34 protein-coding genes, 5 tRNA genes and 1 pseudogene are annotated in these 42,825 nt (G+C 54.2%); 38 read left to right on the forward strand and 2 right to left on the reverse strand.

Annotated features, from left to right (window positions below):
* The 4 genes from PHT20_RS10280 to bcsG form a co-directional block, all read left to right on the forward strand.
* Nucleotides 1-1,163: BcsE family c-di-GMP-binding protein (locus PHT20_RS10280; protein WP_301020466.1), on the forward strand; the 1,163-nt coding region annotated here is incomplete at its 5' end.
* 177 nt (nt 1,164-1,340) lie between these two features.
* On the forward strand, nt 1,341-2,105 hold the full coding sequence (bcsQ, locus tag PHT20_RS10285) for a cellulose biosynthesis protein BcsQ (RefSeq protein ID WP_300085695.1): 765 nt from the start codon (nt 1,341-1,343) through the stop codon (nt 2,103-2,105).
* Entirely contained in the window at nt 2,102-4,615 is a 2,514-nt protein-coding gene (gene bcsA, locus PHT20_RS10290; protein WP_301020467.1) for a UDP-forming cellulose synthase catalytic subunit, read from the forward strand. Before bcsQ ends, bcsA begins: the two co-directional genes overlap by 4 nt.
* Complete coding sequence (bcsG, locus tag PHT20_RS10295; protein WP_301020485.1) at nt 4,615-6,168, forward strand: cellulose biosynthesis protein BcsG; 1,554 nt, start codon at nt 4,615-4,617, stop codon at nt 6,166-6,168. The genes bcsA and bcsG overlap by 1 nt, the downstream gene beginning before the upstream one ends.
* On the opposite strand, the gene PHT20_RS10300 is transcribed toward bcsG, so the two are convergent.
* Nucleotides 6,169-6,759, reverse strand: coding sequence for a chalcone isomerase family protein (locus PHT20_RS10300; protein ID WP_301020468.1), 591 nt, complete (start codon nt 6,757-6,759; stop codon nt 6,169-6,171).
* A 197-nt stretch (nt 6,760-6,956) separates the two neighbouring features.
* Between PHT20_RS10300 and PHT20_RS10305 the strand changes: the two genes are divergently transcribed.
* From PHT20_RS10305 to PHT20_RS10470, 34 genes and pseudogenes are all read left to right on the forward strand, one after another.
* Complete coding sequence (locus PHT20_RS10305; RefSeq protein ID WP_301020469.1) at nt 6,957-8,480, forward strand: chorismate-binding protein; 1,524 nt, start codon at nt 6,957-6,959, stop codon at nt 8,478-8,480.
* A complete protein-coding gene (locus PHT20_RS10310; protein WP_301020470.1) occupies nt 8,477-10,744 on the forward strand; it encodes a diguanylate cyclase in 2,268 nt (755 codons plus the stop codon). Before PHT20_RS10305 ends, PHT20_RS10310 begins: the two co-directional genes overlap by 4 nt.
* Nucleotides 10,745-10,753: 9 nt before the next feature.
* Complete coding sequence (locus PHT20_RS10315) at nt 10,754-11,701, forward strand: phosphate/phosphite/phosphonate ABC transporter substrate-binding protein (protein WP_301020471.1); 948 nt, start codon at nt 10,754-10,756, stop codon at nt 11,699-11,701.
* Nucleotides 11,698-14,565 carry an EAL domain-containing protein gene (locus PHT20_RS10320; protein WP_301020472.1) on the forward strand — a complete coding sequence of 956 codons (2,868 nt, stop codon included), beginning with the start codon at nt 11,698-11,700 and terminating at the stop codon, nt 14,563-14,565. Before PHT20_RS10315 ends, PHT20_RS10320 begins: the two co-directional genes overlap by 4 nt.
* Before the next feature lie 102 nt (nt 14,566-14,667).
* Nucleotides 14,668-15,273, forward strand: a complete 606-nt coding sequence (locus tag PHT20_RS10325) for an aminodeoxychorismate/anthranilate synthase component II (RefSeq protein WP_300088335.1) — start codon at nt 14,668-14,670, stop codon at nt 15,271-15,273.
* Nucleotides 15,274-15,391: 118 nt separating this feature from the next.
* Nucleotides 15,392-16,885, forward strand: a complete 1,494-nt coding sequence (locus PHT20_RS10330; RefSeq protein ID WP_301020473.1) for a DUF6880 family protein — start codon at nt 15,392-15,394, stop codon at nt 16,883-16,885.
* Nucleotides 16,886-16,942: 57 nt separating this feature from the next.
* Entirely contained in the window at nt 16,943-18,103 is a 1,161-nt protein-coding gene (locus PHT20_RS10335; RefSeq protein WP_301020474.1) for a GntG family PLP-dependent aldolase, read from the forward strand.
* A gap of 19 nt (nt 18,104-18,122) precedes the next feature.
* Nucleotides 18,123-18,776 carry a LysE family translocator gene (locus tag PHT20_RS10340; RefSeq protein WP_301020475.1) on the forward strand — a complete coding sequence of 218 codons (654 nt, stop codon included), beginning with the start codon at nt 18,123-18,125 and terminating at the stop codon, nt 18,774-18,776.
* 52 nt (nt 18,777-18,828) lie between these two features.
* Nucleotides 18,829-19,878: an anthranilate phosphoribosyltransferase gene (gene trpD / locus PHT20_RS10345; protein ID WP_301020476.1), complete on the forward strand. Its 1,050-nt coding sequence runs from the start codon at nt 18,829-18,831 to the stop codon at nt 19,876-19,878.
* Nucleotides 19,875-20,063, forward strand: a complete 189-nt coding sequence (locus PHT20_RS10350) for a hypothetical protein (RefSeq protein ID WP_300088675.1) — start codon at nt 19,875-19,877, stop codon at nt 20,061-20,063. Before trpD ends, PHT20_RS10350 begins: the two co-directional genes overlap by 4 nt.
* On the forward strand, nt 20,056-20,844 hold the full coding sequence (gene trpC / locus PHT20_RS10355) for an indole-3-glycerol phosphate synthase TrpC (protein WP_300088676.1): 789 nt from the start codon (nt 20,056-20,058) through the stop codon (nt 20,842-20,844). The genes PHT20_RS10350 and trpC overlap by 8 nt, the downstream gene beginning before the upstream one ends.
* Nucleotides 20,845-20,856: 12 nt before the next feature.
* Nucleotides 20,857-21,591 carry a uracil-DNA glycosylase gene (locus PHT20_RS10360; RefSeq protein ID WP_300088678.1) on the forward strand — a complete coding sequence of 245 codons (735 nt, stop codon included), beginning with the start codon at nt 20,857-20,859 and terminating at the stop codon, nt 21,589-21,591.
* Between the two features lie 61 nt (nt 21,592-21,652).
* Nucleotides 21,653-21,738, forward strand: a tRNA-Tyr gene (locus tag PHT20_RS10365).
* Between the two features lie 68 nt (nt 21,739-21,806).
* Nucleotides 21,807-21,880: transfer RNA gene (locus tag PHT20_RS10370), tRNA-Gly, on the forward strand.
* A 21-nt stretch (nt 21,881-21,901) separates the two neighbouring features.
* A tRNA-Thr gene (locus PHT20_RS10375) sits at nt 21,902-21,976 on the forward strand.
* A gap of 84 nt (nt 21,977-22,060) precedes the next feature.
* Nucleotides 22,061-23,251, forward strand: coding sequence for an elongation factor Tu (gene tuf, locus PHT20_RS10380; RefSeq protein WP_223907624.1), 1,191 nt, complete (start codon nt 22,061-22,063; stop codon nt 23,249-23,251).
* A gap of 38 nt (nt 23,252-23,289) precedes the next feature.
* A tRNA-Trp gene (locus PHT20_RS10385) sits at nt 23,290-23,365 on the forward strand.
* A 116-nt stretch (nt 23,366-23,481) separates the two neighbouring features.
* Nucleotides 23,482-23,865, forward strand: a complete 384-nt coding sequence (gene secE / locus PHT20_RS10390; protein ID WP_300087133.1) for a preprotein translocase subunit SecE — start codon at nt 23,482-23,484, stop codon at nt 23,863-23,865.
* The gene (gene nusG / locus PHT20_RS10395; RefSeq protein WP_300087136.1) at nt 23,865-24,473 is read left to right on the forward strand and encodes a transcription termination/antitermination protein NusG; all 609 of its coding nucleotides are present in this window, start codon (nt 23,865-23,867) and stop codon (nt 24,471-24,473) included. Before secE ends, nusG begins: the two co-directional genes overlap by 1 nt.
* Before the next feature lie 156 nt (nt 24,474-24,629).
* Nucleotides 24,630-25,061, forward strand: a complete 432-nt coding sequence (gene rplK / locus PHT20_RS10400; RefSeq protein WP_300087140.1) for a 50S ribosomal protein L11 — start codon at nt 24,630-24,632, stop codon at nt 25,059-25,061.
* Nucleotides 25,062-25,757 carry a 50S ribosomal protein L1 gene (gene rplA, locus PHT20_RS10405; protein WP_300087143.1) on the forward strand — a complete coding sequence of 232 codons (696 nt, stop codon included), beginning with the start codon at nt 25,062-25,064 and terminating at the stop codon, nt 25,755-25,757.
* A gap of 256 nt (nt 25,758-26,013) precedes the next feature.
* A complete protein-coding gene (rplJ, locus tag PHT20_RS10410; RefSeq protein WP_300087147.1) occupies nt 26,014-26,535 on the forward strand; it encodes a 50S ribosomal protein L10 in 522 nt (173 codons plus the stop codon).
* A 92-nt stretch (nt 26,536-26,627) separates the two neighbouring features.
* On the forward strand, nt 26,628-27,002 hold the full coding sequence (gene rplL, locus PHT20_RS10415; RefSeq protein WP_300087150.1) for a 50S ribosomal protein L7/L12: 375 nt from the start codon (nt 26,628-26,630) through the stop codon (nt 27,000-27,002).
* A 239-nt stretch (nt 27,003-27,241) separates the two neighbouring features.
* Nucleotides 27,242-31,354 (forward strand): DNA-directed RNA polymerase subunit beta, encoded by a 4,113-nt coding sequence (rpoB, locus tag PHT20_RS10420; RefSeq protein WP_301020477.1) that lies wholly within the window; start codon nt 27,242-27,244, stop codon nt 31,352-31,354.
* 84 nt (nt 31,355-31,438) lie between these two features.
* Nucleotides 31,439-35,653, forward strand: coding sequence for a DNA-directed RNA polymerase subunit beta' (gene rpoC / locus PHT20_RS10425; protein ID WP_301020478.1), 4,215 nt, complete (start codon nt 31,439-31,441; stop codon nt 35,651-35,653).
* Nucleotides 35,654-35,735: 82 nt separating this feature from the next.
* The gene (rsmB, locus tag PHT20_RS10430; RefSeq protein WP_301020479.1) at nt 35,736-37,058 is read left to right on the forward strand and encodes a 16S rRNA (cytosine(967)-C(5))-methyltransferase RsmB; all 1,323 of its coding nucleotides are present in this window, start codon (nt 35,736-35,738) and stop codon (nt 37,056-37,058) included.
* Nucleotides 37,015-37,644 carry a DUF4390 domain-containing protein gene (locus PHT20_RS10435; protein ID WP_301020480.1) on the forward strand — a complete coding sequence of 210 codons (630 nt, stop codon included), beginning with the start codon at nt 37,015-37,017 and terminating at the stop codon, nt 37,642-37,644. Before rsmB ends, PHT20_RS10435 begins: the two co-directional genes overlap by 44 nt.
* On the forward strand, nt 37,641-39,923 hold the full coding sequence (locus tag PHT20_RS10440) for an ATP-binding protein (RefSeq protein WP_301020481.1): 2,283 nt from the start codon (nt 37,641-37,643) through the stop codon (nt 39,921-39,923). The genes PHT20_RS10435 and PHT20_RS10440 overlap by 4 nt, the downstream gene beginning before the upstream one ends.
* Nucleotides 39,924-39,967: 44 nt before the next feature.
* The gene (locus PHT20_RS10445) at nt 39,968-40,642 is read left to right on the forward strand and encodes a response regulator (RefSeq protein ID WP_301020482.1); all 675 of its coding nucleotides are present in this window, start codon (nt 39,968-39,970) and stop codon (nt 40,640-40,642) included.
* Between the two features lie 55 nt (nt 40,643-40,697).
* Nucleotides 40,698-40,773 (forward strand) — tRNA-Phe (locus PHT20_RS10450).
* A 584-nt stretch (nt 40,774-41,357) separates the two neighbouring features.
* Nucleotides 41,358-41,630, forward strand: coding sequence for a BrnT family toxin (locus PHT20_RS10455; protein ID WP_300087688.1), 273 nt, complete (start codon nt 41,358-41,360; stop codon nt 41,628-41,630).
* Nucleotide 41,631: 1 nt separating this feature from the next.
* Nucleotides 41,632-41,877, forward strand: a complete 246-nt coding sequence (locus PHT20_RS10460; protein WP_301020486.1) for a BrnA antitoxin family protein — start codon at nt 41,632-41,634, stop codon at nt 41,875-41,877.
* Nucleotides 41,878-41,953: 76 nt separating this feature from the next.
* Nucleotides 41,954-42,046: pseudogene (locus PHT20_RS16740) on the forward strand (type II toxin-antitoxin system MqsA family antitoxin); the annotation flags it as partial.
* Between the two features lie 17 nt (nt 42,047-42,063).
* On the forward strand, nt 42,064-42,345 hold the full coding sequence (locus tag PHT20_RS10470; RefSeq protein ID WP_301020484.1) for a helix-turn-helix domain-containing protein: 282 nt from the start codon (nt 42,064-42,066) through the stop codon (nt 42,343-42,345).
* Nucleotides 42,346-42,391: 46 nt separating this feature from the next.
* On the opposite strand, the gene PHT20_RS10475 is transcribed toward PHT20_RS10470, so the two are convergent.
* A complete protein-coding gene (locus PHT20_RS10475; protein ID WP_366520922.1) occupies nt 42,392-42,730 on the reverse strand; it encodes a plasmid partitioning protein RepB C-terminal domain-containing protein in 339 nt (112 codons plus the stop codon).
* Nucleotides 42,731-42,825 lie beyond the last annotated feature (95 nt).

The raw sequence follows: 42,825 nt of genomic DNA on the forward strand, positions 1-42,825 counted from the left end.
CAAGCGATCGTCAATCATATTTTTTATCATTTGTACGCTGGAATAATTCAAATAATTTTATTCTTGATTTTGATTGCGGAATTGATTTTGATGTTAATAATAAAAAAATTAAATTTAATGGTTGCTTACTACTTGGTCAGAACAAAGAAATTTCATCAGCTGTTGATAAAGGTGCAGTTTACATTACCCAACCTGCGCTTGATGGACAAAGAAATTTACCATCCAATTGGAAGGTTTTGAGTCATGCAGGTGAAGGTACATCTGCTGTCGTTAACAGCATTGCCGCAACAATTATTTTACATGCAGGCTCTGTCAATGATTTTGAGACATTAATTCGAGTTGTATTTCATCTTCGGCAAACTCATCCAAAAACACTTAAAATTATAGTTCGTGAAAATGATGCAAAACTTAGACTAAATATTGAACGTGCTTTGTTATATTTTGGAGCGAATCTTGTAATTTATCGTGAGGTAGGTTTTTCTAGAATTGTAAAAATCGTAGAAGATATTTCAAATCAAACATTCAGTGGTGATTTGAATATCCTCTATGCAGAGGAGATTAAATCCTTTTTGCCTGATTCGGAACGTGGGTACATTGAGCCAGTCGCGTTTCATAGTTATGTCAGTAAAGTCGTTAAGAGATCAGTTTCAACACATATCACTCATACTCTTGTGCGGTTATTCCTATCACCAACAGTGCCTCATATTGATGCAATAAATGCTTGCAATATTTTTCGAGATGGTGATTTGCTTACCTCTGCAAGTGATTCAATTTATGTATTTCTTTTTGCTTGTGCTGAAGTTGATATTGATTCGGCATTGGATCGCATGTTCGTCATGCCTGTTTCGCAGCTTTTCTCTTCTCAGGTTTCTGATTCTTCGGTTGATGGTATCGCGAAAATGCTCGATGAATTTAGTCATTCGATGAAGGATGGGTATGTGGACTACAGTTTGACTGTTCATCCTGTTAAAACGAATGTCATTCGTTTACCTCTAAAATCAAAATCACACGCATCCAGATCAGAGGTAAATAAACTTCCATCACTTCCTAATTCATCATCAAGTCCATCCGCTTTGTTGGGTGGTCATGCACCACGTCCTCAAGTCAGATCGATTCAGCTGAAACAAAAGGTTCATATTTCCCATGAGGAGAGAGTTGCATGATGTATCAATTATTGCTTTATTGCTTGATGGGTTTTTTGCTAGCGGGTTTAATTTGGTATATCAGTCGTACTTTGTTGATTCGGTCTGGCTGGTTTGCTGGCAGAGGCCCCTGCTTGCGTGTATACAAGCTTCCTGATCGCCAGGTAAGGTTGGAACAGGCATCACAAAGTTAAACAAATGGCAACTATTGCATTTGTCAGCCCGCATGGTGGTGTGGGGCAAACGACCCTGATTGCCAATTTAGCGACCCTATTGGCGCAACGACGTGAGCCGTGTTTGGTGGTTGATTTGTGTCCACAAAACACCATGGGCTTGCATTTGGGGTTAGAGACTTCGCCCGCGCATGGTTGGGCGAGTTCAGTTTTAACAGATCACTGGTGGGCGCACAACGCACTTATAAATTCGCTTCATGTGTGTTGTCTACCCCATGGCGACTTGGATGCCAACAATGTCTTGCATTTAGAGCAGCGCTTGATGGCTTCACCAAATTGGTTGACATCTCAGCTGTCTGGTCTTGAATTTTCAGACGCGGGGTATGTGTTACTTGACGCTCCCATGTGGCCTTCTGCGCTTGCATTTCAATCTGTGTTGGCTTCTGACTTGGTTGTTGTTTGTCTTACGGCATCTGCAAAATCGTGTGCAGCATTCCCCGCCATCCAAGCCATGGTCGCAAGCCATCAGGAAAGCACAGCTTTTGCCGTGATGTTGACATCATTCGATCCAAGGTCCAAGTCGCAAATCTTGGCCATGCAAACATTACAAGCGCAATGGAATGATCTGTTGATTCCATACACCTTGCACCATGATGAAAATATGGCCACAGCGTTTCAGGAAAACAACTGTGCGAGTGCCCTTTTTCCTCAAGCTCAGTCAGTTCATGATGTTCAAGGCGTTGCCAACTGGCTTACTGAGCGCTTTAATCTTCAGAGCGCTGCTGAATGATCAAGCTCTCAGCCCTCTTTTTTCGGCAGCGTGCATCCGAAGAGGCGCAGTCCGCGGAAGATGACTTTGTTTCGAATCCCATGCAAAGGCTCAAAGCGCATCTGGCTAGCCTGTTGCACCTCGACCACCCCGTGCCCGCCAAAGCATGGCTGTTTCATTTGTTTGTTCGATCAACAGATGAATCTGATGAAGTTTCTGCGAGTGCGGCTGCTCGGCGGTCTGAATTTTTACAGGGTTTAAAAAAGCAATCGGTCTCACTTCTGCTGATGATGGGTGTTTTGTGGCGAGTGTTGACATGGCCATTGCGTTTCCTTATCACTCAGCTTAGTCGCTGCGCTGAATGCATTGATTACAACAAAGTCGTACGCTACACAGATCAAACGCTTGCCCCGTTGCTAGAAATCCCTGTCGTCCGTTGGCTTGCCTTGGCTTTGGGCGGCGTGGCCTCATTGGTCGTCATTTCAACGCCATTGTCTTGGGGCGGGCAGTTGCTGTTCTTGGTGATGTGCTGGGCTTGCTCTATGGTCGTGCGAAAAATGCCTGGTCGCTTTCCTGCCATGATGCTTGGCACGATCAGTTTGATTGCATTGGGGCGCTACGTTTGGTGGCGTTTCTCCACAACCTTGTCATTTGATTCAGCTCTGGAAGCTTTTTTGGGCATGGGTTTGCTCATGGCAGAGGCTTATACCTGGGCGGTGGTGGTGCTCGGGATGGTTCAGACCATTTGGCCTTTGAAACGCAAACCCATTGACATCACGTTGGCACCTGAAGAATGGCCATGCATTGATGTTTTTATACCCACCTACAACGAACCCCTTACGGTTGTCCGCCCTACAACATTGGCAGCCATTGCACTTGATTGGCCAAAAGACAAGTTAAAGATATACATCCTGGATGATGGTCGTCGAGATGAGTTCAAAGAATTTGCGAGTGCCATGGGTGTGGGTTACATCGTTCGGCAAGACAACAAGCATGCCAAAGCGGGCAATTTGAACAATGCCTTGAAAGAAACGCAGGGTGATTTGATTGCTATTTTTGATTGTGATCACTTACCTGTTCGGTCATTTTTAAAAACGGTTGTGGGTCAATTTGTGAAAGACCCCAATTGCGCCATGGTTCAAACCCCGCACCATTTCTTTTCGCCCGACCCATTTGAAAGGAATTTAGGTACTTTTCGACGCGTTCCCAACGAAGGTTCATTGTTTTACGGCTTGGTTCAAGATGGCAATGATTTTTGGGATGCCACCTTCTTTTGTGGAAGTTGTGCTGTCATCCGGCGCGACCCCTTGATGTCGGTGGGGGGCATTGCGGTAGAAACCGTCACCGAAGACGCGCACACGGCCTTGAAACTGCAACGGCTGGGTTACTCAACCGCATACATCGGCCAAACCTTAGCCGCCGGTTTGGCCACTGAAAGCTTATCTGCGCACATTGGCCAGCGCATCCGATGGGCGCGTGGCATGGCGCAAATTTTTCGGGTTGACAATCCGCTGCTTGGTTGGGGGTTATCCATCGGACAGCGACTCTGCTATCTCAACGCCATGGTGCACTTCTTTTTTGGATTGCCAAGATTGGTCTTTTTGACGGCACCCCTGGCATTCTTGTTTTTTGAATTTCACATCATTCACGCTGAAGCCTTCTTACTGGCTTTGTATGTGATCCCTTACGTGGTTCAGTCAACGATTGCGAATGCGCACGTTCAAGGCCAATACCGGCATACCTTTTGGGCCGAAGTCTACGAAACTGTTTTGGCATGGTATGTGGCTTTGCCTACCACTGTGGCACTTATCAACCCCAAACTGGGTAAATTCAATGTGACTGCAAAAGGTGGTTTGGTTAAAAAATCATATTTTGATTGGATTATTTCTACGCCGTACACCATATTGGCATTGCTCAATATATTAGCTTTGATTATTGGTATTTTTCGTTTATTTTTCTGGAATACGTTTGAGCAAGGTACGGTCATTTTGAATTTGTTTTGGGTAATTTACAGTAGCCTATTGTTGGGTGCTTCAATTGGCGTGGCCTCAGAAGCCAAGCAGGTGAGGAAAATGCACCGTGTCGCTACACGATTGCCGGCCACCTTATACAGAGCCAGTGGCGAGGCGATTCATTGCACTTGCATTGACTTCTCGATGACTGGGCTTGGGCTTGAACTCGAAAAGCCGTTCCAGCCAGAGAAAAACGAAAGGTTGCATGTGTCTTTATGGCGAGAGAGTATTGATCATGCATTCCCTGCGTTTATTATTTCTACCCAAGAAAAATCGTTGGGTATAGAGTTTGAACCCATGTCCAAAGACCAGTCGATTGCCTTGGTGCAATGCACTTTTGCACGACCCGATGCTTGGGTGAATTGGAACGCTGAAAATGACATTGATCGCCCCATGAAGGGTTTAAAAGAAATTGCAGTTGTTGGACTGAATGGTTATAGAAAACTTTTCACTTCAATTTTTGAACCTTTACTCGATGTCTACAAATCAAGGTTCATGCAGCAGCAAGGGCGTGCTTGATGAATTACATTGGTCTTTATTTCTTGGTAAAAATAGGCCTTTATTTCGGGCACTATATTGCCTTTAATTGGATTTTTAATTTAATTCTGGCTTTGTTGGCTTATTTCCCAATCAAAAGCATTGTGCTGAAAAATATCCGATCTTTTTCAGTTTGGATACTGGCCATTGCCTTGGTTTACCATGAATCATACTTGCCCACAATAAGTCGTATTTATTCAAGACTGGATGCTTTAAGGGGTTTTGATTTAAATTACATGTTTGAATTGTTGGGTAGATTATTTAATCCTGCAGCTATCGTGGTATGTGTAATAATTATTTTTATTTATTGGATAATTAATAAAAAACTCAGAATATCAACTTTTGTTTTTCTCGGTTTGCTCATCGTGCCAGCAGTCACCACATTTTGGCCATCTTTGTTGGAGCGCAACAGCACAACCGCTTCTCAAGACACCCCTGCCACGCGTGCCAAAGATGTTGTTCGGGTTGAACCTCAAACCGAATTACTCAACTTCTATACCTCGGAGCGCAAGCGTGCGATCCAGTTCTCGGTGCCAGGTAAAACGCCTGCATTTGATGTGGTCATGATCCATGTGTGTTCCATCTCTTGGGATGATTTGGATTTTGTGAACGAACAAAACCACCCGTTACTCAAAAAATTCGACCTTGTTTTCAGAAACTTCAATACCGCTGCCAGTTACAGCGGCCCTGCCGCGATCCGCTTGTTAAGAGGTACTTGCGGACAAAGTCCACATGACAAGTTGTACCAAAGTGCCGATCCCTTGTGTTATGTTTTCCCTAATCTTGAAAAACTGGGTTATGTGGCTCACGGCATGATCAATCACGATGGCCTGCATGACAAATACCTCGACATTCTTGAAATGCACACAGGCTTGAAGGGAAAACTGGTGAAATACCCAGACGCACCTGTGGCCTTGAGAAGCTTTGTGGGCTCACCCATTTACGATGATTTTTCGATGTTGAACAAATGGTGGACTTCAAGGCTTGAGCGCAATTCCGCTGCAGAAGCCCTCTACTACCAGACCATCACCTTGCATGACGGCAATATTGTTCCTGGGCAAACCAGTCGTTTGAGCCTGGTGACCTATAAACCCAGGTTATTGAAATTCTTGGCAGAGCTTGACCGGTTTATCACCCTGCTTGAAAACAGCGGCAAACCTGTCGTGTTGATGATGGTGCCAGAGCATGGTGCTTCACTGCGAGGTGATCAATACCAAATCTCAGGCATGCGTGAGATACCCACGCCAGGCATCACGCTCGGCCCGGCAGCCATCAAGTTGATTGGCTTGAGCAAAACCACGTCCCTGCCAATTGTGATCAATGAACCGGTGAGCTTTTTTGGCTTGTACAGCCTCTTGGGGGGCATGCTGGCTCAAAGCCCATTCGATCCCACCTCGCCCACACTGGCCAGCCGAGTGAAAAGCATAGAAAAAACCAAACTGGTTTCAGAAAATGAAGACGTCATCATGTTGCGCGACGAGACTGGGCACTACATGATGAAGTCAAGCAATGGTGCGTGGGTGACTTACCGTTGATCAAGACTTGCCACCCCCCAGCAGCGCCTCTTTCAGTTTTTGATCCGCAGGTGCTGGCCCCAGCCAAATGGACATCAGTGCGGCAAAAAACTCTGGCTCCTTGAACGGCTCGCCTTGCACCACTCCTTTGACCGTGATCACGGTGCCTTGGCCAGGAATCCAGTCGATGATGAACGTGTCGCCCGCTGCCATTTTTTTCTGTGCGGCAAACATTTCCCCCATGCGCACCAGCCCTGGCACCAAGGTCGACATGGCGGCAGCGCCCATGTTGTCTTCAATCCCTCTTGTCAGCAATTTGCCCAGCTCAGCCGCATCAATGTCGCGCAGCATGGTCACACTCAGCCGCTTAGGGCCACTTTGTTTGACCACCGCATCCTGCGTTGTCGCCTTTTGCGCCAGGTAAAGCCCCGCCACATAGACCTTGAAGATCACCTTGTAACGCGTGCCCGCGCCATTCAACTGCAGCGTGGTACCGGCCAAAGTGGTGCTGTCTTCCACCTTCACGCCATGGATGTCTTGGCTGGCAGCCCATGTGCCGCAAGACAACACGCTGATCCACAGCGCCAACCCAACATCTCGACAAAATTTCATGAATGTGACCCCTTTTAAAAAAGAACGACCGTACGAATTTAACCAATGCATTGTGCGCGGAGGTGCATGGCTTGCCCACTAGGGTTTACACGAGGCGTGTCACGGGCTGGGTGTCGCAGCTGCTTTGGCTTGGGGCAAAATGTGCTTTCAATTGTTTATGCCTTATCCCACCCGTCTTTACTCATTGAGAGCCCTTCGTGATCCCTGAAGAACAATTCAACGCCTTGGCTGCACAAGGCTACAACCGGATTCCAGTGGTGGCGCAAGCCTTTGCAGACCTTGAAACCCCACTGTCGCTCTACCTCAAGCTGGCGCACAGCGCACCTTATAGTTTTTTACTGGAATCTGTGGTGGGCGGCGAGCGCTTTGGCCGCTACAGCTTCATTGGTTTGCCCGCCCGCACCTTGTTGCGCGCCAGTGGCTTTGGCGCGCAAGCCCGCACCGAGGTGGTGACCGATGGGGTGGTGGTTGAGACCTCATGCGCCAACCCGCTCGACTTTGTGGCGCACTACCAGCAGCGCTTCAAAGTCGCGCTGTTGCCCAACATGCCGCGTTTTTGTGGCGGTTTGGCGGGTTATTTTGGCTACGACGCGGTGCGCTACATTGAGAAAAAACTCCAAACCACCTGCCCCCCCGACGAACTCCATTGCCCCGACATTTTGCTGCTGCAATGCGAAGAGCTGGCCGTCATTGACAACCTCTCAGGCAAGCTTTATTTGATGGTCTATGCCGACCCGGCGCAGTCCATGGCCTATGCCAAAGCGGTGGCGCGCTTGTCAGAACTCAAAGACCAATTGAACCAACCGGTGCACGCCCCCGCCATTTTGCCCAGTGCGGGCCAAGCGGCGGTGCGTGACTTTGCCAAAGCCGATTACATTGCCGCCGTCGAGCGAGCCAAGGAGCTGATCGCCGGGGGCGACTTCATGCAAGTGCAAGTGGGGCAGCGCATCAAAAAGCCCTACACCCAATCGCCCTTGAGCCTGTACCGTGCCCTGCGCTCGCTCAACCCCAGCCCGTACATGTATTACTACAACTTCAGCGGTGCCCCGGCAGATGGAGCCGACTTCCATGTGGTGGGCGCGTCACCCGAAATTCTGGTGCGCCAAGAGCAGGTGCAGCAAGATGGCCAAGCGGTGCAAAAAATCACCATCCGGCCGCTGGCTGGCACGCGCCCGCGTGGCGCCACCCCAGAGGCCGACAAAGCCGCCGAAGAAGAGCTCATCCACGACCCCAAAGAGCGTGCCGAGCACGTGATGCTGATCGACCTGGCGCGTAACGACATTGGCCGCATTGCCCAAATTGGCAGCGTCAAGGTCACGGACGCCTTTTGCGTCGAGCGCTACAGCCATGTCATGCACATCGTCAGCAATGTCGAGGGGGTCCTGCTGGACGGCATGACCAGCATGGACGTGCTCAAAGCCACCTTCCCCGCAGGCACCTTGACCGGTGCGCCCAAAGTCCACGCCATGGAGCTGATTGACCAGCTCGAACCCACCAAACGCGGTCTCTACGGCGGCGCTTGCGGCTACCTCAGCTATGCCGGTGACATGGACGTGGCCATTGCCATTCGCACTGGCATCATCAAAAACCACATGCTTTACGTGCAAGCCGCCGCCGGTGTGGTGGCCGACAGCGTGCCCGAGCTTGAATGGCGCGAGACCGAGGCCAAAGCGCGAGCCCTGTTACGTGCGGCAGAGTTGGTCGAAGAAGGCTTGGAGTGACGCCGCAATTGTTGTCACGCCGTCACCCCTGGCTGCTGCTGGGCGCGGCCTTGCTGGGCGTGGGGCTGTGGCTGGGTTGGGGGCTGTGGCACGAGCATGCACGCATTGAGCGCGATGAGTTTGCGCGCCTCAACACCCAGGCGCGGGTGATTGAAGACAACCTGACACGCCAACTCGGCACCATTCAACAAAGCCTCGTCTCCATTCAAGCTGCCATGCCCGGCTGGCAAAGCCGTGCCACGGGCGCCAGCGATGCCTTGCAAATGCTCGCTGGCATGGCGTCCGCCATGACCTCGGTGCGCACCTTTTTAGTCACCAACGCACAAGGCACCGTCATCTACTCCAACCGCGAAGAATTGCTAGGTCGCAATTTTTTCCAGCGCGACTATCTGCAAACACCGCTCAAAACGCTCAACCCCAACGTGCTGTATGTCAGCACACCCTTCAAGTCGGTGCTCAACAACTACCTGATCAATTTAAGCCGGGTCATGCTTGACGCCAATGGCCGTTTTTCAGGTGTTATTTCCGCCGCCATCGACCCGGTTGACTTTGACATTTTGGTCAATTCCGTGCGTTACAGCGACGACATGCAAGCTGCCCTGGTGCACGCCAACGGCCAGACGTTTATTTTGCAACCCACATCGCCGCAAACCCTTGAAAAAATCCAGCCCGCTTGGGGCGACAGTTTTGAGCGCCATCTGCGCAGTGGTCAACCCGTGAGCGAGTTCAACACCGCAGGCACCCAGCCCCAACTGCAAGTCATGCACACCGTGTCACCGCAACAACTGACCATAGACAAACCCGTGGTGGTGGTGCTGAGCCGCACCCAAGCCGAGCTGTTTCCTGCTTGGCAGCGCGACGTGATCATGCAACTGCTGGCCTACGTGCTGCTGGTGGTGGTGAGCGTGCTGGGCTTGGCCGCTTTTGAGCGCCAGCGAGCCCAAAAAATCATGACCGCCAAACGCCTCAAACTGGCCACCGATGCCAGTGGCGTAGGCATTTGGGAATTTGACCTGGTCACCCGGCAATACCAGTGGGATGAGGTCATGTTTGCCCTGTTTGGCCTGCGCCCTGATGCCGCCAGCCCACGCAACGACGACTGGATCAAGCTGCTGCCCGCAGATGACTTGAAGCGCATGCACGATGCCACCCGCGCCACCATCAAGCAAGACCAGCCGTTCAACATGACCTTTCAGATCAAGCGCCCAGACGGCCAGGTGCGTTACATGCGCAACCGTGCAGCGCTTTACTCAGACGACCAAGGCGTACCCCGGCGCTTGATTGGCGCCACAGAAGACGTCACCCAACAAAAGCAACAAGAAGCTGATTTGCGCGTGGCCGCTGCAGCATTTGAGTCGCATGAAAGCATGTTGATTGCCAATGCACAGGTTGAAACAGTGCGTGTCAACCAAGCCTTTAGCGCACTTTTTGGCTACTCTGCCTCAGAAGTGGTGGGGCAAAACCCACGCCTGCTCAAATCTGACCGCCACGACGCCGACTTTTACACCGCCATGTGGACGGAGCTGTTGCAACATCACAGCTGGCAGGGTGAGGTCTGGAACACCCGTAAAAACGGCCAAACATTCCCCTGTTGGCTGTGCATCACCGCCGTGTGTGACGAGTCCGGCACGGTCACCCACTTTGTCGCCACCCATACCGACATCACCCTGCGCAAAGCCGCTGAAGATGAAGTCAAACGCCTGGCCTTTTTTGACCCCCTTACCCAGTTGCCTAACCGCCGTTTGCTCACCGACCGCCTGCACCAAGCTGTGGCCAAAGCCAAGCGCGACCAGGGTCAACTGGCGCTGATCTTTGTTGACCTTGACAGATTCAAACCCGTCAACGACCGCCATGGTCATGCCGCGGGCGACCAACTTTTGCAAGCGGTAGCGCACCGCCTGCGCAATTGCGTGCGCGAGTCAGACACCGTGGCGCGGGTCGGCGGCGACGAATTTGTGGTGCTGCAGGGCAGCGTGCACCAAAGCGCAGATGCCACTCGGGTGGCAGAAAAAATCCACGCCAGCCTGCGCGAACCCTTTCACTTGCCCATGGGGCAAAGCGTGCAAATTTCATCGAGCATCGGCGTGGCCATGTACCCAGAGCATGGTCTAGACGAGGCCAGCCTGTCGCACCATGCCGACGTGGCCATGTACGCCGCCAAAGCCGCGGGGCGGGATCAGTTTGTGTTCTACAGCCCGTCGCTTGATCAGCCAGCTGCGGCGGTGCCGGCCCCAGGCCAGGTTGGCCAAGCGAATGAACCATAGGACAAAGCCATGTTTGATTTAACCAAGCACTCTCAAGCGCCATTGGCAATGCTGCGCGCACATTGGTTGGTCTTGGGGTTGCTGGCACTGGCCGCCTTGGCGGGCTGCAGCCGTGAAGAGACTTTGCCTACACCGCAATACACCAGCAAGTCTGCTCTGATAGACCCGGCAAAGCACTATATTTTTGCTGTGCACCCGTTGCAAAACCCACAGCTGTTGCATCAAAAATTTGAGCCCCTCATGGCTTACCTGGAAACTCAGTTGCCCGGCACAGCGTTTGACCTGGAAACCTCTAACGACTATGCCGACTACGAGCGCAAGCTGCGTGCGGGCAAGTCACACTTTTCGCTGCCCAACCCCTACCATGCTGCGCTTGCCAGCGCCTGGGGCTACCACGTGATTGCCAAAATGGGCAACGACGAGTTGTTTCGTGGCGTGTTCATTGTGCGCAAAGACAGTCCCATCAAAATACCGGCCGACCTGCGTGGCAAAGTGGTGGCTTATCCCGCCCCCACGGCCTTGGCTGCCGCCATGATGCCGCAGCTTTATTTGCAAAAAAATGGCATCAACGTGGCCACCGACATCACCAACAAATACGTTGGCACACACAACTCGTCCATCATGAACGCCTACTTGCGCCAAAGTGACATCAGTGCCACCTGGCCGGTGGCTTGGCAGGCTTTTGAGCGGTCCAACCCGGTAGAAGCGGCCGAGCTGAAAGTGCTCTGGCAAACGCCCGCCCTGATTCAAAACGCCATCATTGCGCGCAACGATGTGGCCCCAGACGTGGTGGCGCAAGTCCAACGGCTGCTCACCACACTGCAAGATTCGGCCCAGGGCCAGCAGCTTTTGAAGAACATCGACACCACGCGCTTTGACAGTGCCAGCGACGCCGACTTCAAGGTTGTCAGCGACTTTTTGGCCGAATTTAACCAACTGGTGAAAAAGCAAAAATGACCGACAGTCCCTCGCGCTTGCCCCACTGGCTGGCCGGCACCGTGCGCCGCCAGCTGATCTGGGGCGTGGCGCTGGTGCACGCGGTGATGATGAGTTTGTTTGTTTACGACTTGTCGTTGCGCCAGCGCGATTTTTTGATAGAGAGCCAAACCAGCCAAGCCATCAGTCTGGCGCAAAACCTCAGCCTGATCGCTGCCACGCCTTTGCTTTCCTCAGATTTTGCCGGGCTGCAAGAGCTGACCCGGGCCATCGGTGCCTACTCTGGTGTCACCCATGTCATGGTACTGCTGCCCAATGGCAAGGTGGTCGCGCATGGGCAGGCGTCGTTACGCGGCCAGTTTCTGGCAGATTTTGACCGCTTTGGCCAAACGGTTGACCCGCAACCCCAGCTGCTGTTGCGCAGCGAGGCGCTGGCCGATGTGGTGGTGCCTGTGCTGGTGCAGCAAGACCGCATTGGCTGGGTGCGCGTGGGCGTGTCGCAAAGCGCAACGGCCACCAAGTTGGCTGCCATCACGCAAAGCGGCCTGCTCTACACCTTGTTAGCCATTGGGGTGGGCGTGCTGCTGGCTTGGTTGCTGGCCAACCGCCTGACGCGGCGCTTGACAGCTTTGGCCAAAGTGGCGGGTGATGTCAGTGCCGGTCGGGCGCAAGTGCGCGCCTGGGTCAACAGCACAGACGAAGTGAGCCAATTAGCGCGGGCCTTCAACGCCATGCTGGACGCATTGGCCGCGCAGCAGCGCAAAGAACAAGACCTGAAAGAAGCCCTGCAAGCTGAAAAAGAGCTGGCGCAGGTCACACTGGCCTCTATTGGTGATGCCGTCATCACCACCGACGCGCAAGGCTTGGTGAGCTTCATGAACGAAGCTGCGATTGGCCTGACCGGCTGGCCGTTGAGCCAAGTGCGGGGCCAGTCGGTGACTGATTTTCTGGTGTTCAAAGACGGTGCCACGCAAGACCGGTTGATCAACCCCGTGACCCGGGTGATGCACTCAGGCGTGGCAGCGCAGTCTGGGGCGCATACCGTGCTGGTCACGCAGCAAGGCGGCTTGGTGTCGGTGGAAACGTTGGCCACCCCCATATTTTTCGAGCGTGGACAGTTATTGGGTTGTGTGCTGGTGCTGCGTGATGTGTCTGAGCGTGAACAGGTGCAAGAGCGCTTGCAATGGCAAGCGGGGCATGACGCGCTCACCGGCCTGCCCAACCGTGTGCTGCTGGCCGACCGCTTTGAGCGGGCGCTTGAAAAATCCAGGCGCGACGGCAGCCAATTGGCGGTGTGCCTGCTTGACCTGGACAAGTTCAAGCCGGTCAACGACACCTATGGTCACGCCGTCGGCGACATGCTGCTGGTGGCCTTGACCGCCCGCCTGAACCAGGAGCTGCGCGCCGTGGACACCCTGACGCGCCTGGGTGGTGATGAATTTGTGATTTTGCTGGAAGACCTGGCCGATGACGCGGATTTGACGGGCTTGCTGGCGCGCATTTTGCAAACCCTGGCCGAACCCTTTGAGTTGCAGGGGCACGCCATTGCCATCACCGGCAGCTTGGGGCTGACCGTGTACCCGGCTGACAGTTCAGACCCCGACACGCTGCTGCGCCACGCTGACCAGGCCATGTATGTGGCCAAGCAAACCGGGCGCAACCGCTACCACCGCTTTGATGTGCTGCAAGACATCCAGCAAGAATCTGTCCAGCAAACACTCGAGCGCGTTCGCCAAGCCATCACCGGTAACGAGTTGCGGCTGTATTACCAGCCCAAGGTGAATTTGCGCAGCGGCAAGGTGGTCGGGTTTGAGGCCTTGTTGCGCTGGCAGCACCCGCAAGACGGCATGATCCCGCCGCTGTCATTTTTGCCTTTGGTGGAGCAGTCTGATGTGATTGTGGCCATTGGGGAGTGGGTCATCGAGCAAGCCCTCAAGCAGCTTGCGGTGTGGCAGCAGCAAGGGCAGGTGTGGCCAGTCAGTGTCAACATTTCAGCGCGGCATTTTCAGCAAGAAGACTTTTTGCCGCGCCTGCAAATTTTGCTGGCTTGCCACCCGCAGGTGTCGCCAAGCCTGCTTGAATTTGAAATATTGGAGTCGGTGGCGTTAGGCGACATGGGTGCCATGAACGCCCTGATTGCCAACTGCCGCGCCCTTGGCATTGATTTTTCGCTGGACGACTTTGGCACCGGCTACTCGTCACTGAGCTACCTCAAGCGCATCCCGGTGCAGACCCTCAAAATTGACCAAAGCTTTGTGCGCGACATGCTCGACGATGCCGATGACCGCGCCTTGGTCGAGTCCATCATCCACATTGCCACGCTGTTCAAACTCAGCGTGATTGCCGAAGGCGTTGAGACCCAAGACCAGGGCGTGCTGCTGCTGCGCCTGGGCTGCGACGTGGTGCAAGGCTACGGCATTGCCCGCCCGATGCCGGCCGAGCAGGTGTTTGACTGGGCCTGTGCGTTTGTGTCTGACCCGCAATGGTGCTTGTGGGCAGATGTGAAATGGGAGCTCAGCGATTTACCTTTGCTGGTGGCGCAACACGACCATCTGGCTTGGGTCAAGCGCGTGGTGTTGGCCGCGCAGGGCTTGTCGCTGGGCATGCCGCAGGCGCAACTGACTGACCCGCACCAGTGCCGTTTTGGCCAGTGGTACGACGGTCATGGGCGCCAGCGTTATGGTGACTTGCCGCAATTTCAGGCCATTGCACCGGTGCACCAGCAAATTCACGCGCTCGGTAGTGAGGTCTTGCGCCTGCACGCGGCCGGCGATGCAGCTGGTGCGGCCACCGTCAGCACGCAATTGCTGGCGCAGAAAGACCAGTTGCTCAAGCTGCTCGATGCCTTGCAGCAAGCCGCTTTGATGAAAATAAGGGATGCATAAATTGCAAAAATTCCGTTTATGGTGAGTGTTGCCAGAAATAGGATGTTTGTGATTTCTGCGTCTCTAAGTGCCTTTTAAATGAACTTTGTGTGAGTGAACGCCATGAAACTTTTGATGATCGACAACTACGACAGCTTTACCTACAACATCGTCCAATACCTGGGCGAGCTAGGCGCTGATGTGACGGTGGCGCGCAACGACGAAATCACCGTGGCCGACATCGACGCCCTGCTGCACGCCGGGCAGCTGGACCGGCTGGTGGTCTCGCCGGGGCCGTGTTCACCCGCCGAGGCTGGCATTTCGGTCGCGGCCATCGCGCACTTTGCTGGCAAGCTGCCCATCCTGGGCGTGTGCCTGGGGCATCAGGCCATTGGCGCAGCGTTTGGTGGCACCATCATTCGCGCACAGCAGCTCATGCACGGCAAAACCTCGGTCATTACCACCACCCAAGAGGGCGTGTTTGCCGATTTGCCAGCCCACTTCACCGTCAACCGCTACCACTCGCTGTCCATTGAGCGCGCCACTTGCCCGCCCTGCCTGAAAGTTACCGCCTGGACGGACGACGGCGAAATCATGGGCATCAAACACACCCACCTGGACATTGAAGGCGTGCAGTTTCACCCCGAGAGCATCTTGACCGAACACGGCCACGCCATGCTGGGCAACTTCTTGAAGCCGCGCGCGGCCGCGCTGGCCGTGCCTGCTTGAGCCTGTGCCAGTTTTTTGGCGCTTGAATGCTATTTAATGCTATTTAATAAATAGCTGCTTGCGCTTATTAAATAAGGTCTATAGGCCTAAAACATATCTTTTTTCAAAAACCTGTTGCATGACCAAAAAACCCTCCCCGCTGCCGCCGCAGTGCAAAACCTGGCTCACCCAGCAGCCGCATGAGGCGCTGGTGGCGCTGTTGCTGGACGTGGCCAAACGCGACGTGGCGCTGGCGCAAACCTTACGCAGCCACGCCCCAGCGGGCAAGCAGCGCAGCCAAGTTGACGACGTGCGCCAACTTATTGACGATGTCACCACCGTTGACGGCTCAATCGACTGGGGGGCAGGGCGGCGTTTTGCCAAAGCGCTTGATGTCATTGCCGATACCTTGGCAGGCATGTTGCGCAGTGGCCAGGCGTTGGCAGTGGCCGAGCTGGCGCTTCATGCCGTGGACTGCATCGAAAACGCGCTGCAATTTGTAGATGATTCCAGCGGCCGCGTGGGCGATGTGGTGCAGCGCCTGGGTGAGCTGCACCTGCAAGCCTGCCAAGCCGCCCAGCCCGACCCCGTGGCCTTGGCTCAAGCGCTGTGTCAGCTTGAAGCCACCTTGCCTTTTGGCTTGTGCAGTTTCAGCGCCTCCCGCTACAGCCAGGTGTTGGGGGCTGCTGGCCTGCAGGCCTACCAGGCGCTGGCGCAAGCCCAATGGGAAAGCACGCCCGCGCTTGACGAACGCGGCTCGCCATACCCGCGCAAAAAATGGCAGCGCGTGCTAGAAGACGCGGCGCTGGTCCGTGGTGACATTGACGGCTTTGTGGCCGTCAAATCCACCCAACTCACCTGCGCTTATGACCATTTGAAACTGGCCGAGGCTTTGCTCGCAGCTCAGCGCCCGGACGATGCCCTGAAGTGGGCCGAGCTGGGTCTGCAACATGACCCGGATCGCCCCGACAACCGCCTGCGCAACTTTGTGGCGGCCAGGTATGTGGCGCAAAACCGCCCGGCCGAGGCGTTGCAACTGACCTGGTTGCAGTTTGAAGAACGCCCCGGCCTGGTTGCCTACCAAGCCCTGCACAGCATGGCAGAGCCACTGGGGCAGTGGCCTGCCCAGCGCACGCGGGCACTGAACTGGCTGGCGCAGCACACGCACAACCACGCCAACGCCGGCACAGGCACAGGCACAGGCACAGGCACAGGCACAGGCACAGGCACAGGCACAGACGGCGTTGCGCCTGAAGGTGGGCGCAAGCTGCCAGATGTGTCAAACCGCGTCGAGATTGCTATTTGGGAGGGCGATCTGGATACCGCTTGGGACGCCATTCACCGTGGCGCCATCGATGCCAACACCCGGCTGACGCTGGCACAAGCGCTGGAGCCCACCCGAACGCGCGAGGCGGTGGTGCTGTACCGCCAAATCATTGCCGACATCGTGGCAGAGGGCAACGCCGCCGCCTATGCCCGGGCGCTGAGCTGGCTGCGCCATGTGCAGCAGTTGCTGGCGGGCTTGCACGAATCCGCGTCATTTGCGCAGTACCTTACAGAGCTGAAAGCCACGTTTGCAGCCAAACGCAGCTTCATCAAAGGGCTGAACGAATGGACTGGTTCTGGTTGTTGATTGGTATCAAATAAAGAGCTACCCACGCAATATTCATAAGCGCTAGAGGCCAAAAACATGCATAAAAATCCAATCAAACCAGTTGACTTGCGCAGCGACACCGTGACCCAGCCCACTGCTGCCATGCGCGCCGTGATGGCTGCCGCCCCGGTGGGTGACGATGTGTTTGGCGACGACCCCAGCGTCAACGCGCTGCAAGCGCGCATTGCCGCCATCACCGGCAAAGAAGCGGCGCTGTTCATGCCCTCGGGCACGCAAAGCAACCTGTGCGGCATCTTGGCGCACTGCGGTCGGGGTGACGAATACATCGTCGGCCAGCTGGCGCACACCTACCGCTACGAGGGCGGTGGCGCTGCGGTGTTGGGCAGCGTGGTGCCGCAACCGCTGGCGCAGGACGCAGCTGGCCAAATGGCGCTGGCCGAACTAGCTGCTGCCATCAAGCCTGACGACGTGCACTTTGCCCGCACCCGGCTGCTGTGCCTGGAAAACACCTGGAACGGCCAGCGCATGCCCATGGCCTATCTGGCGCAGGCCACGCAGCTGGCGCGCGACAAGGGCTTGGCCTGCCATCTGGACGGTGCACGGCTGTTCAATGCAGCGGTGGATCAAGCGCTGCAAGTGGCAGAAAAAAATAAGCAAAATAAGCCTCTAGACCTTGTAAATCAAGTGCAATCAGCTATTGATTTTGAATCTGTTGTGCGTGAGCTGCGCTGCATCACCAGCCTATTTGACAGTGTGTCGGTGTGCTTCAGCAAGGGGCTGGGCGCGCCCGTGGGCTCGGCGCTGTGCGGCTCAAGTGAGCTGATTGAGCGCGCCCGGCGCATCCGCAAGATGGCCGGTGGCGGTATGCGCCAAGCGGGTCTGTTGGCCGCTGCGGCCAGTTACGCGCTGGATCACCATGTGCTGCGGCTGGCGCAAGACCACGCCAACGCGCAACGTCTGGCCACCGGGTTGGCTGGCATCGCCGGGCTGACGGTGCGTTCAGCCGCCACCAACATTGTGTTTGTCGATGTGGCCGATGGCCGGGGGCCGGCCTTGCTGGACTTCTTGAAAGCGCAAGGCGTGCTGGCCACTGGCTTGATTGGACTGCGCTTTGTGACGCATCTGGATGTGGACGCGGCGGGCATTGACCACGCGCTCAGCAGTATTCGGCGCTTTTTTGCCGAGTCCGAGCCGGGTGCAGCCAGCGTTGGCGCAGTGGGCGCAGGCGTTTACTGACCCTCAGAGGCCTTGCACTGTGCCTGATACCCCGCAACTGTTGCTGTTCATCGCGGCTGGCTGGTTGCTCAACTTGACCCCGGGTCCTGACGTGTTGTTCATTGTCAGCAGCGCGTTGCGCCACGGCGTGCGCGCCGGGCTGGTGGCGGCGTTGGGCATCACTGCCGGTTGTTTTGTGCACATTTTTGCGGCGGCGCTGGGCATCAGTGCGTTGTTGGCCACGTCTGCCACAGCCTTTACCGTGTTGAAGTGGGTGGGGGCGCTTTATCTGCTTTATGTCGGCTTGCAACTGGTGTTCTCCAAACCTTCGAGTGCAATGCATTCAATAGCTGCTCACGCAATAACCACGGGGGTTACAAGCCAAAAAAGCGTATTTTTCAAGGGGTTCTGGACGAATGTGCTTAACCCCAAGGTGGCGCTGTTTTTTCTGGCGTTTGTGCCGCAGTTCATTGCCCCCGATGCGCCCCATAAGACGCTGAGCTTTGTGCTCCTGGGCGTGTTGTTTAACCTCAATGCCTTGCCCATCAATTTTGCTTACGCCGCGCTCGGGGGCTGGGCGGCGCGCCGCCTGAGCCTGGTACAGCGCGGCATGCATTGGCTGGAGCGTGTTGCGGGGGTGATGTTCATCGGCTTCGGGCTGAAACTGGCCATGACCGACAATCCCGCCCCATAACACCACCCTTTGCAGTGCCCGGAACGGCCGATTTTTTGATTGAAGGAGCATCATGACCCACGCCATCACCATCACCCCGCAAGAAGCGCTGCTGCGCACCATTGAACACCGCGAGATTTTTCATGACGAAATGCTGCACATCATGCGGCAAATCATGGCGGGCGAGTGGAGCCCGGTGATGCTGGCGGCGTTCATCACCGGCTTGCGCGTCAAAAAGGAAACCATTGGCGAAATCACCGCCGCCGCACAGGTGATGCGCGAGGTCTCCACCAAAGTCCTGGTGGCCGACAAAGCGCATTTGGTGGACATTGTGGGCACCGGCGGCGACGGCTCGCACACCTTCAACATTTCCACCTGCGCCATGTTTGTGGCCGCCGCCGCCGGGGCCAAGGTCAGCAAACACGGTGGCCGCAGTGTGTCAAGCAAGAGTGGCAGCGCCGACGTGATGGAGTCGCTGGGGGTCAATATCAACCTCAAACCCGAGGCCATTGCCCAGTGCATTGCCGAGGTGGGTGTGGGCTTTATGTTCGCACCCAACCACCATCCGGCCATGAAAAATGTGGCACCAGTTCGCCGCGAGATGGGAGTCAAAACCATCTTCAATCTGCTCGGCCCGCTGACCAACCCAGCCGGTGCGCCGAATATTTTGATGGGCGTGTTTCACCCCGACCTGGTCGGTATCCAGGTGCGCGCCCTGGAGCGCCTGGGCACCAACCATGCGGTGGTGGTGTATGGCAAAGACGGCATGGATGAGGTGAGTCTGGGCGCGGCCACACTGGTGGGCGAGCTCAAAGACGGCAAGGTCACAGAGTATGAGATCCACCCCGAAGACTTTGGCCTGGCCATGGCCAGCAACCGCGCCTTCAAGGTCGAAACGCCAGAGCAATCCCGCACCATGCTGCTGGATGTGCTCAACAACGTAGCCGGTCCGGCCAAAGAAATTGTGCTGCTCAACGCCGGTGTGGCGTTGTACGCAGCCAATGTGGTGGATTCGATGAAAGCTGGCATAGACCAAGCGCGCGCAGCGATTGAATCTGGTGCCGCCAAAGCCAAACTCGACAGCCTGGTCACGCTGGCGCACCGTTTGGGCAGCGCCGCATGATGAAGCTTCTAGACACCGATGGCGCCTGGTTGGCCATTGGCATTTCTGTGTTTTTTATCTTGGTGGGGGTGGTGATGAAGCGTGTGTTTGTGAAGGTGTTGAAAAACAGCGAAACCGCCGCAGCCACCCCGCCCAGCACCGCCAACGCGTCCAACCCTGTTCCCGAAAGCCCCCAACATGACTGATATTTTGAACAAAATTGTGGCCGTCAAGCGCCAGGAAGTGGCCGCCGCTGTGGCGCGCAAGCCCTTGGCAGACATGCGGTTTGAGGCTGAAAGCCGAGTCTTGACGCGTGATTTTGTCGCTGCCATGCGCAGCAAAATTGCAGCGGGTCAGGCGGCGGTGATTGCCGAAGTGAAAAAAGCCAGCCCGTCCAAAGGCGTGCTGCGTGCCGACTTTTTTGCCGCCGATATTGCCCAAAGTTATGCCGAACATGGTGCGGCGTGTTTGTCCGTGTTGACCGACCAGCCCTTTTTCCAAGGCAGTGTGGACTACCTCAAGCAGGCTCGCGCTTCGTGCCAATTGCCGGTGTTGCGCAAAGATTTCATGGTCGATGCCTACCAAATTTACGAGTCACGCGCCATGGGGGCTGACGCTGTGCTGTTGATTGCCGCCTGCCTGGATGATGCCCAGATGAAAGATTTTGAGCAGATCGCGCGCAGTCTGGACATGGCGGTGCTGGTGGAGGTGCATGACGCGCCGGAGCTTGAACGTGCGCTCAAACTCAAAACGCCGCTGGTGGGTGTGAACAACCGCAATTTGAAAACCTTTGAGGTTTCGCTTGACACCACGCTGGCTCTGAGGCACCTGCTGCCCGCAGATCGGCTGCTGGTGTGCGAAAGCGGCATTCACACCCGCGACGATGTGCTGCGCATGGCCGCCGCAGGCGTGAATGCGTTTTTGGTGGGTGAAGCCTTCATGCGTGCCAAAGAGCCAGGTGAGGCGCTGGCTGCTTTGTTTGCTTAAAAAGCCGAAGTGATGCCGTCTGACTTGCCCAGCGCCGCCGCTGTCATCACGCAACTGCCATCTGCAGAGCCTGCGCAGTGGCCCGTGGCGGCTGACTGGCAGCCCGTGGTGTCGACGTTCTTTGCGTCTGAGGCCGGGCGCCGTTTGTTGACTTTTTTACAACAACGCTTGCAAGCCGGCGCAGTGGTGTTTCCGCCGCAGCCCCTGCACGCCTTGGCGCTCACGCCGCTGGCGTCGGTGCGCGTGGTGATTTTGGGGCAAGACCCTTACCACGGGCGTGGGCAAGCGCAAGGGTTGGCGTTTTCAGTGCCGCCGGGGGTGGCTGTGCCGCCCTCGTTGCGCAATATTTTCAAAGAGTTGCAGCGCGATTTGGGAGAGCCACCGCCTGCGTTTCCTCAGCCGGGTGGCAGCTTGGAGCGCTGGGCGCGCCATGGGGTGCTGCTGCTCAATACGTGTTTGACGGTTGAGGAAGGCCAGCCTGCCAGCCATGCGGGAAAGGGCTGGGAGGTGCTGACCGATGCCGTCATTCAGGCGGTGTCTGATGCTGCATCACCCGTGGTGTTCATGCTGTGGGGTAACCACGCCCAAAGTAAGCGTGGTTTGATTGATGCCACGCGGCATCTGGTGCTGTGCGCCAACCACCCGTCGCCTCTTTCGGCGCTTCGTCCACCGGTGCCATTTTTGGGTTGCGGTCATTTTTCTCAAGCCAAGGCTTGGAGAGAAACCCATTTTTCAGACAAGCCGTAAAAAAATCCCAGATTCCACAAGACTACATTCAAACTTGATGGCATAATCCGTGGTTCACCGTGGAGAGGTGGCCGAGTGGTTAATGGCAGCAGACTGTAAATCTGCCCTCTTACGAGTACGCTGGTTCGAATCCAGCCCTCTCCACCAATGATTTGTTGAATGTGACGCTGCGGCGAAGCGTAGGGCGCTAACAGGTTGACCGGTTCAGCTTCGAGGCGGGAGTAGTTCAATGGTAGAACCCTAGCCTTCCAAGCTAATGACGCGGGTTCGATTCCCGTCTCCCGCTCCAGGGTTGCATTCATGAAATATTGCCCATTTGGCTCAGTGGCAGAGCACTCCCTTGGTAAGGGAGAGGTCCCGGGTCCGATTCCCGGAATGGGCACCATTGAAGTGTTGGGTGTCAGCTTGGTTTTTTTGCGGGTTGATGGCCTTTTTTATTTGACCGTCTTTTAATTCTCGGAGTCTGAAAATGGGAAAAGAGAAATTCACACGAACCAAGCCCCACGTGAACGTGGGCACCATCGGTCACGTTGACCATGGTAAAACCACCCTGACAGCCGCCATCACCACCGTGCTGGCAGCCAAGTTTGGTGGCTCGGCCAAGGCCTATGACCAAATTGACGCAGCGCCCGAAGAAAAAGCCCGCGGCATCACCATCAACACCGCCCACGTCGAATACGAAACGGCCAACCGCCACTACGCCCACGTCGACTGCCCCGGCCACGCTGACTACGTCAAAAACATGATCACCGGCGCAGCCCAAATGGACGGCGCCATCCTGGTTTGCTCTGCAGCTGACGGCCCCATGCCTCAAACCCGTGAGCACATCCTGTTGGCTCGTCAGGTCGGCGTGCCTTACATCATCGTCTACCTGAACAAATGCGACATGGTGGATGACGCTGAACTGCTTGAACTCGTTGAAATGGAAGTGCGCGAACTCCTGGATAAATACGACTTCCCTGGCGACGACACCCCCATCATCCACGGATCAGCCAAACTCGCCATGGAAGGCGACAAAGGCGAACTCGGCGAAGGATCCATCATGAAGCTCGCTGACGCCTTGGACAGCTACATCCCCCTGCCAGAACGTGCCGTTGACGGCGCATTCCTGATGCCCGTTGAAGACGTGTTCTCGATCTCTGGTCGTGGCACCGTGGTCACAGGCCGGGTTGAACGCGGCATCATCAAAGTCGGCGAAGAAATCGAAATCGTGGGCATCCATGACACCCAAAAAACCACTTGCACCGGTGTCGAAATGTTCCGCAAACTGCTCGACCAAGGTCAAGCAGGCGACAACGTCGGTATCTTGCTGCGCGGCACCAAACGCGAAGACGTGCAACGTGGTCAAGTGCTGTGCAAACCCGGCTCAATCAAACCGCACACCCACTTCACGGGCGAAATCTATGTGTTGTCCAAAGACGAAGGTGGCCGTCACACCCCCTTCTTCAACAACTACCGTCCTCAGTTCTACTTCCGTACCACGGACGTGACCGGTGCCATCGAGTTGCCAGAAGGCAAAGAAATGGTCATGCCTGGTGACAACGTGTCGATCACAGTGAAGTTGATTGCCCCAATCGCCATGGAAGAAGGCCTGCGCTTCGCTATTCGCGAAGGTGGTCGTACCGTTGGCGCGGGTGTGGTGGCTAAGGTGATTGCCTAAAGTAAGTGTGCTTGCGCAAATGTGCGCAAGATGATCAAAGGGGCATAGCTCAATTGGCAGAGCGTCGGTCTCCAAAACCGAAGGTTGTAGGTTCGATTCCTACTGCCCCTGCCACCGGCAACGCTGGCAAACCAATTCAAAGCCCACTATGAAAATAGTGGGCTTGTGCGTCTGAAAAACGCATTCCATTCACAGGATATCTTTTCGACATCCGTCGAGTAAATCAAATCATGGCCACCACTCAAGTAGAAACTGTCAATACGACTGCAGACAAGGCCAAGTTATTTGGGGCGGCAGGACTGGTTATTTTGTCTCTGGTTGCTTATTACGCATTGGCCCAAAAAGGGTCGCTGTTTCAATGGCTGGGGTTGATAGCTGGCTTGGGCGTGGCAACTTTTGTTTTTTTGACATCTGAATCTGGCAAAGCTTTGTTGGCTTTTGGCCAAGATTCTGTGAAAGAAATCAAAAAGGTTGTTTGGCCAGCCCGTAAAGAAGCCGTTCAGATGACGGCTTATGTGTTTGGTTTTGTGTTGATCATGGCGCTCTTTTTGTGGTTGACCGACAAGACGCTTGAATGGGTGTTTTACGACTTGATCTTGGGCTGGAGAAAATAATGACCGAAACAACTTTGCCTGAAATCGACGTGCCGTTGACAGCTGCCCAGACCTTGGCTGCGCCTGCAAGTCATCCTGATTTGCGTTGGTATGTGGTGCATGCTTATTCCGGCATGGAGAAAGCCGTAGAGCGCAACATTCTTGAGCGCATCAACCGCGCCGGAATGCAAAGTAAGTTTGGTCGTATCTTGGTGCCCATGGAAGAAGTGGTTGAGGTCAAGAATGGCCAAAAGAAAACCACCGAGCGCAAGTTTTTCCCAGGTTACGTACTGGTTGAAATGGTGATGGATGATGAGACCTGGCACTTGGTCAAGCACACCAACAAGGTGACAGGTTTCGTGGGTGGTGGGAAAACCCGCCCCTCACCCATTTCTGAATCTGAAGTACAAAAAATCGTCAGTCAGATGCAGGAAGGCACAGATAAGCCACGTCACAAGGTTGAATTTGTGGTGGGTGAAATGGTTCGTGTCAAAGAAGGCCCGTTTGCTGATTTCAACGGTTCTGTTGAAGAAGTGAACTACGAAAAGAGCAAAGTTCGCGTGGCTGTGACCATTTTTGGTCGATCAACACCGGTTGAACTAGAGTTTTCTCAAGTTGAGAAGACTTAACCTGATTTCTTAATAGGTGGGTTTTTTTGATCGAAGACCTCCTGTTTTCGGTTTGCATTTTCCGACTCGGTGCAAACATCAAAGTGAGTCGTTAACAACGGGGAGCTGATGTGTGAAAAAGCACACAAAAGCGTTTACACCCGCTAGGAGTTAAATATGGCGAAAAAAATCGTCGGTTTTGTCAAGCTGCAAGTGCCAGCTGGTAAGGCCAACCCATCCCCACCGATTGGTCCAGCTTTGGGTCAACGCGGTTTGAACATCATGGAGTTCTGCAAGGCATTCAACGCCCAAACTCAAGGCATTGAGCCCGGGTTGCCTTTGCCAGTGGTGATCACTGCATTTGCAGACAAGAGCTTCACGTTTGTCATCAAATCACCACCTTCTTCGATTTTGATCAAGAAGGCCGTCAAGATCGACAAGGGTTCAGCCAATCCGCTGAAGACCAAGGTTGGCAAGATCACACGCGCACAGCTTGAAGAAATTGCAAAAACCAAGATGAAAGATTTGACCGCTGCCGACATGGACGCAGCCGTGCGCACCATCGCTGGCTCTGCCCGTTCCATGGGCGTGAATGTGGAGGGTGTGTAAATGGCGCGCTTGACTAAAAAACAAAAAGCTCAACAAGGCAAGGTTGACAGCGGCAAGTTGTACGCCGTTGCAGATGCTTTGGGGTTGGTCAAAGAATTTGCCAATGCCAAGTTTGATGAATCCATTGATGTGGCGATTCAACTGGGTGTGGATGCAAAGAAATCTGACCAAGTGGTTCGTGGTGCTGTCGTGTTGCCAAATGGCACGGGCAAAACCAAACGCGTGGCCGTTTTTGCGCAAGGTGCCAAGGCCGAAGAAGCCAAAGCAGCCGGCGCTGACATCGTGGGTATGGATGAGCTTGCCGCCATGGTCAAAGCTGGCAATATGCCATTTGATGTGGTGATTGCGGCACCAGACGCCATGCGCGTAGTGGGTACTTTGGGTCAGATTCTTGGCCCACGTGGTTTGATGCCAAACCCCAAGGTCGGCACAGTGACCCCTGATGTGGCAGGCGCGGTGCGCAACGCCAAGGCGGGTCAAGTTCAGTTCCGTGTGGACAAAGCAGGGATTGTTCATTCAACCATTGGCCGTCGTTCTTTTGACAATGACAAGTTGCAAGGTAACTTGGCAGCGCTGGTAGATGCATTGGCTAAAGCCAAACCTGCAACCAGCAAGGGCTTGTATTTGCGCAAAGCCGCAGTGTCTAGCACCATGGGTGTGGGCGTGCGCGTTGATTTGCAAACAGTGACGGTTTAACCCGATCAGTTTGCAACAATCCCAGCGGTCTGAAATGACTTCTGGGAGTGGTGGGCTGAAGGTATTTTGTACCTTCAGGTCATCCAAGACCGTTGGTGTGCAAGGTGATTGCCAAGCACTTAATCTCATCGCCAACGCAGATGGCGATCCCACTGGCAAAGAATTTGAAAATTCCTAAACAGTTGGTCGCTGCAATGTGGCGTGTTCCATGTGGCAAGAGATTGCGACAAACGAACACTTTTTGAAGGAGTAGACCTTGAGTTTAAATCGCAGTGAGAAAGAAGCGGTCATCAATGATGTGACTGGCCTCGCCGCTAAAGCTCAAACGCTCGTGATTGCGGAATACCGCGGCATCACGGTCGCTGACATGACCAAATTGCGCTCGAATGCTCGCAGCAATGGCGTGAACCTGAGTGTGTTGAAAAACACCTTGGCTCGCCGTGCTGTGGCAGGAACAGGCTTTGAGGTGGTGTCTGACCAGATGACAGGTCCGTTGATCTACGGCTTTTCTGAAGATGCTGTGGCTGCTGCCAAAGTGGTGGCCGAGTTTGCGAAAACCAATGCCAAGTTGGTTATTCGTGCCGGTGCATACGGCGGAAAAGTTTTGGATGTCGAGGGCGTTAAACAATTGGCAAGCATTCCTACCAAGGAAGTGCTGCTGGCTCAATTGTTGGGCTTGATGCAGTCTCCAATTTCGCGTACAGCCCGCGTGTTGGCAGCGATTGCAGAGAAAAAAGGCGCTGGTGCAGAAGTTTCTGCCGAAGCAGTTGCAGCTTGATCGCTTGCAGCAATACGTAAATATCTTGAAAACTTGTGGAACGGTTCTAAGCGTTGCGAAGATCTGTTCCCAATCAACTGTAGGAACTGAAAATGTCATTTGATAAAGACGCATTTTTGACCGCGCTCGACAGCATGACGGTCATGGAACTCAACGACCTGGTGAAAGCCATCGAAGAGAAATTTGGCGTGAGCGCAGCAGCCATGTCGGCTCCTGCTGCTGGCGGTGGTGCAGCAGCTGCTGTGGTTGAAGAAAAAACCGAATTCAACGTGGTGTTGCTTGAAGCTGGCGCACAAAAAGTATCAGTCATCAAAGCCGTGCGTGAAATCACTGGCTTGGGCTTGAAAGAAGCCAAAGACATGGTTGATGGCGCACCGAAGAACGTCAAAGAAGGCGTGTCCAAGGCTGATGGTGAAGCCGCATTGAAGAAACTGGTTGAAGCCGGTGCCAAGGCTGAACTCAAGTAATTGAGTTGTTTGATGGGCTGGAGTGCTGTCAAAGGCCTCCAGCCTTTCGTGTTTATACAGAGCGCACTGAAAAAGAGTTGTTGACCCTTTTTCAGTGTCTTCTGACCCCGACAGAAGAAGATGCCTTGGTTCGGGTTGCATGCAATGTGCAGCCGTCCGCCAATGATTGGTAGTGGCCAATCACCAAGAATTTAAGTCGCCCAGGACTTCCCAAGTTCCTCAAGTTGCCCGGAGATCTCATGGCCTACACATACACCGAACGCAAGCGGATTCGTAAAAACTTTGGTACGCGCGACAGCGTGCTGGAGATTCCTTACCTGTTGCAAATGCAAAAGGATGCTTACACAGCATTTCTTCAGGCCGAAGTTGCGCCCAAAAAACGCACCGATGAAGGTTTGCAAGCCGCTTTTGACGCTGCTTTCCCCATCGTTTCACACAATGGTTTTGTGGAGATGAAGTACCTTGAGTACAACTTGGCTAAACCCGCATTTGACGTGCGTGAATGCCAAACCCGCGGGTTGACATTTGCATCTGCGGTGCGTGCCAAAGTGCAACTGATCATTTATGACCGTGAATCATCAACCACCCAAAACAAGGTGGTCAAAGAGGTCAAAGAGCAAGAGGTGTACATGGGTGAAGTGCCGCTCATGACTGACAAAGGCTCATTTGTGATCAACGGCACCGAGCGCGTGATCGTGAGCCAGTTGCATCGTTCACCTGGTGTGTTTTTTGAACACGACAAGGGTAAAACCCACAGCTCTGGCAAGTTGCTGTTTTCAGCACGGATCATCCCCTACCGTGGCTCATGGCTCGATTTTGAGTTTGACCCCAAGGACATTTTGTATTTCCGGGTTGACCGTCGCCGCAAAATGCCAGTGACCATTTTGCTCAAAGCCATTGGTTTGAACAACGAGTCCATCCTGGCCAATTTCTTTGTCAATGACAACTTCCGTTTGATGGACAGTGGTGCGCAAATGGAGTTTGTGGCTGAGCGTCTGCGTGGCGAGGTGGCACGTTTTGACATCACCGACAAGAGCGGCAAAGTGGTGGTGGCTAAAGAAAAGCGCGTCACAGCACGTCATACTCGTGAATTGGAGCAATCGGGCACAACGCACATCTCGGTGCCAGAAGACTTTTTGATTGGTCGCGTGGTGGCGCGCAATGTGGTGGATGCTGACACTGGTGAAATTTTGGCCAAAGCCAACGAGGAGTTGACCGATGTGCTGATGAAAAAACTGCGCACTTCGGGTGTGCAGGAGTTGGCGTGCATCTACACCAATGAGTTGGATCAAGGTGCCTACATTTCACAAACATTGCGTACTGATGAAACGGTAGATGAGTTTGCTGCACGTGTGGCCATTTACCGCATGATGCGCCCAGGTGAACCCCCCACAGAAGACGCAGTTCAAGCCTTGTTCCAGCGCCTGTTCTACAACCCTGACACCTATGACTTGTCGCGTGTGGGTCGGATGAAATTCAACGCCAAGATGGGACGGCCAGAGTCCACTGGTTTGATGGTGTTGTCCAACGAGGATATTTTGGCTGTGGTCAAAATCCTGGTTGATTTACGCAATGGTCATGGTCAGGTGGATGACATTGACCACTTGGGCAATCGCCGTGTGCGCTGTGTCGGTGAACTGGCCGAAAACCAGTACCGCATGGGATTGGCGCGCATTGAAAAAGCAGTGAAAGAGCGTCTGGGGCAGGCTGAGCAAGAGCCTTTGATGCCACATGACTTGATCAACAGCAAGCCCATATCTGCAGCACTCAAAGAGTTTTTTGGTGCGTCGCAGTTGTCGCAATTCATGGACCAGACCAACCCCTTGTCTGAGATCACGCACAAACGTCGCGTATCTGCCCTGGGCCCGGGTGGTTTGACGCGTGAACGTGCTGGCTTTGAAGTGCGTGACGTGCACGTGACCCACTACGGTCGCGTTTGCCCCATTGAAACACCGGAAGGTCCCAACATTGGCTTGATCAACTCATTGGCGTTGTATGCACGGTTGAATGACTACGGCTTTATTGAAACGCCTTACCGCCGCGTGGTTGATGGCAAGGTGACCATGGACATTGATTACCTCTCTGCCATTGAAGAAGGTAAATACGTCATCGCCCAAGCCAATGCAGCTTTGGACAAAAATGGCCTGTTGACCGGTGAACTGATTTCTGCCCGTGAAGCAGGTGAAACCGTGATGGTGACGTCTGATCGCATTCAATACATGGATGTGTCACCCGCCCAGATCGTGTCAGTGGCCGCCTCGCTGGTGCCTTTTTTGGAGCACGATGACGCCAACCGCGCCTTGATGGGGGCCAACATGTCGCGTCAAGCTGTGCCGATCTTGCGACCTGAAAAGCCAATGGTTGGCACGGGCATTGAGCGCGTGGCAGCTGTGGACTCCGGCACGGTGGTCGTGGCTACCCGTGGTGGGGTGGTTGATTATGTGGATGCCAGCCGCGTGGTGATTCGTGTCAATGACAGCGAAGCCCTGGCCGGTGAGGTGGGTGTGGACATCTACAACCTCATCAAGTACCAGCGTTCCAACCAAAACACCAACATTCATCAGCGCCCAGTGGTCAAAAAAGGTGACCACTTGGCCAAAGGTGATGTGATTGCCGATGGCGCCTCGACAGACTTGGGTGAGTTGGCGTTGGGTCAAAACATGCTGATTGGCTTCATGACTTGGAACGGCTATAACTTCGAAGACTCGATTTTGATCAGCGAACGCGTGGTGGCTGAAGATCGCTACACCTCCATCCACATTGAAGAACTGGTGGTGATGGCGCGTGATACCAAGCTCGGTGCTGAAGAAATCACCCGCGACATTCCCAACTTGAGCGAGCAACAACTCAACCGTTTGGACGAGTCAGGCATCATTTATGTGGGCGCTGAAGTGCAACCAGGCGACACCTTGGTGGGCAAAGTCACTCCCAAGGGTGAAACCACATTGACCCCTGAAGAAAAACTGCTGCGTGCCATCTTCGGCGAAAAAGCCAGCGATGTGAAAGACACGTCGTTGCGCGTCGACCAAGGCTCACAAGGCACGGTGATTGACGTGCAAGTGTTCACCCGTGAAGGCATTCAGCGTGACCGCCGTGCTCAGCAAATCATTGACGACGAACTCAAACGTTTCCGTCTGGATTTGAACGATCAATTGCGCATTGTGGAAGCTGATGCATTTGACCGGATTGAAAAACTTCTGGTGGGCCGTGTCGCCAATGGCGGACCGCAAAAATTAGCCAAGGGCAGCAAGATTGACAAAGCCTATTTGGCTTCGGTTGAGAAGTTCCATTGGTTTGATGTTCGCCCAGCAGAAGATGAGGTGTCTGCTCAACTCGAAAGCATCAAAAACTCATTGGAGCAAACCCGCCATAGTTTTGACCTCGCCTTTGAAGAAAAACGCAAGAAACTCACCCAAGGTGATGATTTGCCAGCAGGCGTGTTGAAGATGGTGAAGGTGTATGTGGCCGTCAAACGCCATCTGCAACCCGGTGACAAAATGGCTGGCCGCCACGGGAACAAGGGTGTGGTGTCCAAAATTGTGCCCATGGAAGACATGCCGCACATGGCCGATGGCACACCTTGTGACATTGTGTTGAACCCCTTGGGTGTGCCGTCCCGGATGAACGTCGGGCAGGTGCTGGAAGTCCACTTGGGTTGGGCTGGCAAGGGCATCGGTCAGCGCATTGGAGACATGCTGCAACACGAGAGCCGCGTGGCGGAATTGCGCACTTTCCTTGACGAGGTGTACAACGCCACGGGTCGCAAAGAAGACTTGTCACAGCTCAGCGATGAGCAGCTGATTGAAATGTCACAGAATTTGACCTCGGGCATGCCTTTCGCTACCCCCGTGTTTGATGGTGCCTCCGAAGATGAAATTCGTGCCATGCTGAAGTTGGCCTACCCAGCTGACATTGCAGCAGCTAAGGGTTTGACGCCCACTCGCACCCAAGCGTATTTGTACGATGGCCGCACCGGGGATCGCTTTGAGCGTCCAGTCACAGTGGGCTACATGCATTACCTGAAACTGCACCATTTGGTGGATGACAAAATGCACGCGCGCTCCACCGGCCCCTACAGCTTGGTCACGCAGCAACCTTTGGGTGGTAAAGCCCAGTTTGGTGGTCAACGCTTCGGTGAAATGGAAGTTTGGGCACTGGAGGCTTATGGCGCGTCGTACACGCTGCAGGAAATGCTTACGGTCAAGTCGGATGACGTGCAAGGCCGAACCAAAGTCTATGAGAGCATCGTCAAAGGCGAGCACTCTATTGAGGCGGGTATGCCTGAATCGTTCAACGTGCTGGTCAAAGAAATTCGTTCTTTGGGCCTGGACATTGAGCTTGAGCGCTCCTAATTGCTTGAAAAAGCTTTGCTGGGCAACAACCACTGCGAGCCATCGCTGGGTGTTGCCCTCAACTAAACAAAAGGATTAACAGTCATGAAATCGTTACTCGACCTGTTCAAGCAATTCACGCCTGATGAGCATTTTGATGCCATCACCATCGGCATGGCTTCGCCCGAAAAAATTCGGTCTTGGTCATTTGGTGAAGTCAAAAAACCCGAGACCATCAACTACCGCACGTTCAAGCCTGAGCGCGATGGTCTGTTTTGCGCCAAGATCTTTGGCCCCATCAAAGACTACGAATGCCTGTGTGGTAAATACAAACGCCTCAAACACCGCGGCGTGATTTGCGAAAAGTGTGGTGTTGAAGTCACCCAGACCAAAGTGCGTCGTGAACGCATGGGTCACATTGACCTGGCTGCACCCTGCGCCCACATCTGGTTTTTGAAGTCATTGCCCAGCCGTTTGGGTTTGGTGCTTGACATGACGCTGCGCGACATTGAACGCGTGTTGTATTTTGAAGCCTATGTGGTGACCGACCCTGGCATGACGCCGCTGAAACCGTACAGCATCATGTCTGAAGACGACTTTGATGCCAAGTTCAAAGAGTATGGTGACGAATTCCAAGCCAAGATGGGCGCTGAAGGCGTCAAGGATTTGCTGCAAAACCTGGACATTGACAGCGAAATCGAGAAGCTGCGCAATGACCCCAGTGGTTCCGAGCTGAAGATCAAAAAGAACACCAAGCGCCTCAAACTGCTTGAAGCATTCAAAAAATCAGGCATCAAGCCTGAGTGGATGGTGCTCGATGTGCTGCCGGTGTTGCCGCCCGATCTGCGTCCGTTGGTGCCGCTGGACGGGGGTCGTTTTGCGACCTCTGACCTGAATGACCTGTACCGCCGTGTGATCAACCGCAACAGCCGTCTGCGCCGTTTGCTGGAACTCAAAGCGCCTGAAATCATTGCTCGCAACGAAAAGCGCATGTTGCAAGAAGCCGTTGACTCGCTGCTGGACAACGGTCGCCGCGGCAAAGCCATGACCGGTGCCAACAAGCGTGCCCTGAAGTCTTTGGCCGACATGATCAAAGGAAAGGGCGGCCGGTTCCGTCAAAACTTGCTGGGCAAGCGCGTGGATTACTCTGGTCGTTCAGTCATTACCGTGGGGCCAACCCTCAAGCTGCACCAATGTGGTTTGCCCAAGTTGATGGCGCTGGAGTTGTTCAAGCCGTTCATCTTTGCCCGTCTCGAAGCCATGGGCATTGCCACCACCATCAAAGCTGCCAAGAAAGAGGTCGAATCTGGCACACCTGTGGTGTGGGACATCTTGGAAGAGGTGATTCGTGAACATCCGGTCATGCTCAACCGTGCGCCTACGCTGCACCGGCTGGGCATTCAGGCCTTTGAGCCCATTTTGATTGAAGGCAAAGCCATTCAGTTGCACCCGCTGGTGTGTGCCGCATTCAATGCCGACTTTGACGGTGACCAAATGGCGGTTCACGTGCCGTTGTCTGTTGAAGCGCAAATGGAAGCCCGCACCTTGATGCTGGCCTCCAACAACGTGCTGTTCCCCTCCAATGGCGAACCATCCATCGTGCCGTCTCAAGACGTGGTCTTGGGCTTGTACTACACCACACGTGAAAAGATCAACGGCAAGGGCGAAGGCCTGATTTTCTCGGACGTAGGGGAAGTGCAGCGTGCCTTTGACGCGGGCGAAGTCGAGATGCACAGCCGCATCAACGTGCGCCTGACCGAATACAGCAAAAACAAGGAAACCGGTGAGTTGGTGCCTTCGACCAAGCTGTGGGAAACCACTGCCGGACGCGCTTTGTTGTCTGAAATCTTGCCCAAGGGTTTGCCTTTTGCCAACATCAATAAGGCATTGAAGAAGAAAGAAATCCCCAAGCTCATCAATGTCTCGTTCCGCAAATGTGGGTTGAAAGAAACCGTGGTGTTTGCAGACAAGTTGCTGCAATATGGTTTCAGACTGGCCACGCGTGCCGGTATCTCCATTTCGATTGAAGACATGCTGGTGCCCACTGAAAAGCCAAGCATCATTGAGCATGCAGAAAAAGAAGTCAGAGAAATTGCGCAGCAATACACCTCTGGTCTGGTGACCGCCGGTGAGCGCTACAACAAGGTGGTGGACATCTGGGGCAAGGCGGGTGACGAAGTCTCCAAAGTGATGATGGGTCAGCTGTCCAAAGAAACTGTGATCGATCGCCATGGCAATTTGGTGCCGCAAGAGTCATTCAACTCCATCTACATGATGGCGGACTCTGGTGCGCGCGGTTCTGCCGCCCAGATTCGTCAGGTGGCCGGAATGCGTGGCTTGATGGCCAAGCCCGACGGCTCCATCATCGAGACACCTATCACCGCCAACTTCCGTGAGGGTTTGAACGTGCTGGAGTACTTCATCTCCACCCACGGTGCGCGTAAAGGTCTGGCCGACACGGCGTTGAAAACAGCCAACTCAGGTTACTTGACCCGGCGTCTGGTGGATGTGACGCAAGACTTGGTGGTCACTGAGCAAGATTGCGGCACCCACAGTGGTTATTTGATGCGCGCCATTGTCGAAGGTGGTGAAACCATTGAATCGTTGCGCGACCGCATCTTGGGTCGCACCACGGCAGACGATGTGTTGCACCCAGAAAACCAGTCGGTGCTGGCAGTGGCTGGCAGCATGCTGGATGAAGACTTGATTGATGAACTTGAAGCTGCGGGCGTGGACGAGGTCAAAGTGCGCACCGCCCTGACTTGTGAAACCCGCTTTGGTATTTGTGCCAAGTGTTATGGCCGCGACCTCGGTCGTGGTGGGTTGGTCAATGGTGGTGAAGCCGTGGGTGTGATTGCTGCGCAATCCATCGGTGAGCCAGGTACCCAGCTGACCATGCGTACGTTCCACATTGGTGGTGCAGCCTCTCGTGCGGCCATTGCATCCAGCGTGGAAGCCAAGTCCAACGGTGTGATCGGCTTCAATGCCACTATGCGTTATGTGACCAACGGCAAAGGCGAACTGGTGGTGATTTCTCGTTCTGGCGAAGTCGTGATTCACGACGAGCATGGCCGCGAGCGCGAGCGTCATAAAGTGCCTTACGGTGCGATTTTGACCATCAAGGCCGACCAAACCATCAAGTCCGGCACCATTTTGGCCAACTGGGACCCCTTGACTCGCCCCATCATCACCGAATACGCTGGCAAGGCCTTGTTTGAGAATGTGGTTGAAGGCTTGACCGTTGCCAAACAAGTCGATGAGGTGACAGGTTTGTCTACGTTGGTGGTGATTGACCCCAAACACCGTGGCTCTGCCAAGGTGGTTCGCCCCATCGTCAAGTTGATCGATGCTGCGGGTAACGAAGTCAAAATTCCAGGCACAGACCATTCTGTGACGATTGGTTTCCCGATTGGTGCCTTGGTGCAAGTGCGCGACGGCATGGATGTGGGCCCCGGCGAAGTTTTGGCACGTATTCCTGTTGAAGGCCAAAAAACCCGCGACATTACCGGTGGTTTGCCACGTGTGGCGGAGCTCTTTGAGGCGCGTTCACCCAAAGACAAGGGCGTGCTGGCCGAGATGACTGGCACCATTTCTTTTGGCAAGGAAACCAAAGGCAAGATTCGCCTGCAGATCACCGACCCCGAAGGCAAAGTTTGGGAAGAACTCGTGCCCAAAGAAAAGAACATCTTGGTGCACGAAGGCCAGATCGTCAACAAGGGCGAAGTGGTGGTGGACGGCCCTGCCGACCCGCAAGACATCTTGCGCTTGCTGGGTGCCGAAGAGTTGGCACGCTACATCGTGGACGAGGTGCAAGACGTGTACCGCTTGCAAGGTGTGAAGATCAATGACAAACACATTGAAGTGATCGTTCGCCAAATGCTGCGTCGTGTGGTGGTTGAAAACGCTGGAGACTCCACTTACATCAATGGCGAGCAGGTGGAGCGTTCTGAAATGCTCAACACCAATGATGCATTGCGTGCTGAAGGCAAGGTGCCCGCCACCTTCACCAACTTGCTGCTGGGTATCACCAAAGCCTCTTTGTCGACGGACAGTTTCATCAGTGCAGCTTCCTTCCAGGAAACCACCCGCGTGCTGACCGAAGCGGCCATCATGGGCAAGCGTGACAGCTTGCGCGGCTTGAAGGAGAACGTGATTGTGGGTCGCTTGATCCCGGCTGGCACAGGCTTGGCTTACCATGACGCACGCAAAATTCGTGAAAACATGGATGACGCTGAGCGCCGCGCCATTGCCGAAGCTGAAGCTGCCGAGTTGGCCAGCGAAAGTGACGAAGCGCAAAACGAGGATGTGGCCGCAGAGTGAGTTGATTGATATTAAATAAATAGCGCCTCACGCTCTATTCATAAGGGCTTGAGGCGTTTTTTATGTATATTTTTTGATTCAAATGAATTCCCATTTGGCACCACCGCTTTGGCGGCAATTGCAAGCCACCGCTCACGTGATCTTGTCGATCAGGCGTGGCCAGTCGGGCACTGCTGCGCTGGACGCTGTGGCGGCGCCCTTGCGTGCGGGTGTTCAGTCTTTGAGTTTTGCTGTGTTGCGCACGCTTGGGCGCGCTCAAGCGCTGCGTCAGTTGCTGGCACCCAAGTCACCACCCGCGGCGGCAGATGCTTTGCTGTGCACTGCCTTGGCGCTGTTGTGCCCCAGTGAAGATGCGCCCTATGATGATTTCACGTTGGTGAATCAGGCCATTGAGGCAGCCAAGAAAACACCAGCCATCAAACCACAAGCGGCCTTCATCAATGCGTGTTTGAGGCGGTTTTTGCGTGAGCGATCGACCTTGATGGCTCACACCGAGCACGATGTGGCTGCCCGTTGGAACCACCCTGCTTGGTGGATTGAGCGGCTCCAAAAAGATTGGCCAGACCACTGGCAGGCGCTGCTGGCTGCAAACAACCGCCAAGGGCCGCTGACACTGCGCGTCAACCCCCGCAAAGTCAGTCGCGATGCCTATTTGACGCAATTGCAGTCCGCGGGCATCGCTGCCATTCCCGTTGGGCAGTTTGGTGTGGAGCTCAGTGGCTCCGTGGTCGTTCAATCGCTGCCAGGTTTTTCGCAAGGCTGGGTGTCGGTGCAAGACGCAGCCGCACAGTGTGCGGCTCCCTTGCTGTTGTCTGGGTTGTCTCAGCGGGGTGGCTTGCGGGTGCTGGATGCCTGCGCTGCGCCGGGTGGCAAGACGGCTCATTTGCTGGAATTGGCTGATGTGTCGGTGCTGGCGCTGGATGTAGATGCAAACCGAGTGGCGCGCATTCACCAAAATTTAGAGCGGCTCCAGCTTGCTGCGCAAACCCAAGTGGGGGATGCGGCGGATGTTCAGTCGTGGTGGAATGGCGTTCCTTTTGATGCCATTTTGTTGGATGCCCCTTGTTCGGCCTCTGGCATCGTGCGGCGCCATCCAGATATTCGTTGGCTACGCCGCCCCACAGACATTGCCCAACTCGCTGCCACGCAGTCCAAATTGCTGAAGGCGCTTTGGACGGTGTTGGCGCCTGGGGGCAGGTTGCTTTATTGCACTTGTTCCGTATTCAAAGAAGAGGGGGAGTGGCAAATTCAGGCATTTCTTGCCAGCCATAGCACTGCCAAATGGTTGCCCACACCGGGTCATATGATGCCGGGTGCAGTGACACCCAATCGCTTGTTTATGGACGCGCCACTCGGTGACCATGATGGTTTTTTCTACGCCTTGCTCGAAAAAGAAGCTGCCTGACTGGGTGGCTTGGCTTTTGGTAGCTTTGTGCTGCTGGCTGCTGCCCAGTGCTGGCATGGCGCAAAGTGTTTCAATTCCGAGTCTGAAGTTGGAGCACAACGAAGAGGGTTTGTGGTTGTCGACCGCGCTCAAGTTTGAGTTGCCAACGGTTGTGGAAGATGCTTTGCTGAAGGGCATCCCTGTGCATTTTGTCTCTGAAGTGGATGTGGTTCGTGAACGCTGGTATTGGCTTAACAAAAAAGTCAGCAGTGTTCAGCGCTACCAGCGTTTGAGCTATCACCCCCTGACGCGCCGCTGGCGGCTGAATGTGAACGCTGGGGCGGTCACTGAGACTGAGCAAGGCCTCACACTGAATCAGAATTTTGACAACTTGCAAGATGCGCTCAATGCGGTTCAGCGTCTTTCGCATTGGCGCATTGCCGAGGCCAGTCAGCTTGAGGCTGGTGTCACCTATGGGGTGCAATTTCGGTTCAATCTAGATGTCACGCAACTGCCCAGACCTTTGCAAATTGGTACCTTGGGTCAATCAGATTGGCAAATCTCCTTGTCGTCAACCCAGGCTTTTACGGCTGATGTGCGGCCATGAGTGAACCAGTGACCCACCTTCAGACAAGTCTGTCCAGTTCAAAGGCGATCCGTTGGGTGGTGGGTTTGGGGCTCACCGCCATGGTGGCCATCGGGCTGGTGCTGCTGTTTTTATTGACACAAGCCACCGCCAACCGTGATGTGTATGAGCGCAACTACGCGCCGCTGTTTGTCATCAACCTGGTGGTGGCGGCGGTGTTGTTGCTGGTGATTGTCTGGGTTGGGTTTCGGCTGCTGTCACGGTTGAAACAAAAAAAATTCGGCAGTCGGCTGCTGGTCAAGTTGGCAGCCGTGTTTGCTTTGGCTGGCTTTGCGCCTGGTGTTTTGATTTATGTGGTGTCTTACCAATTTGTGACACGTTCCATTGAGAGCTGGTTTGATGTCAAGGTGGAGGGCGCTCTGGAGGCTGGGTTGAACCTGGGGCGCAGCACACTTGAATCCTTGGCGACAGATTTGTCCAGTAAAACCCTGGCTGCCGCTGCTCAGCTGACTGATGTATCTGATGCTGGCATGGCGCTGGCCTTGGTTCGCGCCCGAGATGCCTTGTCTTCAGAAGATCTGATGCTCTGGGCCTCATCAGGACGACTGATTGCATCCGCGGGTAAATCACGTTACCAAATCAACCCCGATTTACCCACTGCAGCCCAGTTTCGCGCGGCTCGCACACAGCGGCAAGTGACCTGGATTGAGGGTCTTGATGAGGCTCAACCTGCGTCAGACGTGAACGCTCAAATCAAAGCACTGGTATGGGTCAGCAGTAACCGACTCTCTGCGCTGGGTGAATCTCGTTATTTGTTGGCCATCAAAACTTTGCCATCATCTCTGGTACGTGATGCATTGGCCGTGACGCAAGCCAACCGCGAATACCAAGAAAGAGCGTTGGCACGTGATGGGCTCAAACGCATGTATGTGGCCACCCTCACCTTGAGTCTATTCATGGCGGTGTTTGGTGGTGTGTTGTTGGCCGTGCTTTTGGGTAACCAAATTGCCCGCCCCTTGCTGTTGTTGGCCGATGGGGTGCGGCAAGTGGCCGCGGGCGATCTAACCCCCAAGGCGTCGCTGCAAGGCAAGGATGAATTAGATGGCTTGACGCGTTCTTTTGCCAACATGACCCAACAGCTCTCTGACGCGCGCCAAGCGGTTCAGGTCAGCATGGAAGAGGTGAATTCGGCACGCTTAAATTTACAAACCATTCTTGACAATCTGACGGCTGGCGTGATGGTGCTGGATGCGCGTGGCGTGATTGTCTCGTCTAACCCCGGGGCAACTCGAATTTTGCGCACGCCGTTGGCCGCTTTCGAAGGCAAATTGATGTCAGAAATTGAAGGTTTAGAGACTTTGGGGCTCAATGTTCAAGCTCAATTTGTGGCGTTTGAAGCACATGAAGGAGCGCGTGGCTTGGATCATTGGCAACAGTCATTTGAGTTAGGTGCCAGCGGCACTGCTCAAATCGGACGACCTGCGAATGACCTCATCACGTTGGTGGCTCGTGGTGCTGAATTGCCAGGTCAGCAGCGACTGCTGGTGTTTGACGATATTTCAGAAATCGTCTCCGCGCAGCGTGCCCAAGCCTGGGGCGAGGTGGCGCGCCGTTTGGCGCATGAAATTAAAAATCCACTCACCCCCATTCAACTTTCGGCCGAACGCCTGGAAATGAAGCTCACCGGTAAATTGCCAGCGACTGAGCAGGCTTTGTTGATCAAATCAGTCAAAACCATCGTGGATCAGGTAGAGGCCATGAAGCGGTTGGTCAACGAATTCAGAGACTACGCACGGTTGCCCGCGGCAGACCTCAAGCCTGTGGACATCAACGCACTGGTACAAGATGTGCTTAATCTTTACCATGCCAACCACGAAGTACATATTCAAACGGAGCTTGACCCCAACTGCCCCTCCATTTTGGGAGATGCGCAGCAGTTGCGCCAGGTGTTGCACAACTTGCTTCAAAATGCACAGGATGCCACGCTCAGTGCCAACTGCGAAACCATGGAGCCTGTCATGCTGAAAACCCAGTGGCTCGCAGCCGCGAAGCGCGTGCGCATGAGTGTGGCAGATGGCGGTACAGGTTTTTCTGATCACATTCTCAAGCGTGCCTTTGAGCCGTATGTCACCACCAAAGACAAAGGAACCGGCTTGGGGCTGGCTGTGGTGAAAAAAATTGCCGATGAACACGGTACCCGAGTCGAGATCGTCAATCGCATGAAGGATGGTCTGATTTGCGGGGCGCAAGTGTCGTTATCATTCGCCATCGGCAATGATAAAAGCGTGCAACAAAGCTAGGTCACTCGCACAACACATCACTTTTTCAAGGGAAGCCCGACAACATGGCAAACATTTTGGTGGTGGATGACGAACTTGGCATTCGTGATCTGTTGTGTGAAATTCTCAACGATGAAGGTCATAGCGTTGAGGTGGCAGAAAACGCGGCACAAGCACGTGTCGCGCGTTTGAATGAACGCCCAGACTTGGTTTTGCTTGACATTTGGATGCCCGACACGGATGGCGTCACTTTGCTCAAAGAATGGTCAACAACTGGGTTGCTGACCATGCCAGTGATCATGATGAGTGGTCATGCCACCATCGACACGGCGGTCGAAGCAACCCGAATTGGTGCATTGGCGTTCTTGGAAAAACCGATCACGATGCAAAAACTGCTGAAAGCCGTTGAGCAGGGATTGACGCGCGGATCGCTGCGTAAGCACATTGCGCCGCCTGATCAACGCTCTGTGGAGTTGTCCCAGACGCGCCCTCTATCCCCTGACATTGTTGGCATTTCACCTGCCGTTGAGGATGTGTCAACGCAAGCAACGCGCAGTTTCATGCTGGACAAACCCTTGCGCGAGGGACGCGACGAATATGAAAAAGCCTATTTTGAATTCCATTTGGTCAAAGAAAATGGTTCAATGACACGGGTGGCTGAAAAAACGGGTTTGGAGCGCACACACCTCTATCGCAAGCTCAAGCAGCTTGGCGTAGACCTGTCTCGCAAGCGCGGGTAAAAGTTTCCTGGATTGAAGAAAATGCCAAAAATGCATTGCTATAATATGCTGCTTAGGCCTGGTAGCTCAGTCGGTAGAGCAGAGGATTGAAAATCCTTGTGTCGGTGGTTCGATTCCGCCCCGGGCCACCACTTCATAAACTGTGCCAGCTTTTCAAGGCTGGCATTTTTTTTGCCTAAATTTCCCCATTCCCCCAGTGAAAAGCATGAAACCTGTCTGTGCCATGTGCACAGCAAACGGCGCGGCTTCCGCCACCTCTACACCACTTTTCACTCAAAATTCGATTACGAATTGCTCTTTGTTCTCAAAGTATTCGCCGAACTATGTACAGAACGCACACGCACAACCCATTGTTTTCATTGAATTTTGCCTCTGCTTCCAAAGATGAGTTCGAGAAAGTAAGTGCCTAAAAAAACATATTGACGGTTTTGAAAACGCATTTTTTATTTTTTAAGAACAGAGAACACACACTTTTTGAACCCGAATCCATGGCTTTTTTGTATGGAGATATCGAGTCACATTCTGTTCAAGGCCAATTAAGCCGCCATGCTGGCAGACGTTCACGGTTGCGGTAGTCGGATTTCTCGGTTGATTTCCATTCGTAGCTCTCCCGCTTCAATGAGCCTGAGCACGGTTGATAGGCCCGCAAGTTCAGAGAATCAAGCGCATCTACAAAATACTTTTCTTTTATTTAATTTGCATCTACAATTTACCCATGGTCACATTCGATGAAGTCAAACGCCAAGCCAACATCAAGAACCACGGTTTTGACTTCTTGGGATGCGAGACAGTGTTTGAGGGCTTTACCATCACTCGCGAAGATGCGCGTGATGCTTACGGCGAATTGCGGCTGCAAACGCTGGGTCTGTGGAATGGCAATGTGGTGTTTGTGGTGCATACCGCTCGCGGCAATGCAGACCACGTAATTTCGATTAGAAAGGCAGAAAAGCATGAAGAACGCATCTACTGGAAAAACTTCCCCGACTGAAATGGTCAATGACCCTGACAGCCCAATCACCAGTGTTTCCGACTGGGAAGGTGCCGTTCTGAAGCAAGGTGGTGTCGTAGTTGGCCGTGCCCGTACTCGCGGGCCAAACCGTGGGCCACTCAAGGAACAAGTGGCAGTGCGGTACAGCCCAGACGTGCTGGCAGCATTTCGTTCCACCGGGGCAGGATGGCAGACACGCATGAATGAGGCTTTGCGAGACTGGTTGCGCACCCACTCGCTGGTGTAATCCACACGGCCATCAACCGGACGCGTTTAGTGCGCAAGTTGATGCAGAAATAGCGGCATCCCAGCGTACCACGCACAAAAAATTGGGTTTGCGCCAGGTCGAAGCGGGACTTTTGTTTGGTGGAGGCAGTTGCGCTTTTTCAGAGTACGAGCGCGGCAAGACGCAACCGCACAAATCCACAATGCCGTGCATGAAACGGCCGCTGATCTGCATCGGCTAGGCTTTATCGACAAACGCAAAATGGTCAAGTTTGATCTGCTGTGTCTTGAACCTATTGCGCCCTATGACAGCGAAAAAATTCGTGCACTGCGTGAACGACTTCAGTTGAGTCAATCCGTGCTAGCGGCAGTGCTGAACACCAGCTTATCGACAGTGCGCAAATGGGAGGTGGCGGACAAGCATCCCAGCGGCCCTTCCCTCAAGTTGCTCAGTCTGCTCGATCGCAAGGGGCTGGAAGCCTTGATTTGATAGCCGCAATTTTTCATCCGTTACGGCCAACAGAGAAGGTTGAAAACTACTGCCTTGGCGCTATAAACTCAAAGAGCTTGCGCTGTGCATCCCATTTGCTGTCGCGCTCCGGTGGTGGCACATCCGCACGCTGCTCGGGCGGCGTGGCTTTGAGCAGTGCCTCCACATGCGCCACGGTAATGGTGTTGCTGGCCACCATCAGCTCCACCGCCTCCACTTGGCGGGCGGCTTTCATGTTGCGCAAGATGCGCGTCACATCCGGGGTGAACTGGTGGTCTTGCAGCAGGGCAATGGCTTCGGGGCAAATGCCAGACAGCAGGTTGATGCGCCGGTTGATGGAGCTCAGGTTGACATTGAACCCAGATAATCCATTAGAGATTTCGATGTTTCAAGCGAGTCCGAACTTGTGCAGACTTGGGTCAATTTCAGCTTGAGCCCAAAGGCCCTCAAACCACTTTCGTCGCCGTCGTGCCAAAGCCA

The sequence above is a fragment of the Rhodoferax sp. genome (assembly GCF_028715765.1).
Classification (GTDB): Bacteria; Pseudomonadota; Gammaproteobacteria; order Burkholderiales; family Burkholderiaceae_C; genus Rhodoferax.

Coding starts and splice junctions, on each gene's coding strand:
- bcsQ (WP_300085695.1), top strand. CDS start 1,341: ATGGCAACTATTGCATTTGTCAGCCCGCATGGTGGTGTGGGGCAAACG.
- bcsA (WP_301020467.1), top strand. CDS start 2,102: ATGATCAAGCTCTCAGCCCTCTTTTTTCGGCAGCGTGCATCCGAAGAG.
- bcsG (WP_301020485.1), top strand. CDS start 4,615: ATGAATTACATTGGTCTTTATTTCTTGGTAAAAATAGGCCTTTATTTC.
- PHT20_RS10300 (WP_301020468.1), bottom strand. CDS start 6,759: ATGAAATTTTGTCGAGATGTTGGGTTGGCGCTGTGGATCAGCGTGTTG.
- PHT20_RS10315 (WP_301020471.1), top strand. CDS start 10,754: ATGTTTGATTTAACCAAGCACTCTCAAGCGCCATTGGCAATGCTGCGC.
- PHT20_RS10320 (WP_301020472.1), top strand. CDS start 11,698: ATGACCGACAGTCCCTCGCGCTTGCCCCACTGGCTGGCCGGCACCGTG.
- PHT20_RS10325 (WP_300088335.1), top strand. CDS start 14,668: ATGAAACTTTTGATGATCGACAACTACGACAGCTTTACCTACAACATC.
- PHT20_RS10330 (WP_301020473.1), top strand. CDS start 15,392: ATGACCAAAAAACCCTCCCCGCTGCCGCCGCAGTGCAAAACCTGGCTC.
- PHT20_RS10335 (WP_301020474.1), top strand. CDS start 16,943: ATGCATAAAAATCCAATCAAACCAGTTGACTTGCGCAGCGACACCGTG.
- trpD (WP_301020476.1), top strand. CDS start 18,829: ATGACCCACGCCATCACCATCACCCCGCAAGAAGCGCTGCTGCGCACC.
- PHT20_RS10350 (WP_300088675.1), top strand. CDS start 19,875: ATGATGAAGCTTCTAGACACCGATGGCGCCTGGTTGGCCATTGGCATT.
- trpC (WP_300088676.1), top strand. CDS start 20,056: ATGACTGATATTTTGAACAAAATTGTGGCCGTCAAGCGCCAGGAAGTG.
- PHT20_RS10360 (WP_300088678.1), top strand. CDS start 20,857: ATGCCGTCTGACTTGCCCAGCGCCGCCGCTGTCATCACGCAACTGCCA.
- tuf (WP_223907624.1), top strand. CDS start 22,061: ATGGGAAAAGAGAAATTCACACGAACCAAGCCCCACGTGAACGTGGGC.
- secE (WP_300087133.1), top strand. CDS start 23,482: ATGGCCACCACTCAAGTAGAAACTGTCAATACGACTGCAGACAAGGCC.
- nusG (WP_300087136.1), top strand. CDS start 23,865: ATGACCGAAACAACTTTGCCTGAAATCGACGTGCCGTTGACAGCTGCC.
- rplK (WP_300087140.1), top strand. CDS start 24,630: ATGGCGAAAAAAATCGTCGGTTTTGTCAAGCTGCAAGTGCCAGCTGGT.
- rplA (WP_300087143.1), top strand. CDS start 25,062: ATGGCGCGCTTGACTAAAAAACAAAAAGCTCAACAAGGCAAGGTTGAC.
- rplL (WP_300087150.1), top strand. CDS start 26,628: ATGTCATTTGATAAAGACGCATTTTTGACCGCGCTCGACAGCATGACG.
- rpoB (WP_301020477.1), top strand. CDS start 27,242: ATGGCCTACACATACACCGAACGCAAGCGGATTCGTAAAAACTTTGGT.
- rpoC (WP_301020478.1), top strand. CDS start 31,439: ATGAAATCGTTACTCGACCTGTTCAAGCAATTCACGCCTGATGAGCAT.
- rsmB (WP_301020479.1), top strand. CDS start 35,736: ATGAATTCCCATTTGGCACCACCGCTTTGGCGGCAATTGCAAGCCACC.
- PHT20_RS10435 (WP_301020480.1), top strand. CDS start 37,015: ATGATGGTTTTTTCTACGCCTTGCTCGAAAAAGAAGCTGCCTGACTGG.
- PHT20_RS10440 (WP_301020481.1), top strand. CDS start 37,641: ATGAGTGAACCAGTGACCCACCTTCAGACAAGTCTGTCCAGTTCAAAG.
- PHT20_RS10445 (WP_301020482.1), top strand. CDS start 39,968: ATGGCAAACATTTTGGTGGTGGATGACGAACTTGGCATTCGTGATCTG.
- PHT20_RS10455 (WP_300087688.1), top strand. CDS start 41,358: ATGGTCACATTCGATGAAGTCAAACGCCAAGCCAACATCAAGAACCAC.
- PHT20_RS10460 (WP_301020486.1), top strand. CDS start 41,632: ATGGTCAATGACCCTGACAGCCCAATCACCAGTGTTTCCGACTGGGAA.